Source organism: Gryllotalpicola reticulitermitis (genome assembly GCF_042651345.1).
Lineage (GTDB): Bacteria > Actinomycetota > Actinomycetes > Actinomycetales > Microbacteriaceae > Gryllotalpicola > Gryllotalpicola reticulitermitis.
The window spans coordinates 1-56460 of record NZ_JBHSCN010000006.1; the positions used below are offsets into that span (position 1 = coordinate 1).

Annotated in this window: 58 protein-coding genes (1 of these 58 only partly in view); 39 read left to right on the top strand and 19 right to left on the bottom strand. The window is 67.0% G+C overall.

The features are described 5' to 3' along the window. Positions 1-150: 150 nt before the first annotated feature. The 9 genes from ACFOYW_RS13205 (at position 151) to ACFOYW_RS13245 (ending at position 13354) form a co-directional block, all read left to right on the top strand. Positions 151-345, top strand: a complete 195-nt coding sequence (locus ACFOYW_RS13205; RefSeq protein ID WP_390229687.1) for a hypothetical protein — start codon at positions 151-153, stop codon at positions 343-345. Between the two features lie 18 nt (positions 346-363). Then, on the top strand, positions 364-711 hold the full coding sequence (locus ACFOYW_RS13210; RefSeq protein ID WP_390229690.1) for a hypothetical protein: 348 nt from the start codon (positions 364-366) through the stop codon (positions 709-711). 258 nt (positions 712-969) lie between these two features. After that, positions 970-1629: a helicase HerA domain-containing protein gene (locus tag ACFOYW_RS13215; RefSeq protein WP_390229693.1), complete on the top strand. Its 660-nt coding sequence runs from the start codon at positions 970-972 to the stop codon at positions 1627-1629. A gap of 188 nt (positions 1630-1817) precedes the next feature. After that, positions 1818-2171, top strand: a complete 354-nt coding sequence (locus ACFOYW_RS13220; RefSeq protein WP_390229696.1) for a GntR family transcriptional regulator — start codon at positions 1818-1820, stop codon at positions 2169-2171. After that, a complete protein-coding gene (locus ACFOYW_RS13225; RefSeq protein WP_390229699.1) occupies positions 2168-3145 on the top strand; it encodes a hypothetical protein in 978 nt (325 codons plus the stop codon). Before ACFOYW_RS13220 ends, ACFOYW_RS13225 begins: the two co-directional genes overlap by 4 nt. A 102-nt stretch (positions 3146-3247) precedes the next feature. Next, entirely contained in the window at positions 3248-3805 is a 558-nt protein-coding gene (locus ACFOYW_RS13230) for a hypothetical protein (protein ID WP_390229702.1), read from the top strand. Positions 3806-4406: 601 nt separating this feature from the next. Next, positions 4407-11402, top strand: coding sequence for a PA14 domain-containing protein (locus ACFOYW_RS13235; RefSeq protein WP_390231365.1), 6996 nt, complete (start codon positions 4407-4409; stop codon positions 11400-11402). 9 nt (positions 11403-11411) lie between these two features. Further along, on the top strand, positions 11412-12161 hold the full coding sequence (locus ACFOYW_RS13240) for a hypothetical protein (RefSeq protein ID WP_390229704.1): 750 nt from the start codon (positions 11412-11414) through the stop codon (positions 12159-12161). Positions 12162-12385: 224 nt separating this feature from the next. After that, positions 12386-13354 carry an LPD29 domain-containing protein gene (locus ACFOYW_RS13245; protein WP_390229707.1) on the top strand — a complete coding sequence of 323 codons (969 nt, stop codon included), beginning with the start codon at positions 12386-12388 and terminating at the stop codon, positions 13352-13354. A gap of 266 nt (positions 13355-13620) precedes the next feature. Here the strand turns inward: ACFOYW_RS13245 and ACFOYW_RS13250 are convergent, their stop codons facing one another. After that, positions 13621-14322 carry a CDP-alcohol phosphatidyltransferase family protein gene (locus ACFOYW_RS13250; RefSeq protein WP_390229710.1) on the bottom strand — a complete coding sequence of 234 codons (702 nt, stop codon included), beginning with the start codon at positions 14320-14322 and terminating at the stop codon, positions 13621-13623. Between the two features lie 78 nt (positions 14323-14400). Between ACFOYW_RS13250 and ACFOYW_RS13255 the strand changes: the two genes are divergently transcribed. The 8 genes from ACFOYW_RS13255 to ACFOYW_RS13290 all read left to right on the top strand — a co-directional run bounded on the left by ACFOYW_RS13255 (position 14401) and on the right by ACFOYW_RS13290 (position 21427). Beyond that, positions 14401-15420, top strand: a complete 1020-nt coding sequence (locus ACFOYW_RS13255) for a zinc-dependent alcohol dehydrogenase (RefSeq protein WP_390229713.1) — start codon at positions 14401-14403, stop codon at positions 15418-15420. After that, positions 15420-15812 (top strand): 6-pyruvoyl trahydropterin synthase family protein, encoded by a 393-nt coding sequence (locus ACFOYW_RS13260; RefSeq protein WP_390231368.1) that lies wholly within the window; start codon positions 15420-15422, stop codon positions 15810-15812. Before ACFOYW_RS13255 ends, ACFOYW_RS13260 begins: the two co-directional genes overlap by 1 nt. Then, complete coding sequence (locus ACFOYW_RS13265; protein ID WP_390229715.1) at positions 15809-16828, top strand: glycosyltransferase family 4 protein; 1020 nt, start codon at positions 15809-15811, stop codon at positions 16826-16828. Before ACFOYW_RS13260 ends, ACFOYW_RS13265 begins: the two co-directional genes overlap by 4 nt. After that, on the top strand, positions 16825-17640 hold the full coding sequence (locus tag ACFOYW_RS13270) for an SAM-dependent methyltransferase (RefSeq protein WP_390229718.1): 816 nt from the start codon (positions 16825-16827) through the stop codon (positions 17638-17640). Before ACFOYW_RS13265 ends, ACFOYW_RS13270 begins: the two co-directional genes overlap by 4 nt. Further along, positions 17628-18611 carry a lysylphosphatidylglycerol synthase transmembrane domain-containing protein gene (locus ACFOYW_RS13275; protein ID WP_390229721.1) on the top strand — a complete coding sequence of 328 codons (984 nt, stop codon included), beginning with the start codon at positions 17628-17630 and terminating at the stop codon, positions 18609-18611. The genes ACFOYW_RS13270 and ACFOYW_RS13275 overlap by 13 nt, the downstream gene beginning before the upstream one ends. Further along, positions 18608-19348 (top strand): RibD family protein, encoded by a 741-nt coding sequence (locus ACFOYW_RS13280; protein WP_390229724.1) that lies wholly within the window; start codon positions 18608-18610, stop codon positions 19346-19348. Before ACFOYW_RS13275 ends, ACFOYW_RS13280 begins: the two co-directional genes overlap by 4 nt. Next, on the top strand, positions 19345-20949 hold the full coding sequence (locus ACFOYW_RS13285) for a CDP-alcohol phosphatidyltransferase (protein WP_390229727.1): 1605 nt from the start codon (positions 19345-19347) through the stop codon (positions 20947-20949). The genes ACFOYW_RS13280 and ACFOYW_RS13285 overlap by 4 nt, the downstream gene beginning before the upstream one ends. Positions 20950-21034: 85 nt before the next feature. After that, positions 21035-21427: a hypothetical protein gene (locus ACFOYW_RS13290; protein WP_390229730.1), complete on the top strand. Its 393-nt coding sequence runs from the start codon at positions 21035-21037 to the stop codon at positions 21425-21427. A gap of 20 nt (positions 21428-21447) precedes the next feature. On the opposite strand, the gene ACFOYW_RS13295 is transcribed toward ACFOYW_RS13290, so the two are convergent. Further along, on the bottom strand, positions 21448-22569 hold the full coding sequence (locus ACFOYW_RS13295) for a coiled-coil domain-containing protein (RefSeq protein ID WP_390229733.1): 1122 nt from the start codon (positions 22567-22569) through the stop codon (positions 21448-21450). A 78-nt stretch (positions 22570-22647) separates the two neighbouring features. Beyond that, the gene (locus ACFOYW_RS13300; protein ID WP_390229736.1) at positions 22648-23721 is read right to left on the bottom strand and encodes an App1 family protein; all 1074 of its coding nucleotides are present in this window, start codon (positions 23719-23721) and stop codon (positions 22648-22650) included. 122 nt (positions 23722-23843) lie between these two features. Here ACFOYW_RS13300 and ACFOYW_RS13305 point away from each other — a divergent pair, with 122 nt between their 5' ends. From ACFOYW_RS13305 to ACFOYW_RS13340, 8 genes are all read left to right on the top strand, one after another. After that, complete coding sequence (locus ACFOYW_RS13305) at positions 23844-24488, top strand: TetR/AcrR family transcriptional regulator (RefSeq protein WP_390229739.1); 645 nt, start codon at positions 23844-23846, stop codon at positions 24486-24488. Between the two features lie 73 nt (positions 24489-24561). Next, positions 24562-25305, top strand: coding sequence for an ABC transporter ATP-binding protein (locus tag ACFOYW_RS13310; protein ID WP_390229742.1), 744 nt, complete (start codon positions 24562-24564; stop codon positions 25303-25305). After that, positions 25302-25991, top strand: a complete 690-nt coding sequence (locus ACFOYW_RS13315; RefSeq protein ID WP_390229744.1) for an ABC transporter permease — start codon at positions 25302-25304, stop codon at positions 25989-25991. The genes ACFOYW_RS13310 and ACFOYW_RS13315 overlap by 4 nt, the downstream gene beginning before the upstream one ends. Beyond that, complete coding sequence (locus tag ACFOYW_RS13320) at positions 25988-26725, top strand: ABC transporter permease (RefSeq protein WP_390229747.1); 738 nt, start codon at positions 25988-25990, stop codon at positions 26723-26725. The genes ACFOYW_RS13315 and ACFOYW_RS13320 overlap by 4 nt, the downstream gene beginning before the upstream one ends. After that, the gene (locus ACFOYW_RS13325) at positions 26704-27627 is read left to right on the top strand and encodes an ABC transporter substrate-binding protein (RefSeq protein WP_390229750.1); all 924 of its coding nucleotides are present in this window, start codon (positions 26704-26706) and stop codon (positions 27625-27627) included. The genes ACFOYW_RS13320 and ACFOYW_RS13325 overlap by 22 nt, the downstream gene beginning before the upstream one ends. A 146-nt stretch (positions 27628-27773) precedes the next feature. Beyond that, on the top strand, positions 27774-30329 hold the full coding sequence (gene leuS / locus ACFOYW_RS13330) for a leucine--tRNA ligase (protein WP_390231371.1): 2556 nt from the start codon (positions 27774-27776) through the stop codon (positions 30327-30329). 111 nt (positions 30330-30440) lie between these two features. Further along, on the top strand, positions 30441-31118 hold the full coding sequence (locus tag ACFOYW_RS13335; RefSeq protein ID WP_390229753.1) for a ComEA family DNA-binding protein: 678 nt from the start codon (positions 30441-30443) through the stop codon (positions 31116-31118). Between the two features lie 38 nt (positions 31119-31156). Next, positions 31157-32839, top strand: a complete 1683-nt coding sequence (locus tag ACFOYW_RS13340) for a ComEC/Rec2 family competence protein (protein ID WP_390229756.1) — start codon at positions 31157-31159, stop codon at positions 32837-32839. Here ACFOYW_RS13340 and ACFOYW_RS13345 read toward each other — a convergent pair. From ACFOYW_RS13345 to ACFOYW_RS13360, 4 genes are all read right to left on the bottom strand, one after another. Beyond that, positions 32799-33566 carry a hypothetical protein gene (locus tag ACFOYW_RS13345; protein ID WP_390229759.1) on the bottom strand — a complete coding sequence of 256 codons (768 nt, stop codon included), beginning with the start codon at positions 33564-33566 and terminating at the stop codon, positions 32799-32801. The two genes, ACFOYW_RS13340 and ACFOYW_RS13345, sit on opposite strands and share 41 nt — an antisense overlap. A gap of 303 nt (positions 33567-33869) precedes the next feature. Next, positions 33870-34130, bottom strand: a complete 261-nt coding sequence (locus ACFOYW_RS13350; protein WP_390231374.1) for a helix-turn-helix domain-containing protein — start codon at positions 34128-34130, stop codon at positions 33870-33872. Beyond that, a complete protein-coding gene (locus ACFOYW_RS13355; RefSeq protein WP_390229762.1) occupies positions 34130-34621 on the bottom strand; it encodes a hypothetical protein in 492 nt (163 codons plus the stop codon). The genes ACFOYW_RS13350 and ACFOYW_RS13355 overlap by 1 nt, the downstream gene beginning before the upstream one ends. Continuing rightward, complete coding sequence (locus tag ACFOYW_RS13360) at positions 34621-34749, bottom strand: hypothetical protein (RefSeq protein WP_390229765.1); 129 nt, start codon at positions 34747-34749, stop codon at positions 34621-34623. Before ACFOYW_RS13360 ends, ACFOYW_RS13355 begins: the two co-directional genes overlap by 1 nt. A gap of 198 nt (positions 34750-34947) precedes the next feature. Between ACFOYW_RS13360 and ACFOYW_RS13365 the strand changes: the two genes are divergently transcribed. Beyond that, positions 34948-35199 (top strand): hypothetical protein, encoded by a 252-nt coding sequence (locus tag ACFOYW_RS13365; protein WP_390229768.1) that lies wholly within the window; start codon positions 34948-34950, stop codon positions 35197-35199. A gap of 15 nt (positions 35200-35214) precedes the next feature. On the opposite strand, the gene ACFOYW_RS13370 is transcribed toward ACFOYW_RS13365, so the two are convergent. Next, positions 35215-35430 (bottom strand): hypothetical protein, encoded by a 216-nt coding sequence (locus ACFOYW_RS13370; RefSeq protein ID WP_390229770.1) that lies wholly within the window; start codon positions 35428-35430, stop codon positions 35215-35217. Positions 35431-35612: 182 nt separating this feature from the next. Beyond that, positions 35613-38243, bottom strand: a complete 2631-nt coding sequence (locus ACFOYW_RS13375) for a tape measure protein (RefSeq protein ID WP_390229773.1) — start codon at positions 38241-38243, stop codon at positions 35613-35615. Between the two features lie 107 nt (positions 38244-38350). Between ACFOYW_RS13375 and ACFOYW_RS13380 the strand changes: the two genes are divergently transcribed. Then, complete coding sequence (locus ACFOYW_RS13380) at positions 38351-38593, top strand: hypothetical protein (protein WP_390229776.1); 243 nt, start codon at positions 38351-38353, stop codon at positions 38591-38593. Here ACFOYW_RS13380 and ACFOYW_RS13385 read toward each other — a convergent pair. The 8 genes from ACFOYW_RS13385 to ACFOYW_RS13420 all read right to left on the bottom strand — a co-directional run bounded on the left by ACFOYW_RS13385 (position 38590) and on the right by ACFOYW_RS13420 (position 43766). Continuing rightward, on the bottom strand, positions 38590-38715 hold the full coding sequence (locus ACFOYW_RS13385) for a hypothetical protein (protein WP_390229779.1): 126 nt from the start codon (positions 38713-38715) through the stop codon (positions 38590-38592). The genes ACFOYW_RS13380 and ACFOYW_RS13385 overlap by 4 nt on opposite strands. A gap of 44 nt (positions 38716-38759) precedes the next feature. Continuing rightward, complete coding sequence (locus ACFOYW_RS13390; RefSeq protein WP_390229782.1) at positions 38760-39101, bottom strand: hypothetical protein; 342 nt, start codon at positions 39099-39101, stop codon at positions 38760-38762. 686 nt (positions 39102-39787) lie between these two features. Continuing rightward, positions 39788-39961 (bottom strand): hypothetical protein, encoded by a 174-nt coding sequence (locus tag ACFOYW_RS13395; protein WP_390229785.1) that lies wholly within the window; start codon positions 39959-39961, stop codon positions 39788-39790. A gap of 73 nt (positions 39962-40034) precedes the next feature. Beyond that, a complete protein-coding gene (locus ACFOYW_RS13400) occupies positions 40035-40202 on the bottom strand; it encodes a hypothetical protein (protein WP_390229788.1) in 168 nt (55 codons plus the stop codon). Further along, positions 40202-40519: a hypothetical protein gene (locus tag ACFOYW_RS13405; protein WP_390229791.1), complete on the bottom strand. Its 318-nt coding sequence runs from the start codon at positions 40517-40519 to the stop codon at positions 40202-40204. Before ACFOYW_RS13405 ends, ACFOYW_RS13400 begins: the two co-directional genes overlap by 1 nt. Positions 40520-40746: 227 nt before the next feature. Next, on the bottom strand, positions 40747-41478 hold the full coding sequence (locus tag ACFOYW_RS13410) for a hypothetical protein (protein ID WP_390229793.1): 732 nt from the start codon (positions 41476-41478) through the stop codon (positions 40747-40749). 163 nt (positions 41479-41641) lie between these two features. Next, entirely contained in the window at positions 41642-41902 is a 261-nt protein-coding gene (locus tag ACFOYW_RS13415; protein ID WP_390229796.1) for a hypothetical protein, read from the bottom strand. Positions 41903-42179: 277 nt separating this feature from the next. Beyond that, on the bottom strand, positions 42180-43766 hold the full coding sequence (locus tag ACFOYW_RS13420; RefSeq protein WP_390229799.1) for a recombinase family protein: 1587 nt from the start codon (positions 43764-43766) through the stop codon (positions 42180-42182). A 12-nt stretch (positions 43767-43778) separates the two neighbouring features. On the opposite strand from ACFOYW_RS13420, the gene ACFOYW_RS13425 reads away from it, so the two are divergent. Both ACFOYW_RS13425 and holA read left to right on the top strand, forming a co-directional pair. Further along, complete coding sequence (locus ACFOYW_RS13425) at positions 43779-44585, top strand: ComEC/Rec2 family competence protein (RefSeq protein WP_390229802.1); 807 nt, start codon at positions 43779-43781, stop codon at positions 44583-44585. A gap of 40 nt (positions 44586-44625) precedes the next feature. Continuing rightward, positions 44626-45654, top strand: a complete 1029-nt coding sequence (gene holA, locus ACFOYW_RS13430) for a DNA polymerase III subunit delta (RefSeq protein WP_390229805.1) — start codon at positions 44626-44628, stop codon at positions 45652-45654. Positions 45655-45714: 60 nt separating this feature from the next. Here holA and rpsT read toward each other — a convergent pair whose 3' ends face one another. Further along, positions 45715-45975: a 30S ribosomal protein S20 gene (gene rpsT, locus ACFOYW_RS13435; RefSeq protein ID WP_390229808.1), complete on the bottom strand. Its 261-nt coding sequence runs from the start codon at positions 45973-45975 to the stop codon at positions 45715-45717. Between the two features lie 171 nt (positions 45976-46146). Here rpsT and lepA point away from each other — a divergent pair, with 171 nt between their 5' ends. Genes lepA through hemW form a run of 3 tightly spaced genes read left to right on the top strand, consistent with a single transcriptional unit; the run spans position 46147 to position 49888 of the window. After that, positions 46147-48000, top strand: a complete 1854-nt coding sequence (lepA, locus tag ACFOYW_RS13440; RefSeq protein WP_390229811.1) for a translation elongation factor 4 — start codon at positions 46147-46149, stop codon at positions 47998-48000. Then, complete coding sequence (locus ACFOYW_RS13445; protein WP_390229814.1) at positions 47997-48665, top strand: DUF1990 family protein; 669 nt, start codon at positions 47997-47999, stop codon at positions 48663-48665. Before lepA ends, ACFOYW_RS13445 begins: the two co-directional genes overlap by 4 nt. 2 nt (positions 48666-48667) lie before the next feature. Further along, a complete protein-coding gene (hemW, locus tag ACFOYW_RS13450) occupies positions 48668-49888 on the top strand; it encodes a radical SAM family heme chaperone HemW (RefSeq protein ID WP_390229817.1) in 1221 nt (406 codons plus the stop codon). A gap of 30 nt (positions 49889-49918) precedes the next feature. Here the strand turns inward: hemW and ACFOYW_RS13455 are convergent, their stop codons facing one another. Beyond that, positions 49919-50299 carry a DUF4870 domain-containing protein gene (locus ACFOYW_RS13455; RefSeq protein ID WP_390229819.1) on the bottom strand — a complete coding sequence of 127 codons (381 nt, stop codon included), beginning with the start codon at positions 50297-50299 and terminating at the stop codon, positions 49919-49921. A 73-nt stretch (positions 50300-50372) separates the two neighbouring features. Between ACFOYW_RS13455 and hrcA the strand changes: the two genes are divergently transcribed. The 7 genes from hrcA to ACFOYW_RS13490 form a co-directional block, all read left to right on the top strand. Then, the gene (gene hrcA / locus ACFOYW_RS13460) at positions 50373-51416 is read left to right on the top strand and encodes a heat-inducible transcriptional repressor HrcA (RefSeq protein ID WP_390229822.1); all 1044 of its coding nucleotides are present in this window, start codon (positions 50373-50375) and stop codon (positions 51414-51416) included. Between the two features lie 51 nt (positions 51417-51467). Beyond that, positions 51468-52589 (top strand): molecular chaperone DnaJ, encoded by a 1122-nt coding sequence (gene dnaJ / locus ACFOYW_RS13465; protein WP_390229825.1) that lies wholly within the window; start codon positions 51468-51470, stop codon positions 52587-52589. Positions 52590-52603: 14 nt separating this feature from the next. Next, the gene (locus ACFOYW_RS13470; RefSeq protein ID WP_390229828.1) at positions 52604-53329 is read left to right on the top strand and encodes a 16S rRNA (uracil(1498)-N(3))-methyltransferase; all 726 of its coding nucleotides are present in this window, start codon (positions 52604-52606) and stop codon (positions 53327-53329) included. Positions 53330-53369: 40 nt separating this feature from the next. Next, positions 53370-53720: a histidine triad nucleotide-binding protein gene (locus ACFOYW_RS13475; RefSeq protein ID WP_390229831.1), complete on the top strand. Its 351-nt coding sequence runs from the start codon at positions 53370-53372 to the stop codon at positions 53718-53720. Between the two features lie 55 nt (positions 53721-53775). Continuing rightward, entirely contained in the window at positions 53776-54783 is a 1008-nt protein-coding gene (locus ACFOYW_RS13480) for a PhoH family protein (RefSeq protein WP_390231377.1), read from the top strand. A 74-nt stretch (positions 54784-54857) separates the two neighbouring features. Next, positions 54858-55319, top strand: coding sequence for an rRNA maturation RNase YbeY (gene ybeY / locus ACFOYW_RS13485; RefSeq protein ID WP_390229834.1), 462 nt, complete (start codon positions 54858-54860; stop codon positions 55317-55319). A 7-nt stretch (positions 55320-55326) separates the two neighbouring features. Further along, positions 55327-56460 carry the 5' portion of a hemolysin family protein gene (locus ACFOYW_RS13490; RefSeq protein WP_390229837.1) on the top strand. The gene runs 111 nt beyond the window's last position, so only the first 1134 of its 1245 coding nucleotides appear in the window; the start codon lies at positions 55327-55329; the stop codon falls past the right edge of the window.

The following is a 56460-nucleotide window of genomic DNA, read 5'->3' on the forward strand; positions in this document are numbered from 1 at the left end:
GAGACACGAGAGACCTCCGTGGGTTCGAGCTGGCGAACTAGACAGCTCCAACTCGACCCCGGAGGCCTCTCCTACGTCAACAACGATCCGGGTCAGTACAGCTAGAGCAGACACCGACACTGGCGCGCGATCCGGCGCATAGATGTGGGTATGGAGAAGACATCAGCCATCGCCGTCCGCGCCACCGAACTGCGGACTGGCGACATCGTGATCGCATCCGACGGCGCCCGGTCCCGCGTCGCGGGAACGTCCAAGACCGCCCTCGGCGACGTGCGTGTGATCCTGCCCAACACCGACATCCTGGTGCGTGGCTCGTTCCCGTTCACCGTCGAAGCCGCCGTCTGAGCCGGGAGAATGGCCCCGATGAGCACGAGCGAGCACCCCGCAGACGCCGAGCCGGTCCTGGTTCAGATCGAGGACGGCTCTGAACTTGAGATCCGGAACAGGTACGGCGAGCGTCGCACCGTGCGCGTCGGCCGCGAGTGGGAGCTGCGCGTCGGCGACGAGGTCGTCGGCCACATCAGCTACGCCATGCTCACGCGCGAGCGCCGGTCACCGGGGAAGCGCTACGTCAATGCCCGGTGGCAGTCGCCCGGATGGCGGTATCGGGAATCTGGAGACCACCACTGGCTGGAACGGCCGAGCCGGAAAGAATGCGTCGAGTCCCTGATGTGGGCGTTGTCGCGCCGCCGTGCCGCTGGTGGGAGCTAGGCGTGGACCTGCTCACGCCATGCCATCAGGCGTCACTGCTGATCACTACCCGGGTGGGGGCAGTGGGTAGCTGACGAGCGCTGTCCCCGACGAGATCCTGTGCCCCGCCGAAGGCTGCAACAACTGCTGGAGCGCAGACGGAACCGCCGACGAGTGGAACAGCTACCCGCCGGGCGCGACCGCAGCTCCGCAGAGCGCATAGATGCTGATGAAGGCGCGCCGCGGAAACGGAACGCTGACGGAGAAGAGGCAACCGCTATGACGACCCCGAGCGCACGCGAGCAGTCGCGATTGCTCAACATCGGCGACGGCCTCACCATGCCCCTGGAGGCCGTGACCCAGACGTTCGCCATCGTCGGCAAGCGCGGGCGCGGCAAGACCGCCACCGCGAAGGTGCTGGCCGAAGAGATGATTGGGGCGGGTCAGCAGGTTGTCGTCATGGACACCGTCGGCGCGTGGTGGGGCCTGCACTCCAGCCTGGACGGCAACGCTCCCGGGCTACCCGTCGTCGTCTTCGGCGGCATTCACGGCGACGTTCCACTGGAGGAGACGGCTGGCGCCGTCATTGCCCGGGCACTCATGTCACACCGGGTGCCCGCCGTCATCGACCTGTCCGGGTTCCGGAAGGCCGCGCAGCGCCGATTCGCCACCGCGTTCATCGAGGAGCTGTACCACTCGAACCGCGAGCCCATGCACGTCATCTTCGATGAGGCCGACGAGTTCGCCCCGCAGAGCCCCATGCAGGAGGGCAGGCACCTCCTGGGCGCGATGGAGGACTTCGCCCGGCGCGGGCGGCTGCGCGGGCTCACCTGCACGCTCGTCTCGCAGCGCCCCGCCGTCATCCACAAGGACGTGCTCACCCAGGGGATGCGAGGGAGTTGCGCACGGCCTTCGCCTCCTCGTCGAAGTTGTAGGTGATCTCCTTCACCCCGCCTGGAACGACGCCTGCAGAGCTGGTGAGCCTCCAGGCTCCCGGGCCTCGAACACCGCGGTAGACCCTCTCCATCGTCAACCTGCGCGGACCGACGTACACGGTCGCGGCCGTCTGCGCCGCGGCTCGGAGTCGGTCCTTTCGGCAACTCCATTATTTGCATAGTATGCATACTATGTTGATTCGCTTGAACGACGCATCACCTGCGACATTTACGGAGCAGATCGTCGCGCAGGTAAGGCTCGGCGTCGCCAACGGGGAGATCTCGCGCGGCGAACGGCTGCCAGCCGCGCGCGAACTCGCTGCTTCTCTGGGAGTGAATATGCACACCGTGCTACGCGCATACGACGCTCTGCGTGCGGCCGGCGTCATCGACCTGCGCCGCGGCCGAGGTGCAATGGTCGTCGGCGGCGACCGTCCCGAGATTGGCCGACTGTTCCAGTCGGTATCGGCGCTCGTGGTGGACGCCCGGAACTTGGGGATTTCGGCTGTCGAGTTGTCGTCACTGGTGAAGGGGTTGGCATCGTGAATGGTTCCGCGGTACGTGCAAGGCTTTTTCTGGCGTCCATCGTGGCGGTGCTGCCCGTGGTCGGGATCGTGTTGCCCGCGATCGGGCTCGGAGCGAGGCTTGGGGCGACGATCGCCTCGCATTGGTCGGGGTCAGGTCCGGCTGACGGGTTCGCGTCGACCTGGGGTGCGTTCCGCATATTCACGGGGATCACAGTCGTGGTGACGATCGCGGCTATCGTGACCGCCGTGCTCGCTGCCCGGCGGAGCGTGCCGAAGACGGTTCCGGCGGTCCTCACGCTGGTCGCCGGGTTCACGGCCTGCGCATGGACGGTCGCAGCATGGGCGACCGCGGATGCCGCTACCCAGGCCGACGCCCGCCTGGGTGCGCGCTTGCTGATCCTGCTGGCCGCGGTGGCCTGCGCCTGCCTCGTCGATGTCCTGCTGCCCCCAGGGCCAACCCCGAGAACACCGGCCGGCCGGCGGCCGGCCTTGACCGCGGACCCGCAGGAGCGGATTTCATGGACGGGCGTGACCGGAAGCCGTGCCCTGGCAGTCATCGCGGCCGCCGTCGCGCTCGCCTTCATCGGGAGCGTCGTCTTGGCACTGACCCTCCGGCAAGGTGGCCTGTGGACGGCAGTGATCCTCTTCGCCGTGCTGACAGCGCTCTCCATCGCGCTCGTGCAGGTGCGGATCACCATCGACCGGCGCGGTATCCGTCTGGAGCCCGCACTGCTGCATGCACCGCTGATCCGCATCCGCCTGGAAAATCTCGCGTCGGTGACGGCCGACACCATCGAGCCCACCCAGTGGGGCGGGTGGGGCTTCCGGATCTCTGGAGCGGGGCTTGCCTACGTCGCCCGGCGCGGGCCGGGCCTCATCATCACACGTCGCACCGGCAGCGCCGTAGCGATCACGGTCGACCAGCCCGAGCAGCCCGCGGCCGCCGCCAATGCCCTCATCGCGCAGCACGTGGACAACACCGGCGCCCGCTGACCTCGACGCCCCTATGCTGAGGCAGCATGACGGAGCCAAATGCCATCGTGCGTCGCGAGGAGATCGTTTACGCGGCCGCGATCGAGTTCGACAAGGCCGGCTATGCGGCTGCTGCCCTGTCTGGCATCGCCGCGCATTTCGGCAGGACGAAGGGGGGCGCTTTCCTATCACTTCGCGTCGAAGGAGCAGATCGCGCAGGCGGTGATCGAGACCCAGTATTTGCAGTGGGAAGACGTGCTCGCTGCCGTGCGTGCGGGCGGTTTCGCCGGCATTGATGCTCTGATCGTGCTGTCGTTCGTCACCGCGGCGCGGTTCCGCGATGACGTGCTCGTGCGAGCCGCACTGCGCTTGCTGGAAGATCCCGCGCTGCGCGAGGTCGAGCTTCCCACGCCGTTCGTGGGATGGATCGGCATCACGGCGCGCCTGCTAACCGAGGCTGGGTCTCTGGGTGAGCTGGACTCTGCTCTTCCCCCGCAGGAGGCGGCGGAAGCGCTCGTGGAGCTGTTCGTCGGCGCGCCGGCGATCTCCAAGCAGCTCACCGGCATGCAGGACCTCACCGCACGGGTACGCAGGTACTGGCTGCTCTATCTCCCTGGCCTCGGCATCCACGACGGCGTGGAGCGCGTGCCCCCTCTGGCGCGCAGAGCTGCCGCTTTCTGACACGGCCGAGGCGGTCTCCGGCGGCCGGGACGGCGGAGCCTATGACGGCCTCCCGGAGCGCGGCGCCGATGAGCCGATCGCTCGAGTCGTAGAACTCGATCCGCATCCCGAGTGCGACGGCGACCAGCGCGCTCATGACTCGTCGACCTCGCTCGTGTTCCGGGGGATGATGCCGAACCGTTCGGCGCAAGGCCGACCAGGCCGCTCGCGAGGCGGCCGCTCTGGAGCGCCACCGCGCCCGGCAGACCGCGCGCCCGGCAGAGTTCGAGTACAGCGAGGGCGAGGTCTTCTGGCGGCGCCTTTCGCCGGCACCCTATTCGGGGTGAGGTTATTACTGGTGACTCTGACTACACACTCCGCCCGGTGAACCAGGTTTGACGGTAAGACGTGCCGGTGGAGATCCACGTTGACCCGAATCAGCCCTCGACCGCGACGCTCACACCATTCGCGTCATCGACCGCGACCCCACTTGTGGCCGTGTCAGCGCCGTCCAGCCACCCGTAATGTCAACGCTGCGACGCACAGTCGCGCTAGTCCGCCATTCCGAAGCCGTCTAGAGGATTGACGTCGCTCCGGCATGTCGAAGGGTTCAGGAGTGGCGATGCGCTCTGACAAGCGACGACGAAACAACTTTTCCTTCGCCATTTGGTGCGTTGTTCTCACGTTGGTCATCATTGCCACAGCGACGCCGATTACGGGCGATCAAGCGCAGGCGGTGACGCCCGGACACAGCACTGCGCCTGGGTCTATCCATTCTCCCCGGCTATCCAAGCGGTCGGCGACAGTCCCGCGCGGCACTTTCACCTCAACATCGTCCGCAAAGCTGCCAGAGGCGGCTAATGAGATCACCGCGGATCGGACGGCGTCCACGTCGACGTGGCAGAACTCGGATGGCTCCCTGTCGATTCGTGAGTATGACCAGCCCCACTTCTATAAGCCGCAGGGCAGCTCGTCTTGGACGCCTATTGACTCTTCCCTGACTCGTGATGCGGGACGTGACGACCCGTCGTGGCATAGCGGAGCAAACAACTGGGAGGCTGAATTCGGCCCGCTAGACACGCCCGGCGGGAGTGAGCGGCTAGACGACGGTGTGCACCCGTTTGGCTTTGCGCCGGTCGGAACCAGCGACCCGACGCTCGTTCCGACCGTGTCCGCCAGCACGGCCACGTACCCGAGTCTCTGGCCTGACACCGACATCATCGACAATGTGCAGCCGGCCGGCATCAGCGAAGACGTGGTGCTCAAGAGTGTGGCGGCCCCTTTCGTCTTTGATTTCAACCTCACCGGCGCCACTCTGAGCGGTGGTGGCGACGGAACCGTCAAGATCGAAGCGGACGGTGCACCGGTCGCGATCGTACCGGCGCCCATGGTGGCGTTGTCAGATACGGCATCGGAACGATCGCAAGCTGTCAAGACGCTTCCGGCAACGGTTGCCGACGCTGATGCCGTCGTAACCGCTAAGGACGCCACGACCCTCGAGCTGTCCGTATCCGCCGAATGGCTAAAGTCGCTGCCGGTCTCGGCTTTTCCGGTGACGATCGATCCGACCGTCTCATACACCGAACCGAACATCGCGGAAGTAGATTCCAACAACGACGCCACAACATCGACGGTGAGTTGGAGCAGCACAGGGTCAAAGGTCACCGGTGAGGTTGAAGTAGGCCCGAACGCGAGCACAGGTGTTACATGGGTCGGGGCGGCCTACTTCACGCGACCGCAGCCGCCGGCCCCAACCAACGGCGGACCGGCCTGGCAGCTAAGTCACGCAGCCATCGAGGGAGACTGCGAGCCGTCAACATGTGGCCTAAAGCTTATGAACGTGTACGGCCTGACATTGGCGCAATCTACAACGCCCACGTACACAGACATCACCAGCGCCCAGAACCTGCCGACGACCGTCGGCGGCACAACGGGCACCGCCGTCATCGGTTCTTTCGACGCTGAGTTGACTCCGTGGTTCATGGGTAAGTCCGGAAGCTGGCTGGGCTTCTCCGGAATCGCCTCCACATACAGCGGGCACACCACGTCCCCGGTGATCTTCAAGCCAACCGACTTCTATACGACGTTCTACTACTACCAAAACGTAAAGCCGACGACGATCACCCAGCCGGCCGCCGGAAGTTCCCTTGCCACCACGACACCTACATTCGAGGCAGCACAGGTGTCCCCGTGGGCCTCCGGCGAAAGCGTTTGGTACGACTTCAAACTGTCCACACAGGCCGACGGATCCGGCACCGAAATTGACTCCGGATGGTTGTCGAGTAATTACTGGACGCCGGACGTTGGGTCCCTGCAGAACGGGCTGACCTATTACGCGACGGTCTCGGACTCTTCCATCGACCCGTCGATCTCCACCACGGACGACGGGTATGTGCCGCCCGCCACACCGCCGACGGCCATCCCCATCAAGATCAACCTGCATCTGGGCTCTGGCGGCTCTTCGCCCACTGACACGGTGGGCAACTCGGCGCAGGGCACCACCACTCCGAGTCAGGGAGCGCCGAATCCGGGCACCTCGCCGTCGAGCGAGACGGTCAACCTTGTCACCGGAGACCTGGCCTTGACCGTTGGCACGCATTCCCTCCAGGCGGCATCTGGCCAAGCGACGCTCGCGCTGAACTACAACTCGCTGTCCTCATCAACGTCAGCTTCAGCATCGGGGGGTACCAACTATGGCCTCGTCGGCGCCTATTTTCTCGACCCAAACAACGCGCATGTCTACCCATCCAACGAGGTCGGCCAGCGCACGGATGCCAACATCAACCTCTCTGGGGAGTATGGGACCTCGATCATCGGCGGGGTGCCCTCAGGGGCCAACGGATATCTGATTCGCTGGACGGGGTATATCACCCTTCCATCCGGCACGTGGGACCTCGGCGGTAAGACCACAGGGGGGATGCGGATTTACCTCAACGGGTCCACCCTACCTACATACGATGACTGGTCGGGCTCCGCAACCGATGCGACACCGTCGTACAGTACCAATACCGTCGCTGGCGGCCAGCAATATCAAATCGAAATCGATGACTGGGAGGCTTACGGCAACCTTCCGAGCGTCAGCACGTGGGTACAGCTATGGGCTAAGAACACCGCCTCCGGCGCGGCGAGCCCGGCGATCGTGCCGTCAAGCTGGCTTACTCCAACCACTTCGTCGTTGCCTTCAGGTTGGTCACTCTCCGCGGACGCAGCAAACGGAACTTGGACACAGGTAGTAGACGACGGGAGCCAGGTCATCGCGACCGCGACGACGGGGCAGACCACAACATTCACGCAGCTACCGAGCGGAGCATATCAAGCCCCGGCCGGGGACGACGATCATCTCGCCCGCGACGGCAACGGGGACCTACAGCTATCGACCGCCGATAATACGCTCTACACATTTAATGCCGATGGCAGCTTGGCATCGTATTCCACCGCCACGGACGACGGGCACCCGGCGACCCTGCAATACGGATATGGCGGTACCCCGTCCTCTTTGCAGACGATCACTGATCCCGTGTCGGGCCGAATCATCCACCTGTACTACGGCGGCAACGCAAATTGCCCGCTAAGCGATCCCGCACCATCCGGAATGTTGTGCGACGTGTCTTGGTGGGACGGTGACAGCACCACGTTCGCCTACAACACCAATGGGCAGATCTCTGGAATCACAGATCCAGGCAACACGACCACTCTCTTCGGATATGACTCCAGCGACCGCATCGATGACATTCGGGATGCGTTGGCATCCGATTACATAGCATCCGGCCGCCCCGACGTGCCGGCCGCGTGTACCGCCGCCTCCACATCCACGAGTTGCGATCTGGACACCATTGTCAATTACGACGTGAACGGCCGCGTCCTTGATGTGGAGCAACCGGCCCCAACGCCGGGGGGAACGCCCCCGTTGCGCTCGTACAACTATGGCAGCGGCTCAACCACGATGCTGGTTGACGGCCAATCGGCGACCGCAGGCTACTCGCGGGACGTGACCTACGACAGCAAGAACGAAATCCTCACGGATGCGCAGTGGCAGCAGAACCCGACGGAGAGCGCCTGGGATTCCGATGGGCGGCAGATCGTGAGCGTGACCCCGGCAGGTTTGCAGACGTCCACGGTCTACGACGCCAGCGGCGACGTGACTGATACGTACGGGCCCGCCCCTAAGGCCTGCTTCACAAGCGCCTGGCCGTCAGGAGCAAGCACTCCGTACACTTACACGCTGACGGGGTATCTCCCTGCCGCCGACCCCGCTTCGGTTTCCGGCTGTGCCACGACCGTTCCGCATACCACCAGCACTTATACTCCTAATGGTCTAACTGCAAGCTATTGGTCTAATTCGACGTATGCCGGTACCCCCGTAACGGTGGGTCCGGCCAGCACAGCGTACGACTCCGACTACACCGGCTGCGATGGCCAAACTCTCTGTATGGCTTGGGCGAGTCCACCGGTCCCGCTGGACGCCAGCGGGGAGTGGAGTCTCAAAGACACCGGCGGTCTCGTGCTCCCGCAAGCCCAGACCCTTACGCTCGCTCTGGCGTCTGAGCAGCCGGCGAGTCTCTGGATCGATGGATCAGAGCGAACGAGCCTGACCAGCGCCCAAACGTCAGGTTCGCTGTGGTCCACCTCAAACTCCGCGACGCTGACCCTGGCTGCGGGATTCCACTCCATCGAGGTTGACTATCTCGGCGCAGGAGGCGAGAACAATGGATTCGAAGTTGACCAGTCGACCGCTTCGGGATGGGCGGCGCTTCCTGATTCGGACCTAGTGCCGGTCGAGCGTGAAACCGACACGCTCGCCGCGACGTACTGGCCGAACGCCAACTTCGCTGGCACCCCAAGTTTGCTAGGCGAATCCGCCGCCCCCGCAAACTCCGCCGCGTCCTTGCCTTCAGGTTCGCTCTGCGGCACCGGTCCGAACGGCACGCAAGCTACTGACCTGTGCATGGCCTGGTCGGGGGTGCCCTTTGCTGCGGGCACCGCTCAGGCGTGGAGCGTGAGACTCACCGGCACACTCAATCTAGCCAGCGCCCAATCGATGCCGTTGGCTCTAATGTCTGACCGTCCGGCATCGATGTGGGTTGACGGCGCTGAGATAGCGGACGTAACGGCCGATCAAGTGGACAATTCGGACACCGGCCTTGCTGAGGACGCCGATAACGCCCTCACCCTGTCAGCCGGAGCGCACCAGTTCGAGATTGATTTCGTCGGCGAGGTGGGCACGGCCCCAAATGAGGCTGCGGTATATCTCAATGAAGGTACCTACCCGCAGATACTCAACGACGCTCTGTTCAACCCCGGCTTTCACGCTCTGACAGGCACCACGGACCCAGACGGCGACACCACGCAGACCGACTACTCCTCTCCAGATGGCGTACTCGGGCCGTGGGATGGACTAGCGACTCAGAGCATTCAGGACCCTGGCGGCCTAAACCTGGTGACTGCAACTGGCTACGACGACAGCGGATCGGGCGCGTACGATCAGAAAGCGTCGTCCACGCTTCCGGCTGGAAATACGACAAGTTTCAGCTATTACCCCGGTACGGGGGGCCCTATCGCCGCCGTATGCGGCGCCAGCAGTACAACTCCACAGGGCGGCCTACTTGAGTCCGAAATCGACCCTGCGCCGGCTGCTGGACAGCCTGCTCGTGAACAGCAGTACGTCTATGACAACGCTGGCCGCATGGTGGGTGAGCGTACGGGCACGACGGCCGAGATCGACACCGAAGGTTGGCAGTGCACCAGCTATGACGCCAGGGGCCGAATCATCAGCGAGACCATTCCGGGAAATGCGGACTCGTCGGCTGGGCGCACGATCACCTACAGCTATAGGGTGGGCGGCGATCCGTTGCAGTCGTCCGTCACTGACTCGCGGTCAAATATCACAATCACCAGCTTGGTTGATCTTCTTGGGCGTGTGATCACATATGACGACAACGGTCACACCAGCACGGTATCGTACAACCGCGCCGGCGAAGTAGTGGCGACGAGCGGCCCGCAGGGAAATGTGTACAACACGTATGACGACACGGGGCGGCTGGTTACCGTCCAAAGCCCCGCGCAATCGGCCGCCGACACGCTTGCCACCGTGCAATACGATGCGACGGGACGAACGACAAAGACGATCTACGGGAACGGTACGACCGCCACCGAGACCTACGACTCGCATGGAAACGAGAACGCCATCGAGTACACAAAAACCAGTACCGGGGCAGTGATCGGCGGGGAGCAAGCCACGTACAGCGACGCAAGCCGACTCACCACGAATCTGGTGGCCTCTGGCGGGACTTTCGTGAACCCCAACCCGGCCGGGGTTACCGCATCGGACTATGACTACGACGCTGCCGGACGTCTCACCCAGTCGTGGCTGGTCGGTGAACAGCAGAGCTATTGGTACGGGGGCGTAGTGGACTGGGCGCCTAACTGCATGAACTGGGCGGCTGGTGAGAACACCGACCGCACCGTCGTGACGACGATCAAGAACAACGTCGCGACGGGAACCTTCACCTGCTACAACAATGCCGATCAACCAACCCAGACCAGCACTAACGCAGGCCCGGCTGACAGCACGGGCGGCGTTCCCTCGATCACCAATTCGACCGCCTACGCCTTTGATGAATATGGCAATCAAACAGATGACCAGGGCACGCTTCTGACCTGGGACAGTAGCGGTCGTGTCACGCAGACCACGACCCCTGCCGGGGTGACAACCTCAAGCACGTACGACCCTCTAGATCGACTCGCTACACAACAACAGTCCGGGGCTAGCCCCTCGACGGTTGACTACGTCTACGCGGGGCTTGATGACGACCCGGTGGCGACTGAAGACGCATCCGGAACGGTCGTTCAGCAATATATTTCACTGCCAGGCGGGATCGAAGTCACTGTTCAGGCCTCAAATGCGCAGACTTGGTCCTACCCCGACCTTCAAGGCAACGTCACGCTCACGACAAATGGGAGCGGAGCGCAACAGGGGGCCGCCATCGCATATGACCCGTGGGGCACTGTGATTAGCGGGGGCGATGCACCGAACGGCAACGGCATCTCCGACTTTGGCGGGTTCGGCGCCGATGGCAAGCTCACCAGTGATGCCACCGGATTCATCCTGCTCGGCTCTCGGGAGTTCAATCCCGCTGAAGCCCGGTTCCTATCCGTAGACCCGACCCAAGGAGGATGCGCCAACCCCTACACATATGCCCACGGTGATCCGCTCGCCCAGGTCGATCTCAACGGACAATTCTGTTGGAAGACTGCCTTGGGAATCGGTCTTGGAATCGCGTCAGTCGCCCTCGGTGTGCTGGCAATTCCTCTGAGCGGTGGCTTGTCGATCGGATTGGCTATCGCAGGAGTCGCAGCCGGAGTGGCGGCTACTTCCTTGGATCTGCCCGGCTGTTTCAACCAAGACGATGGCGTGGCTTGCACGGGTCTGGCCTTCGGCGCCGCAGGTGCCGCGATCGGCGCCGGCGGTGTCATAGTTGACGGGATTGCAGCCGAAGGCTCGAACCTGGCGCTGATCGGAACCGCGGCGGACACTCAAGCGGCGATGTTCGGCGGGACGGGGACGTTGGTCGACACGGCCGCAGCCGCAACGGCAAAGAAGAAAAAGAAGGGGTGCTAGGCGACCACGATGAACGCGGACTCGAACACCGGGCGAGGCTTCGAAGGGCGTGGGCGTGCGAGCCGATGGGGTGGGAGGCTGCCGGAGACCGCGCTCGCCCACTACCGTCGGTATGCGCGGATCTTGGTTCTCGGTTTTAGCATCGTCGGCGCCATATTGGTCTGCGGGTTCGTTGTCCTGATCCTGGTCCGGGACGCGTGGATCGGGAATTCGATTTTTGGTCTCGGCGTCGCCGTGGCGGTAGTCGTGGGTGTGATCTCACAGGTGGAATACTCGAAGGTCAAAGCCCTCGCCGGAGCAAGCTACGCGCTGACTCGTGCGCAGAGCCGAAAGCTGGACATTTGGACTCCGGCTCAGTTTGATGCGAGCCTGTCAGCTCTGCGGGCGCAGCAATCTCCCGCCGCGCAGCCGGAGGCTGAGGCGCCGAAGTTGGCGCTGTACAGGGCGCTCCGGATGCGGCGCTCGTGGCTGGCATGGAGATCGGCCGGGATAGTCGCGCTCTTGCTTGCGGTGTTTGGTGTGCTTGCGCTGCTGGTGGTGGGCAGCCCGCTGGCCTGGCTTCCGATCCTGCCAGGCTTCGGGTGTCTCGTCTGGTTCATGCTCATCGGCGGGCAACGCCTGCGTCTGGCCAATAGCTTGGCCGCCGAAGCTCTTGGAGTGCCCGCAGACCGGGCAGCAGGTATCGATCTGCGTAACATGGACGCCTTCAACGCCTACTACCAGCGTCAGCGGAGCGCAGACGGCAGTCCAGACAAATAATTCAGTTCCGTGGTCTCGTAATAAACGAGACTGTTTCAGCGTGAGTTGACGCGGATCGTGTAAATCCCAAATGTGACGTGGGCGCGCTGTTCAAGCTCGGTCGGGGTGACGTTTCCGAAGCGTGTTGGCGTTTTCGGCCGTCGTAAGCCGCATCAATCAATGAAGCGCCCGCGCAGCGCAGTTAGTGAGGCGCGCGCCCTGCCCCCGCAGGGCACATGGATGCCATGGGTATCGAAGACGCGAACGGCCACCTCCACGACGAGGTGGGCAAGTACGCCGAGAAGGCGGGAACGCGCCCCGGCGGCAGCCTGGGGTCGCACAGCTCCGCGCCCGTAGACGCGGCAGCCCTGGACGCTGCCGCCGAGCGGGAGGCGGTGCGCCTGATGTCCAGTTGCGAGGGCCGAATCCTTCAGGAGATGCTGGACGACGTGCTGCCCGTGGTGCGCCTGGAGGCGCAGTTCCACGACGCCGAGGTCTCTGACGGCGAGCTGTTCTCCCTCGCGTTGAAGATGTGCCTGGAGATCGACCGCGAGGACTTCGGCGGCCGGGTCTCCGCCGCATTCGATGAGGCCCGGAGGGAGGCTCTGGTGGAAGCTCAGCAGCGACAGGCGATGGCCGAGCGGAAGGTGGTCAGGCCGACGGTGGGGGAGACCGCCAAGATGCTCCGGGCGGAGCCGAAGGCGCGGTTCCCGGGCGTCAAGTTCTCGGTCACCCAGTCGCGCGGGACAGCAAGCTCGTGGCTGCGGGTGGAGTACACCGACGGCCCCGTCCTCTCCGAGGTGCGCGATGTCGCCGGGCTGTTCGAGGGGCGCCAGTTCAACGGCATGACCGACAGCTACGACACGCTCGACAACCGGCTCATGGCCACCCCCGACGGCGAGGTGGCCGAGTACCGTTTCCCCACCGACGGCGTCAACGTGCAACGCAGCTTCGGTCCGGCTGGATATCTGAGGGCCCAGGCCCTGCTGAACGAGGCGGGGTACTCGGACATCCGGATCTGCGACGACGACGGCAAGCCGGTCGATCACCGGGTGGACCGCACCGTCCTCACCCGCAAGGGCGACTACGTCATGGTCGGCAGCGGCTCAGGGCAGCGACGCGATGTCGAGGTGTGGGGCGGCCGGAACGAGTACATGAACAGCAGTGCGCAGCTCGGCTACGGGCTCCTCCACGAGCTCGACCTCCGCGACTGACCGCCATCGCGGAAGCGCACGCGTGGAGCGGGACCTCCACGGCGATGCGGACCTTCCCCTCTCGAACCCCGGTGAGACCCCAGAGCCACAGGTCGACGTTTACTCGACGCTTTCAACCGCCGACAGCCGACGTTGACCACCCGAAACCGCCTGCCCTCCAACAGGCCAAGGCCAGGACTCCCCAGTAAACTGGCGGCGTTCCACCTACATCCACCAAACCGGGTTTCCCTTGCATGGCATGCAGGGGGTCAGGGGTTCGAGTCCCCTCAGATCCACCATTTCAGTGCCGCTTCGGCGCTTTCCTCGGTCAGCCCCTCCCTCGCGCTGAGGTGTGCTCGCGCGAGCCAGACGACGTCGCGACCGAACGATTCGACCAGCAGGGCGAGTGCCAGAGCCACGGCCCCGCCGGCGAGAGCGGAGGGCGCAGCTCCTGTGGCCGCGAGCACGAGCGTGATGCCGCAGACGGCTGTGACGACCTTGCGCCAATAGCGGGCGGGCAGCCGGGCCTTCAGCCACGGCATGGCCCATCCCGCGGCGACGAACGCGTAGCGCATCAGACCGATTGCGACGACCCACCAGCCGAGCGTGCCGGCTACGAAGACGCTGAGTGCAAGCAGGGCGAACGCGTCGACCTCCATGTCGAACCTCGCGCCCAGCGCCGTCTCCGTACCGGTGCGGCGAGCGAGCCATCCGTCCACTGCGTCGAGCGCAAGCGCCGGGGACGCGATGGTGACCACCACCCAGGGCGGAACCGGTTGTGTGAGCGAGGTTGCGACGAGTGCCGTGACTACGCCGATCAGCACCGAGCGGGCTGCGGTCGCGGTGTTGGCCGGGCCGAAGCGCGCCGGCCGTTGCCGCCCGAGACCCCGCGCGACGAGGAGCGTCGACACCACGAGATAGGAAAGTCCTGCGACCCACCCGGTTGCGGACAGTGGCGCCAGCGCGCCGACGAACGCGAGGGCTGCCACACCGGCTGCGGCCCACCCCCACGAAATGATTTGAACCCTTGCCGTGGTGTCCTCCGTGTATTCATCATGGCCTTCACCATGGACACGCAGTCAGGGTCCCGTTCGGTTCATTCGCCCGGCCAGCACACGGTCGCGTTCTGGACCACCGGGCCTGGGCGGGGTGAATTGCGCGCGCAGCCGCTGGCGCCCCCGAGTGCCGCCGAACTTCGTGTGCGCACCCTCTGGACCGGGGTGAGCCGCGGCACGGAGTCGCTGGTCGCACGGGGCGACGTGCCGGAATCCGAGTGGCAGCGCATGAGGGCGCCGTTCCAGGACGGGGAATTCCCGTTCCCGGTCAAATACGGATACCTCAACGTCGGCGTCGTCGAGGAAGGCCCTGGCGAGCTGATCGGGCAGCGCGTATTCACCCTGTTCCCGCATCAGGCGGAGTTCGTCGTGCCCGTCACCGCGGTGACGGTCGTTCCCGAGGCGGTGCCAGCGCGGCGAGCTGTGCTCGCGGGAGCCGTGGAGACGGCCGTGAATGTGCTCTGGGACGCCGGCCCGATGATCGGCGATCGCATCGCGGTGATCGGGGCGGGGATGATCGGATGCTCGATTGCACGGCTCGCTCGCGGCATTCCGGGGGCCCGGGTCACACTGATCGATGTCGAACCGAGTCGTGCTGACGTGGCCGCGAGCCTGGGCGTCGACTTCTGCGTCCCCGATGGCCTCACCCACGACTACGACGTCGTCATCGAGGCGAGCGGAACCGACGCCGGAGTCGCTCTCGCGTTGCGAGCGGCACCCGATGACGGCGAAGTCATCGTCGCGAGCTGGATCGGCGCCAGGATGGCGCAGCTTCCGCTGGGCGCGGACTTCCACTCGCGCCGGCTGACCCTGCGCGCGAGCCAGGTGGGCGCCGTCGCACCGCGGCGGCGCACCAGGCGCACCACGCACAGCCGCCTCGAGCTTGCGCTCGACCTGCTTGCCGATCCCGCGTTCGATGTCCTGCTGTCGGGGATCTCCCCTTGGGGGGAGTTGCCCGCGGTAATGGCGCGACTGGCGGACGGGTCGTCGCGCGCCGAGTTCTGCCACACGATCAGCTGGGAGGGCGCGTGATGTTCTCGGTGACGGTACGGGATCACATGATGGTCGCCCACAGCCTCTCCGGCGACGTGTTCGGCCCGGCCCAGCAGCTGCACGGCGCGACCTACATCGTCGATGCGACATTCCGCGCGCGCGAACTCGACGAGAACGGCATCGTGGTCGACATCGGTCGCGCAAGCGAGGCGCTGCACGAGCTCATCGGGCATCTCACATACCGCAACCTCGACGAAGTCGCCGAGCTCGCGGGGATCAACACGACCACCGAACGGCTCTGCCAGTTCCTCGGCGAACGGCTGGCGGCAAGCGCACGGACCGGCGCGCTCGGTGGCACGACCCTTGCCGCTGTCGCGGTCACGCTGCGCGAGTCGCACGTCGCGTGGGCGACCTTCGAGGTCGACCTGTGACACGTGCACTGTGGTTTCTCGTGCCCGCTGCCATCGATGACCCCGCGCAGGTGAGCGGGGGGAACGTCTACGACCAGCGGCTGCGAGAGGGACTCGCGCGCCTCGGCTGGCGGGTGCGGACACTGCCAGTCGCCGGGGCCGCAGAAGCACAGGCGGCGCTCTCGGCGATACCGCCGGGGGAGCTGGTGCTCGTCGACGGGCTCGTAGCCGGCTGGGCATCCTCGGAGATCAGCGCTGTCGCTTCCCGCATGCGCCTCGTCGTACTGGCTCACATGGTCGCCGCAGCATTTCCCGACACCGGACCCGACACGGCGCGTGCCGAGCGAGAGGTACTGGCCGCCGCGGACCTCGTCATCGCGACGAGCGAATGGACCGCGGGCGAGCTTGTGCGTCGCGAGCTGGTAGCGGCGAACGCTGTTGCCGTGGTGCGCCCGGGTACATCGAGAGCGGCGGACGCGGACAAACCGGGGGCCCCGCGCACCGATGCCGAGTTGCTGTGCGTCGGTGTGATCGCGCCACACAAAGGACACGACGTGCTGATGTCGGCGCTGCGCCGTCTGCCTCGCCACGATTGGCGCTGTACCCTCGCCGGGTCCACGACCGCTGTGCCCGAATTCGCCGAACGGATCGCTCAGAGTGCGGCGCGCTTCGACGGGCGGATTCGCATGCCTGGGGTCCTCGCCCCGCCGGAACTCGACCGGGCCTACCGCCGGGCCGGAGTGCTGGTCGCGCCGTCGCTCGTCGAGAGCTTCGGCATGGCGATCGCCGATGCGCGACGTCGCGGCATGCCGGTGATCGCCAGCGACGCGGGCGGCATCCGCGAATCGGCTGCGGGAGGCGGCGTCGTCCTGGTGCCCCCGCGCGACCCCGAGGCACTCGCCCATGCCCTGTGGCGGTGGCTGTCGGTTCCCGCCGATCGTGTCCGCTTGCAGTCCGCAGCGGCGTCGGCGCGAAACGCGGTACCCGACTGGTCGGACACGGTTGCGCGTGTCGACCGCATTCTGGGGGCGCTATGAGCATGATCTCCACCGTCTCAGCGGACTGGCTCGCACTACGCTGCGAGGCCGACGACGCCGCACGATCCAGCGCACTCCTTTCGCAGCTCAGCGCACCGGCCGGCCCCTTGGCCGGCATGGTGCACGACCTCGGAAGTGGCACCGGCGCAATGCTCCGCTGGCTCGCGCCCCGGTTGGCCGGGCCGCAGCGCTGGGTGCTGCACGACGGCGACGAGGCGATCCTCGCGGCGAGGGGATCGCAGCCGATACTCGACGCCGAGGGAGCGCCGGTCGAGGTGGCAACGAGCATCGAGGCGCTTGCCGAGCTTGACACGAACGCGCTGCGCGGTGCGAGTCTCGTAACGGCATCCGCTCTGCTTGACGTCATCACCCGTGACGAAGCCGCGGCGATCGTCGCTGCCTGCACGGCCGCCGCTGCGCCGGCCTTCTTCAGCCTGACGGTGACAGGCGAGGTGGCACTGCGCCCCTCCGACCCCCTGGACCGCGCCCTGCGAGACGCGTTCAACGACCATCAGCGGCGCGTCGCCGACGGGCGCCGCCTGCTCGGGCCCGAGGCGGTGAGCATCGTGCGCGGTCTCTTCGTCACGGCCGGCTGGCGGACGCGCACAGCATCGACCCCCTGGCTGCTCGGGCCCGACTCGCGGCGACTCGTCGGGGAGTGGCTTGACGGCTGGGTCGGTGCGGCCGTCGAGCAGACGCCCGAGCTCGCCGCGCACGCGGCCGCATATCTGGTGCGGCGGCGTGCAGAGCTCGCCACCGGGTCTCTCCGGGTCCGAGTGCAGCACGAGGATCTGATCGCATGGCCCGCATGATCGGCGCCGGTACTACACGGTCGCGCATACGCGGTCTCGTGTCGCTCGTGATCGGCGCGCTCGTGCTCGCGGCGACGGTCGCGACCGTCGGGGGAGCGCCGTTCCTGCGCGCGCTGCACGCGATCGACCCCGTCGACGTCACGGCGGCTCTGCTGCTGGGCGCGGCAGCGACCGCAGCCGCCGCGTGGCGGTGGCGAACCGTCGCCGCGGGCGTCGGCGTGCCGCTCGAGTGGACAACGGCGGCGTCCGAGTACTACCGATCGCAATTCGTGAACTCTGTGCTGCCCGGCGGCGTGCTCGGAGACGTCGACCGTGTCTACCGTCACGCCACCGCGAGCGCGCGTGGCGGAGACGCGGCGAGAGCGGTGGTGCTCGAGCGATCCGCGGGACAGATCGTGCAGCTCGCGGTGACGGCGATCGCACTGAGCGTGCTCGGTGCGGCGTCGTCGCTGCCGGACCTCGGCTGGGCCGTGGGCGGATTCGTCGCCCTGGCGGTTCTCGCGGTCGCCGCAGTGTGCACGCGAGCGGGTGGACGCCGGATGCTCCGGCGCGAGCTGGGCGTCATGGCCCAGGTGTTCGGGGCGCCGCGTGCCGGCCTCAGGATCGCTGTGGCCTCCGTCGTCGTGTTCGCCGCGCACGTCGCCACGTTCGTGATCGCGGGAATCGCCGTGGGGGTGCACGGCGATGCGCGCGAGTTGATCGCCCTCGCGCTCGTGGCCCTGACGGCCGGGGCCATCCCGGTGAACGTGGGCGGGTGGGGTCCGCGCGAAGCATCCGCCGTGCTCTTCGCTTCGTCGCTGGGACTCGGTGGCGGTACCGGCGCTGCGGCCTCGGCCGCGTTCGGCGCTCTTGGCCTGGTCGCGGTCCTTCCGGGCGCGGTGATCAGCCTGTCGGTGCGCGCCTCGTCGGCGCGACACACCCTCAGCGGGGGCGGCAGCGGCCGTTCTCTTCAACGGAAGGAACTCGCATGACAACGCTTCCCTACGTGACGGTGAGCTGCGCCATGTCGATCGACGGCTACCTCGATCGCGCCGACGGAGACCGTCTCGTACTGTCCAACCCCGCGGACCTCGACCGGGTAGACGAGCTTCGCGGCCAGCACGACGCGATCATGGTGGGCGCCTCGACCATCAGGCGGGACGATTCCAGCCTGCTGGTCAAGAGCGCGGACCGCCGATCTCGGCGCATCGCACGCGGACTCTCGTATTCACCTGCCAAGGTCACGGTGACGTCGAGCGGCAGACTGCCGCGAGACGCGGCGTTCTTCACGACAGGCGCGGTCGACAGGCTCGTCTACTGCCCCGCGGCACGTGTCGCCGAGCTGGCCGGCGCACTGGGGGAGTGCGCGGTCGTCGTCGGGCTCGGGACTGAGGTGACGATGCGCGGCCTCCTCGAAGACCTTGCCGCTCGGGGCATCCATCGGCTCATGGTCGAAGGAGGCGGCACGGTGCTCACCCAATTCCTCGCGGACGGACTGGTCGACGAGCTGCAGCTCGTCATCGCACCGCTCTTCCTGGGCGACGAAGGCGACGCCCGCATCGTCAGCCGGGCACGATTCCCGTGGACGGCGGCGCATCGGGCGACGGTCTCCGAGACGCGGCAGATCGGCGACGTGGTGCTCGTGCGTTACGCGCTGTCAGACCGGGCCGAGCGTCGAGCCGGCCACGGTGCGAGTGGCGGTCCCGTGCTGGCGGGGAGGAAGGCGTGAACTCGCGCGGCTGGGCTCGGAGCATCCGCACCGCCGTCGCCGTCATCCTGCTCATCGCACTGCCACTCGCACCGGCGTTGATCATCTCGCGGGCGCCGCTCGACCTGCTGCGGCTTCCCGCGGAGTCGATCGTCGCCACGATTCTGCTGTCGCTGCTGCCCTGGCGCTCGGCGCGCGTCGTCGTCGCGCTTCTGTTCGGGGTCGTCGTCGCTTCGGCGATGCTCGCCGCAGGTCTCGACGCGGGCTATGAAGCCGCGCTCGACATCCCGTTCGACCCGACCGACGCATCTCAGCTGACGGATGCGTTCGGTGTGCTGCGCTCATCGATCGGTGGCGCAGCCGCGGTCGCGGTGCTCGCCGGGCTCATCGTGGTCGCGCTCGGCGTGGTGGCCGCCGTCGCGTGGGCCGGGCTGAGGGTCGGTGCCGCTGTGCGTGCCGTTCGGGCGCGCGGCTTCGTCGTGCTCGCCGCCGCGTCCGCAGTCTGGCTCGCGGCCGCAGCTGTCGGCGCCCCGCTCGCCGCCTCAGCGTCGCTGGCCTCGCTCGACTCGACCGCACAGCAGGCCGCCGAGACACAAGAGGCGGTCGCGAAGCTGCCGAGCGAGATCTCGACGGATGCCTACGCCGGCGTCCCCGCGTCACAACTGCTCACCGCGCTGCGCGGGAAGGACGTCGTGCTCGCCTTCATCGAGAGCTACGGGCAGGTCGCGGTGCAGGGCACCTCGTTCTCCTCCGGCGTGGACCAGGAGCTGCAATCGGGGCAGACGCAGCTCGCGGCCGAGGGCTACTCCGCGCAGAGCGCGTTTCTCACATCGCCGACCTTCGGCGGCCTCAGCTGGCTGGCGCATTCCACGCTCGAATCCGGACTGTGGATCGACAAGCAGCCGATCTACAGCAAGGTCATCCGCAGCGCTCGCTTCACCCTGAGCGACGCGTTCCGGAAAGCGGGGTGGAAGACGGTCAGCGATGTGCCGTCGGACACGCAGCCGTGGCCGTTCGGCACCTCGTTCTATCACTTCGGCTCGTTGCTGACCGCGAACAACGTCGGATATCAGGGACCCGCATTCGGCTACGCCCGGATCCCCGATCAGTACACCTGGAAGTACTTCGCCGACCACGAGCTGAATGGCCCGCACCAGCCGGTGATGGCGGAGATCGACCTGGTGTCGTCGCACACGCCATGGGCGTCCCTGCCGAAGCTCGTCCCCTGGTCGAAGCTCGGCAACGGCTCGGTGTTCGAGGCGCAGCCCGCGCAGGGGAACTCGGCCACCGAGGTGTGGCAGAGCGCGCAGGGCGTGCAGCAGGCCTACGGCCAATCGGTGCAGTACTCGCTCGGAGCCATGTTCTCGTTCCTCAAGAACGTCGACGACCCCAACCTCGTCGTCATCGCGCTCGGCGATCATCAACCCGCAACCATCGTGAGCGGAAGCGGCGCCAACCACGACGTGCCGATCAGCATCATCGCGAAGGATCCCACGGTGTTCCGCAGCATCGCCGGCTGGCACTGGCAACGTGGCGTCATGCCATCGCCCACGGCGCCGGTGTGGCGCATGGACACGTTCCGCGACCGCTTCCTCAGTGCCTTCGATCAGAAGCCGCAGTGAACCCCAGAGGCCGCCGTCGCGTGGTCTCGATAGCGGGCCGCACCGAACCGGCCCTGGGATGGAAGCGAGCATCACGATGACTCAGATGACCATGAGAATCTCGACCCTGCCGACAGCGATGCGGGTGATCAGCGCGATCCTGCTCTTGGTCACCGGGCTGATCCACCTCTTTCTCGTCTTCGACGGGGTCGGCGGCCTGCTTGGTGTCCTCTTCGTATTGAATGCGGTCGCCGGGGTGGTTCTCGCGGTCGCGATGATGCTGTTGCGCGGCCGGCTGCTCGCCGCCGCGACCGTGCTGAGCCTGCTGTTCCTCGTCGCGAGCCTGCTCGCCCTGCTGCTGGCGCTCACGGTCGGCCTGTTCGGAATCACCGAGACGTGGACCTTCACGCTGGTGCCCGAGACGGTCATCATCGAGGCGATCGGCGTGATCGTCCTGGCCTGGGCCACTGCTCGCGCGTTCCGCCGCGGCGCCCTCTGATACGCGAGCTGCGGCGGCGACTAATACCAGTTCGGCGTGTGGGACAGCTCGAACGACCACGCGGCGCACGGGGTTCCGTATGAACTGCGGATGTAGTCCAGGCCCCAGTTGATCTGCGTCACATAGCTGGTCATCCAGTCGCTGCCGTAGGTCGCCATCTTCTGGCCCGGCCATGCCTGCGGAATCCCGTACGCCGCGCTGGAGACGTTGTAGGCGTTCACGCGCCACCCGGACTCGTGGGTCCAGAGCTGCACGAGGCAGCTGAACTGGCTCGAATCCCACCCGTACCGGCCCATCTGGGACTGCGCGTATGCCTGCGCGGCTGCGGGGTCGGGCGTGATGTTCTGAGCGACGGCGTACAGCGAGGAGCTATTGCCCTGAACTGCTCGCTGACGCGCGAGCGCCGCGAGGTACGCCTGGTACTCGGCGTACTTCTCCTGCAGCTTCGCGCTCTGATGCTTGAGCTCGGCCATCTCCTGGTATGCGACCTTGCTCTGCTTCTGAGATGAGGCGAGTGCGCTGTTCGCCGAGGACTGCGCCGCCTTCGCGTCGGAGAGCGCGGTCTGCGCCTGGCTCGCGAGCTTGGCCCGCGCCTTCTCGGCCGCGGCCGCCTGAGCGGACAGTGAGGATGCGACGTTGGCCTGCTGGGTGGCCGCGGTCTCGAGCCCGGCGGTGAGTCCCGTCAGACGGCTCATCGCGCTGAGTCGATCCAGCAGCTGCGACGCGTTGCCCTGGCTCATCAGCAACTCCGTGGTGAGGCCGCTGTTCCCGCCCGAGCGATAGACCTGAGAGGTGATCGAGCCGAGACGCCGGTCGGCGGCGGTGGCCGCCTGCTTCGCCGCCGTGGCCTTGGCTTCGAGCCCATTCGCCGTCGTGGTGGCCTGCTGCAGCGCGCCCTCCGCCTTGGCGTAGTCGTTCTGCTTCTCGAGGGCGACAGTCGCAGCCGTCACGGCCGCTCCCTGCGCCTTCCGCACCAGACCTTGAATCTTGTTGTACTCGGCCTGGGACGCCGAGGCGTTGGCCTTGGCCTTGTTGACCTCGGCCTGTGTCGGCCACTTCTCGGTCGCCGCGCTCGCGGGCGCCGCGCCGATACCGGCAACGAGCAACGCCGCGACGACGGCCGTCACGGCAGCAATCGTCACTCTCGTCCTACGCATACTGCGGCAACCTTACAAAGGGCCGCGGGCACCGCCAGGAACCGGCGAGGCGTGGCGCGAAGCTCAGACGCGCTTTCCCTCGTCATGGTGGCCGCCGACGAAGCCGAGGTCGCGCAGCTGACGGTAAAGAGACATGCCGTCGGGTCCGTACACCCACGGTACGCCGGCCGCCTCAGTGCGCCGTTCCGCGTTCGAGCGACCGCCGGCGAGCACCGCCTCCGTCACGTAGAGCTGGCGGATCGCGACGGCGGCGACGGAGTACGGATGCTGCGCGATGAAGTTGCTGTAGATCGCCTCGTCGTGCTGCCCGTCATCGCCGAACAGCAGCCACTTGACACCGGGGAACTCCGTGGCCAGGCGCTCGAGGTTCTGCTCCTTGTGCACGCGGCCGCTGCGGAAGAAGCGGTCGTGCGTCGGGCCCCAGTCGGTGAGCAGCAGAGGACCGGAAGGAAAGAGGTTGCGTGTGAGGAACCGGCGCAGCGTCGGCGCGACATTCCAGGGGCCGGTCGACAGGTAGACGAACGGTGAGCCGCGGTGCTCGGAACGGATGCGCTCGTAGAGCACAGCCATGCCCGGGGTGGGCACGCGCGCGTGCTCGTCGAGCACGAAGGTGTTCCAGCCCGCGAGCATGGGTCGCGGCAGCCAGGTCACCATCACCGTGTCGTCGATGTCGCTCACCACGCCGAACTCGATGCTCGGAGCCACGACGATGACCCCGGCTGTGCTCACCGAATCGGAGCCCTGCGGGCGCAGCAGCACGTCGTGGCGGCCGGGGGAGAGCTCGGTCGGAATCACCTGATCGATGACGCCACCGCGATCGGGTTGCAGGACATGCTCGACCCCGCCGACGGTCGCGATGACCGGCACGTCGCTGATGGGCACGCTGGTGAAGCTGCGCCAGCCGCGAATGCTCTCTTCCCGCCGTCGATACTGGACGCCCAGGCGACTGTCGGGGCGCGGTTCCTTGGCGAGCACGGTGCGCGCGAGGACACGGACCCAGCTCGTCGTGCCGTAGCCCGCGTAGGGAATGACCGTCGGCAGAAATCCGTGGGACCGGGCACGCTTCGCCCGGATCCGGGTCACCGCGTCATCGACCCGCGCGGCGCGGTGAGGTGAGGTGCCGCGAACAGAGGACATCGCAAGAGAGTCTGGCATGAACGCGCGACGCGCCGACTCAGGAAAACCGTCTACGCGGGCTCCGCTCGATAGGCCCGGTCTAGACTCAGACCCCAGAAGCAACCGAAAGGGACCCGACTTCCGTGCCGATTCACGATCTCGCCAAAGATCCAGAGCGTTCACTCGCCGCACTCGTCCGCACCGAGCCCATCCAGGAGCGAAGTGCCGCGCGTGTGGACGCGCTGCTCGACGCGGCGGCGGCTGTCGTCGATCAGATCGGATTCGACCGGCTGACGACAGCGATGGTCGCCGAGCGGGCGGATGCTTCGATCGGCACGGTCTACCGCTATTTCCCCGACCGCATCGCGCTGCTGCAGGGCCTGCGGGAGCGTGCGCTGCTGCGCTTCCGACGAGCTGTCGTGGAGCGCATCGAAGAGGTCGATCCCCCTCGGTGGATCGACGCGGTGGAGTGCTCGATCGACGCGTTCGTGCGCATGTACCGCACCGAGCCGGGCTTCCGCATCGTCCGCTTCGCCGACGACGAGCGCGGCAATGGTGACGACGAGGCTCAGGAGTCCGAGGGCTTCGCCACGTCGCTGGCCGAGGTGCTGTCCGCCGAGTTCGGGCTCCCCGCGGGCGACGAGCTCGAGTTCCGCCTCGGAATCGCCGTCGAGATCGGCGATGCGCTCGTGAGCCGCGCGTTCGTCGCGTCCGAGGACGGCGACGAGGGGTACATCAGCGAGGCGCGCGCCGTGATCGCCGCGTATCTTTCGCGCTATTACGACTAGCACACGCGAGCCGGGTCTGTCGCGCATTGCGCCTCGCATTGCCCATGTCGGTGGTCCGTGGTCCTATTGAGCGGTGATCGAATTCCGGAACGTCACCAAGCGCTTCCCCGACGGCACGGTCGCTGTCACTGAGCTCGACCTAGTCATCCCTCCGCGGAAAGTGACCGTCTTCGTCGGCTCGTCGGGAAGCGGCAAGACGACCATCCTTCGCATGATCAACCGCATGGTCGATCCGACCAGCGGCTCGATTCTGATCGACGACGTCGACATCGCGACCCGTGAGCCGGTGGCGCTGCGCCGCTCCATCGGCTACGTCATGCAGAACTCGGGGCTCTTGCCGCACCGCACGGTTGTCGACAACATCGCGACCGTTCCGATGCTGCGCGGCGAGAAGAAGAAGTCGGCACGTGCTCGCGCGCGTGAGCTGATGACGGTGGTCGGCCTCGACGAGTCATTGGCGGCCCGCTACCCGGCCCAGCTTTCTGGCGGTCAGCAGCAGCGTGTCGGGGTCGCCCGCGGGCTCGCGGTCGACCCCAACGTCCTCCTGATGGACGAGCCGTTCGGCGCGGTCGACCCGCTCGTTCGGCTCGAACTCCAGACCGAGCTGAAGCGCCTTCAGAACGACCTCGACAAGACCGTGGTCTTCGTCACCCACGACATCGACGAGGCGTTCCTGCTCGGCGACCAGGTCGTGCTGTTCAAGCCGGGCGGCGTCATCGCGCAGGCCGGCACGCCCGCCGACCTCCTCGAACACCCTGCCGACGACTTCGTCGCCGGGTTCATCGAGGCCGGCCGACCACGGAGCATCCTGCGGTGAGCTGGCTTCAGAGCAACTGGCCCCAAGTCGTCGACTATGGGCTCGCCCACGTGTGGCTCAGCATTCCGCCCATCATTCTCGGGCTGCTGATCTCCGTGCCGCTCGGCTGGGTCGCCAACCGCTACCGGCTGTCCCGCGGTGTCCTGCTGACGCTGGGCGGAATTCTCTACGCCATCCCGTCGCTCCCGCTGTTCGTGCTGCTGCCATCGATCATTGGCACGAAGATCCTCGACCCGATCAACGTCGAGATCGCGCTCACGCTCTACGCTCTCGCGCTGATGCTCCGCACGACCGCAGACGCGCTGGCGTCTGTCAGCGGCGATGTGAAACTGTCTGCGACGGCGGTGGGCTACGGGGCATGGCGTCGATTCCTCGGCGTCGAACTGCCGCTCGCCGGCCCGGTTCTGCTGGCGGGGCTGCGCGTCGTCTCGGTGAGCACCGTCTCCCTCGTGACGGTCGGCTCGGTCGTCGGGGTGAACAGCCTCGGTTTCTTGTTCCTCGACGGTTATCAGCGCAGCTTTTTCACGGAGGTGTGGGTCGGCATCATCGGAACGGTGCTGATCGCGCTCGTCTTCGACGGGCTGCTCGTGCTGGCCGGGCGACTGCTCATGCCGTGGACTCGGAGCCCGCGCGACCGTGCGCGCCGAGCCGCGGCAGCCCAGAGTCGATGGGCGGTGCTGCGATGAGTTCTTACACGCAGGCATTCGCGTGGCTCTTCTCGGCGGCGAACTGGTCGGGCCCGGGGGGCATTCCGACTCGACTGCTCCAGCACCTGGGCTACAGCGGATTGACCCTGCTCATCGCGGTCGTCATCGCGATTCCGATCGGGCTGTACATCGGTCACACCGGCCGCGGGCGCTCGGTCGTCGTTCCGTTCACCGGCGCCCTCCGCGCGCTGCCGACCTTGGGCCTCGTCATCATTCTGGCCCTGTGGCTCGGCATCGGGCTGACCCCGCCGCTCATCGCGCTCGTGATTCTGGCGATCCCGCCTCTCCTTGCCGGCGCGTACGCCGGCATCGAGGCGGTGGACCGTGAGACGGTCGACGCGGCGCGCTCGATCGGGTTCACGGGGTGGGGCGTGCTGTGGCAGGTCGAGGTGCCGCTCGCGCTGCCCTTGATCGTGGGGGGCATCCGCTCCGCGTGCCTGCAGGTCGTAGCCACGTGGACGGTCGCGGCGTACCTGCCGCTCGGCGGCCTCGGCCGCTTTCTCTACGATGGATTGCCGATTCGGGACTATGCGGAGATGCTGGGGGGTTCCATCTTGGTGATCGTCCTCGCTCTGGTTCTCGACGGCGTGTTCGCACTCGCGCAGCGAGGCGTCACACCCCGGGGAGTCATCGCCGGCCGCATCACAGATATCCGCACCACGACGCAATCACCAGACCGGAAGGAACGCTCATGGCTCGCACCAGAGGCCTGATCGCCGCCGCGGGAACGGTGGCAATCGCCGCCCTCGCACTCACCGCCTGCTCCTCGGGCAACCCGCTCTCGAGCGGCAGCAGCTCGTCAGCAAAGTCATCGAGTTCGACCATCACGATCGGTTCGGCGAACTTCGCCGAAGACGAGATCCTGGCGTACATCTACGCCGACGCCCTCTCCGACGCCGGGGTGAAGACCGACGTCAAGCCGAACATCGGCGCGCGCGATGCGTACATCGCCGCTTTGAAAGACGGGTCGATCGACCTCGTTCCCGAGTACACGGGCAACCTGCTGCAGTACTTCGACGCGAAGGCGACTGCGAAGTCGAGCAACGACGTCTACGACGCCCTTCACGGTGCGGTCCCCAGCGGCTTCGAGGTACTCGACCAGGCACCCGGTCAAGACGCCGACTCGTACAACGTGACGAAGAAGTTCAGCGACCAGAATCACGTGACGAGCCTGTCCGACCTCAGCAAGGTGAAGACCCCGCTCAAGGTTGGCGCCAACCCTGAGTTCGGCACCCGCCCCTACGGCATCCCGGGGCTCAAGTCGCAGTACGGCGTGACCGCGACCCTGGTGCCGATCAGCGACGGCGGTGGGCCCAACACGCAGAAGGCGCTGAAAGACGGCCAGGTGCAGCTCGCCGACATCTACACGACCGACCCGTCGATCAAGTCCGACGGCTTCGTCACGCTGTCCGACCCGAAGAACATGATCGTCGCGCAGAACATCGTTCCGCTCATCTCGTCGGCGAAGGCGAGCACGAAGGTCAAGCAGGTGCTCAACAAGGTCTCGGCGGCGATCACCACCGACGAGTTGATCGCGATCAACACGAAGAGCTCGGTCGACAAGGAGTCCGCTGACCAGATCGCGAAGGACTGGGTGCAGCAGAAGGGCTTCTAAGCCCGCCAGGGCCACGCCACGTGTGCCCCGTCGCCGCGCAGGGGACGTGCGCAATGCTCCGGTAACCTGGGTGTTCGGCGCAAAGCGCCGAACACCCCCCCAGCACGGAAGACGGGACACACGTGGCAGACCACGAGCAGACGGCGATGCGGGAGAGCGACGAGCTGCGCGAAGAGCGCTATGACTTCGCCGCGATCCAAGACAAGTGGGCGCCAGTATGGGAAGCCCTCAAGCCGTTCGCGACCGACGACCCGGCCGACAACCGGCCGCGCAAGTACGTGCTCGACATGTTCCCGTACCCGTCGGGCGACCTGCACATGGGCCATGCCGAAGCGTTCGGTTTCGGCGACATCGTCGCGCGGTACTGGCGCCAGCAGGGCTTCAACGTACTTCACCCGATCGGCTGGGACAGCTTCGGGCTGCCCGCTGAGAACGCCGCGATCAAGCGCGGCATCGATCCCCGCGGGTGGACGTACGACAACATCGCCCAGCAGAAGGCGAGCTTCAAGATCTACGCGCCCAGCTTCGACTGGTCGCGCGAGCTGCACACGAGCGACCCTGAGTATTACAAGTGGAATCAGTGGCTGTTCCTCAAGCTGTACGAGAAGGGACTCGCGTACCGGAAGGACGGCAGCGTCAACTGGTGCCCCAATGACCAGACGGTCCTCGCCAACGAGCAGGTGATCGACGGTCATTGCGAGCGCTGCGGCCACCTGGTGACGAAGAAGAAGCTGACGCAGTGGTACTTCCGCGTCACCGATTACGCCGACCGTCTGCTCGACGACCTCAATCAGCTCGAGGGCAGGTGGCCGACGCGTGTGCTGACGATGCAGCGCAACTGGGTCGGCCGCTCGGTGGGCGCCGACGTGCGATTCACGATCGAGGGGCGCGACGAGTCCCTGCCGGTCTACACGACGCGGCCCGACACGCTCTACGGCGTGACGTTCATGGTCGTTGCGCCCGACTCAGATCTTGCCGCGGAACTCGTGGCGGGGGCATCCGCCGAAATCCAGGCCGAGTTCACCGCCTACCTCGAGAAGGTGCGCGGTACGTCGGAGATCGATCGGCTCTCGACCGAGCGCGAGAAGACCGGCGTGTTTCTCGGGCGCTATGCGAGGAACCCGCTGACGGGCGAGCGCATCCCGATCTGGTCCGCCGATTACGTGCTCGCGGAATACGGCCACGGCGCGATCATGGCGGTGCCGGCACACGACCAGCGCGACCTCGACTTCGCTCGCGCCTTCGGGCTGCCGGTGAAGGTCGTCGTTGATGTCAACGCGCCTGTGACGGGTGCGATCCCGGTCATCACGGGCGACACCGAGCCCGACGACCTGCCGCCCGTGCTGCCCGATCCCGCTGCGACCGGCGAGGCGCTCACCGGCGCCGGCCGTCTCGTGAATTCGGGTCCGTTCGACGGGCTGAGCAAGAACACGGCTATTGCCAAAGTGACCGAGGCGCTCGAGTCATCCGGCATCGGTGGTCCTGCCCGTAACTTCCGCCTGCGGGACTGGCTGATCTCCCGTCAGCGGTACTGGGGAACGCCCATCCCGATCATTCACTGCCCGGTCGACGGCGAGGTTCCCGTCCCGGAGGACCAGCTGCCGGTTCGGTTGCCCGACGCATCCGGCCTCGATCTTCGCCCGAAGGGCTCGAGCCCCTTGGGTGCCGCCGAGGACTGGGTCAACGTGACCTGCCCGACCTGTGGCGGGCCGGCTCGCCGTGACAGCGACACGATGGACACGTTCGTCGACTCGTCGTGGTATTTCCTGCGCTTCCTCTCGGCGACCGACGACACGCGCGCATTCGACCCGGCTGAGGCGCAGAAGTGGGCGCCGGTCGACCAGTACGTCGGTGGCGTCGAGCACGCGATTCTGCACCTGCTGTACGCGCGCTTCGTCACGAAGGTGCTGTTCGACCTGGGGCTGGTGGATTTCACTGAGCCGTTCATGTCGCTGCTGAACCAGGGTCAGGTCCTGATGGACGGCTCGGCGATGAGCAAGAGCAAGGGCAACCTGGTCGAGTTCGCGTCCCAACTCGCCGAATATGGCGCCGACGCGTTGCGCGTGACGATGGCGTTCGCCGGCCCGCCTGAGGACGACATCGACTGGGCGGATGTCTCGGCGACGGGCTCCTCGAAGTTCCTCGCCCGCGCGTGGCGCGTCGCTCGCGACGTGGCCTCCGCGCCCGACGTGATCTGGAAGAACGGAGACGTGGCGCTACGTCGTCACACTCACCGCTTCCTCGCCGACGCCCCAGGTCTCGTCGAGTCGTTCAAGTTCAACGTCGTGATCGCGCGCTTGATCGAGCTCGTGAACGTGACGCGCAAGGCGATCGACTCGGGCGCGGGGCCCGCCGACCCGGCGGTGCGCGAGGCCGCCGAGGTCGTCGCGATGTCACTGAACCTGTTCGCCCCGTACACAGCCGAGGACATGTGGGAGATGCTCGGCTACGAGCCGACGGTCGCCAACGTGCAGTGGCGGAAGCCCGATCGAACGCTGCTGGTCGAAGAGACGGTGACGGCGATCATTCAGGTCAACGGCAAGGTGCGCGACCGGTTCGACGTTCCCGCGAAGATCAGCTCCGACGAGCTCGAGCAGCTGGCCCGCGCGTCCGCGGCCGTCGCCCGCGCCGTGGGCGAGCAGCAGATCGTCAACGTGATCGTGCGCGCACCGAAGCTCGTCAACATCGCGACCAAGCCGTAGCGGGGCTGCGCCGAGCGGTCTTCCCCAGCACAGTCCGGGGTGTCGGGCATCCGTTCACACAACGGGTGCTTGGCGCCCCCCTGCCGCTCGGTCGCCTTCTAGCGTCGTCGTGTGACGGAGACCGCGCCGAGTAGCGACGAGAGCGATGACGCGCTCGCGCCGTCTGCGAAGGCCACGTCGCGAGTACGCATCGGGCTCGGTGCCGCTGTCGTGCTGTTCGTCATCGGCATCGGTGTGGCCGTCGTCTCCGGTCTGCTGAATTCGGGTGGCGGGCTCGAGCCGGTGACGGCCGACGGCTCGGCCGGCAGCGCGGCCATCACCGCGGCACCGTCACCCATAGCGTCGAGGTCGCTGGTGCACGTGCTCGGGCAGGTCGCACGCCCGGGCGTGTATGAGCTGGCCGCCGGCGCGCGCGTGATCGACGCGGTCGGCGCGGCAGGTGGCTTCGCCGCCGCCGCCGACCGGACGGCGCTCAATCTCGCTCAGCGGGTAGCCGACGGCGAGCAGATCTACGTGCCGAAGCCGGGTGAGGCGCCGCCGGTCGCCGCGGTCGGCGGCGTGGGCGCGTCAGGTGGTGGAGCGGTCGCATCGGGCGACAAGCTCGATCTCAATTCGGCCACGCTCGAGCAGCTCGAGACCCTGCCGCGCGTCGGTCCTTCGCTCGGGCAGCGCATTCTCGACTGGCGAACACAGAACGGCCGCTTCTCGTCGGTCGACGATCTTCAGAACGTGTCGGGCATCGGTGAGAAGACCTTCGCTGATCTCAAAGACCTGGTGACAGCCGGGTGAGGCGCAAGGGAGCTGATCTCCGTCTTGTCTTCCCGGCGATGGCCGTATGGCTCACCGCGGGGTTGCTGGTGGCGTGCCCCGGCTGGGGCTGGGCGTGCGCTGGGGCCGCTGCCGCGGTCGCCGCCATAACGGCCGCCGTCTCGGCGCCCGGGCGGCGGCGCGAGGCACGACCCACGAGTCGGCGTCAGGGCGCCGCTGGCACCGTCATCGTCATCGCGGCGGCGATCGGGCTCGCCGGTGCTGCTACTGCGGCGGCCGGTGCGATGCGGCATCCGGCGGCCCTCGACTCAGCTGCGAGCGGCCACCGCGTCGCCCTCGATGCGACTGTCACCAGCACGGCGCGCGAGTCCGGCGCGGCGGCGTTCGGCGATCGCCGCATCACCTTCCGAGTGACCGCATTACGCGTCGACATCGGCACCGGGCGCATCGTCGGGCGCATGCCGGCGCTCATCTCGACGACGCAGGATCGTGGCGCGCCGCACATCGGTGAGCGGATTCGTGTGACCGGCGCGCTCACCGCGAGCGAGCCGGCAGACAACATCGCCTTCGCGGTGTTCTCAGCGCGCTGGCAACATGTCGCGGCGCCGCCGGCGTGGCTGGGCTGGGCCGACGGGTTGCGCGGGGGCTTCGCCGAGGCATCCGTTCAGCTGCCGGGCGACGGGGGAGCGCTGCTCCCAGGTCTCTCGATCGGCGATGAGTCGCGCGTGTCGGCCGAACTCGACGCCGACATGAAGGCGTCATCGCTCAGCCACTTGACCGCGGTGTCCGGCTCCAACTGCGCCGTGATCGTCGCAGGCCTGATCGGACTCGGGGCGAGCGTCGGTTTGTCTCGGCGCTGGCGTGTCGCGATGAGCCTCATCGGTCTCGCGGGCTTCGTCGTGCTCGTCACACCGGGCGCAAGCGTGCTGCGCGCCGCCGTGATGGCGTCGATCGTCGTGTTCGGCCTGACGCTCGGGCGCCCCGGCCGCGCGCTGCCCGCCCTCGCGCTGGCGGTGATCGTACTCGTCGTCCAGAACCCGTGGCTCGCGCGGGACTACGGGTTCGCGCTCTCGGTGCTCGCGACCGCCGCCCTTCTGCTGCTCGCGCGTCCCCTCGCCCACCGCCTGGAGCGCTGGCTGCCGCGCTGGCTCGCCATCGGCCTCGCGGTTCCACTCGCGGCGCAACTGGCGTGCCAGCCCGTGCTCGTGCTGCTCAATCCGACGCTTCCGCTCTACGGCGTGGTGGCGAATGTCCTTGCCGAGCCTGCTGCCCCCATCGCCACGGTCATCGGACTGATCGGATGTCTACTGCTGCCGCTCTGTCCGCCGCTCGCCACCCCACTGCTGTGGCTCGCGTGGTTGCCGTCCGCGTGGATCGCGAGCATCGCACATACCTCCGTCGCCCTTCCGGCGAGCGCCGTGCCCTGGCCGGCGGGCGTCGCCGGCTTCGCCCTCGCCGTCGTTCTCACGGGCCTGGTCGTTGTGCTCGTCGCCCGTCCGAGGACGGCGCGCAGCCGGCTCGTGCGGCGTGTTTGTGCCTCGGCGGCCGCCGTCACGCTCGTCGTGGCAGCAGCAGGCCAGCTCGGGGTGGGAGTTGCACGCCGGGCCTCGATGCCACGCGACTGGGTGGTCGGAATGTGCGACGTCGGGCAGGGCGACGCTAGCCTGAACTGCGTTCTAGCCGAGATTAACACCTCCCCGATCAGGAAGCGTTGGAGTCCCGGGGCGCGACCGTCGCGTTAGAGGACTTGGCTTGACTGGACGCGGCAAAATCAGCAGCGGCAAGTCCGCGCAACTCGGCCAAGCTCTTCTTCTCACCGTGTGGCAATAGGCGGAGTTCATAGATCGCCGCCGCCTCAACAGCCGCAACCGCCGCCTCAAGCGCGTCGAGCGGTACGTCGTCACTCAGGTCAGATAACTCGGATGCTTCGAGATGCAGGAGCGCTGCGGTTACGGCGCTTTCTGCCATCCGCACGGCACGGGCGCCATCGCCTGTGCCGAGAATGCCGATACGCGCTCCCAGTTCCGACACCCGCCGGAGCACGGCGGTGCTGTCGACTGGGGCCGGAAAGCCGCGATCGCGCTGACGGGCCAGGCTTGGCCCTAGCAGCGGATCGCTATCCAACTTGTCTGCAAACTCGTTGAGTTGCTTTGCGAAGACCGGGTCCACGGAGGTCGCCGCGTCGGCGCGCGCCTTGGCTGCGAGCCCGATGGGCCAACGCTGGCGGAACCGGCCCGACACTTGCACGCGTAGGCGAATTGACAGAAGCAACGTTCGTAGCTCCGCGGCGAGGTCAGCGTAGAGCTTAGACTTTGCTTCGTACTGTGCGAATCGGTATCGCTCGCGACGCTCGGCGTTGACTCGCTCTTGCTCTCCTTTGCGTTGTCCTCGGGCGAGTAGGTGCGTGCTGAGGATGCCAGCGATGCCGACAAGCGCGGTGATACCGATGCCAACCAGCTGCTCGTTCATGTCAGCAGGCTATGTGGGGCGAGCAGCATGGTGCGCACTTGATCGCGTGTCACCCAGTGAGTGACGAGCCCGACATTGTACGTACGTGGAGTTGTCGTCGCACGAGGTCGGCGTTGGGTTATCGCTTGCGGGTAGAGCCGTAGCAGTTTAGGGCGTCGCAGATACGCGGCGTGGGTATGATCCTGAGTCGCAAGGGCTGCTGCCGCGGCTCATTGGGGGCAGGGCGATTCGCGCGGAACGGACGAGAACGTCTGTGGCCCAAACGCGCGCGTTGCGGGGGCTACCTCATATGCGTGGCTCGCGTTATGCAAGAAAGCCGGGCTTCGCGACAGCCACTTCTAAGTGCGATGCCGAGCATGCATCGGCGCTGCCGACGCGTGCGAGCGCTTGGACGAAGTTCTCAAGGTCAGACCGCCGTATGCGCATACGCGAGCCGAGACGAACGGCCGGGAGCCGCTGTTGCGTTATAAGTTCGTAGACCGTATTGCGGTGGATGCGAAGCTCCGATGCGGCTTCGGGAATCGTGAGCAGCAGGCTTCCGTCGAACATTGGCTTCTCTTGCATCACGGCATTTCGCAGGTGACAGATTGTGTGCCCTGACCGTGCGCAGGGGCGATGGTCTGGGTCGCAACAACCTTGCCGGTCTGCTTGGCCGTGATTGTGCAGCGCGCGCCGTCGCCCGTCTGGCTAATGACCTGGATGCTGACGCCGGTGGCGGACGCGGGCACGTCTTCCCATGACGTGCCGCCGATGCCCTTGAGCGGCGTACGGGTCTTGTACTTGGGGTCGTCGGCCAATACGAGCGCTACGCCGTTCGCGCTGGTGGCACTAATGCGGTAGCTCGTGACGGTCGGCGTCGGCCGCGTCTTCGCCTGGGTGGCGGTCGCGGCGGCCTTGGCCGGCTCTGTGGCCGTCGTCGTCGCGTCGCCGCTACCGCTGGGCGCGCCCGCCACAATTACGAGCGGAAGGCAAAGGATAACGGCGGCGGCGGCGATCAGGTGCCAGTTCTCGCGAAGGCGTTTACGTGACGCCGAGGACAGCGTGAACCGCGGCATCAGGCGTTGGCCTCGCCCCATGCGTCCGCTGCCATCATGGCCGCGTCGAAGGGTGATTCGCCGGATCGCAGTGCCTCTGCGATGAAGTTGTGCAGGAACTCGGAGCGGCTCGTGGGGAAAACGATCATGAGGCGAGATTAACGACGCCGCCATCGCATTAACAGTCGTCGCCTACCCCCAGTCTGGGGTTAATGAAAATGGCCCTGACCGGGGACTCTATGCGCAAGGTGACTTGTGTAAGTCGTCAAGTGTGGCTCGTGCGCAGATGTTGCGAGGCAGCGACGCCGCATCTACGATCGAATCTGCGTTCGATTGGAGGCGGAGCGATGTTCGTACAGGTGATCGAGGCAGTTGTGCTTGAGTTCGGCGGTGATAAGCCTGTGTCGATGACGTGCCGCGGCGTGCGGTGGCGGGTGTCGGACACCCCGACGGAGTTGAGGGAAACGATCTATCTGACCCATCCGATGAGCAGGCGGGTTGGCTGGCGCTTCCAAGCGACCAGCGCCGGCGGGGTAGCCCGCGTTTTCGATGTCGCGGGGGACGCCGCGGGATGGCGGCTTGCTGCGGTCTATGACTGAGGTGAGGCAGCGAGGCTAGTCCATGTAGGCGGAGCGGGCGACGCCGCCCATACCCGGGGTGATGTGCTCTTGCATGACAGCGGCACCCTCGGCCCGGTCTGGGGCGATGACCTCGAACCCACAAGCGCAGCGAAAGCGCGTGCGGGGCGGCCATTCCATCGCGAGCGAGAGTGAGGTTTCTGGCTCGGAGACGAAGGGCTCTTTGCGGTGTTGCGGCTGCTGGGCTTCCACGGTGCTGAGGATACGGCCGGACACCGACATCGCCTACGCGGCCACCTCAGGTTGGGCAGGTTGCCGAAACGCCCCACTTCCCTATTAGCCCTTAAGGGACTGGCTCTTTAGGCGGTAATAGGGAAGTGGGGCTTTTTCGTCACTAGCCCAACCTGGGGCGGCGACTTGGCAGCGTAAGCACCTTATGCAAACGACAGATTCATGTGCGCGCGGGCGGTCTGCGCGGACGTGCGGATCGACTGCATCGGATCCTTGGCGACGGGGTTGTTGGTCACGAACGTCTGGTTGACCGTCGTTCCGCCGACGGCCTCGCGCGTCGAGTTGGCAGACGCCGAGGTGGCGCCAACGTTGACGCCGGCGATCTTCCGCGTGACGGCAGCGAGAGTGCCGCCGAGCGCCGGCATCTGCGACTCGATCCCAGAGCGAAGGCCATCCATGACGGCTTGACCGGCGGGAGTCAGGAGCACCTTGTCGTAGCTGAGCGGGCCCTTGTGATCCTTGATCCAGCCAGCGACGCCGCCGACGAGCGACTGCACCTTCGAGTAACCGGCTTCGAGGCCGGACAGGAAGCCGCCCATGATCGACTCACCGGCGCCTTCGAGCATGCCGCCCAGGTAGCCGATGTCACCGAGGATGCGACCGCCGATTCCGCCGACGAACGACGCGACGCCGCCCCATCCAGACTCGATGCCGCTGAGCATGCCGCTCAGCACGTCGCGGCCCTTCGAGACGAGCCATACGCCGGCGTTGCCGACCGCGGAGACGACACGGCCACCGAGTGCGCCGACCGACGAGACGATGCTGCCGACGCGCGAGGCCCAGCCGTTGAGGAAGCCCTGCACGGTGTCGGACGCGATCTGGATGAACACCTTCGACGGCGACTGGATGCCGAGGAACTTCTTGATGGACGTGATCGCGTCTTTGAAGGGCTGCGTCAGGTGGTCAGCGAAGCCGACGATGGCCTTGCCCCAGCCCTTGTTGAAGCCGCCGAGCATGTCGACGGCGGCCTGGGTGAGGCTGCGCACCATGTCGACCGTCAGGTACTTCAGCAACGCGAGGAGTGCCTTGGTGATGCCGTTCGACATATCGAGGACGCCGGTCTTGAGCTCGGAGAAGCCCTTCGAGACCTGCTTGCTGTTTCCCGTGGCCCAGCCGTCGATCAGGTCGAAGAATCCTTGGAGGAATCCGAAGGCACCCTTAAAGACCTCAAAGGTGCCGTTCCATAGGCTAAGTAGCGCCTTGACCGCCGGCACAACGATGTCCTTGACCACGGGCGCAAGCTGCGTGAACAGAATGACCATGGTGTTCCATGCGCCGTCGAGAGCGCCGATCGCTGGCGGTAGGACACTCGTCATGAGCTTCGCAAGCTGCGGTAGGGCGGTCGAGATAAGCGGCGCGAGCCATGAGCCAAAGGCGGCCCAGACCTTGCGCAGACCGCTGCTGTAGTCGGCTACGAAGCTGCCCCAGGCAGTGGACGACTTCTGAAGGTTCGTCACCGTCTGCGCGATGTCACTCGGGGAACTGCCCTTGGGTGCCGCGGGCGTCTTGGGCGGAGTGAGATCGGGCGGCGTCGGCGCGGTCGGGATGAACGACGGGCGCGGGTTGAGGACGTTCAGGAACGACGGCGGCGTCTTCGCCTGGGCCGGCACGACGGGGTGCTTCTCGACACCCGACGAGAAGCCGTTGCCCGAGAGGAACGACGGGGCCTTCGCGGCTTCCGTGATCGGCTTCGCGATGTCGGCGGGTGGCGCGGACGGCGCAAGGAACGAAGGCGGGGCCGACGCCTCTTTCGTGCTCAGGGTGATCGGCTTGGGCTTGGTCGTGCCGCCCAGGAGACCCTTGAGGAACGGGTCACCGAAGATGTTTGCGAACACGTCGCTGAACGACTTCGCGGCGCCCTGCGCGTCCTTGAAGAACTTGCTGATGCCGTTGATCGCGTTACCGGCGATGCTCGCCACGGCGGGGAGCTTCGTGGCGAGCCAGTTCGCGAGCGGTGTAAACGCGACGCCGAGGGACTGGTTGATCGTGTCAACGACGTTCGACCAGGCGCCGGTCAGCGTCTTGGACTGGGCGACCATTGAGCCGCCGTAGTCCTTTTCCATCTGCGAGAGCAGTTTGGGGAGGGCGACGTTCGAGGCCAGGTTGCCGTAGCTGATGAGATCCTGGATGCCTGACGCGGGCTTGTGCAGTGCCTTGGCGAGCTCGGTGAAGACCGGGATGCCCGAGTTCGAAATCTGGCGAAGATCCTGCAAGTCGAGCTTGCCGCGGGTCATCATCTGCGTGAAGCCGAGCATCGCGTCGGTCATGTCCGACTCGGAGCCACCGACGGCCGACACCGCGTCACCCATGTCCTGAAGGTCAGGGACGATGGACTTCGCATTTGCGCCGGCGCCGAGAAGCTGCTGGGCGTACTTGACGACGTTCTGGGCACTGAACGGCGTGCGCTCAGCGAAGCCGTAGAGCGCGGCCATTTCCGACTGCGCGGTCTTGGCGCTGCCGGTCAGGACAATGAGCGACTTGGACGCCGACTGTAGGAACGAGGCGTCGCTGAAGCCCGCGGTGATCGTTTGGGTGATGCCCTGCTGCAGTCCTGAGAAGAGCTCGTAGCCAAGTTGCGCGGTCAGGAACGAGCCTGCTGTCTTCAGGAAGCCGCCGCTGAAGTGGTTGCCGGCATCGGAGCCGGCCTGCTCTGACGCGCTCGACGTGCTGGCGCTGATCGACTCGTTTACAGTGCCGAGTTGCTCTTTGACCTTCGACGTGAAGCCGTCCATCGAGGGGATTAGCTGGACGGTTGCGTATCCGACGACGGCCAAGGTGCCTCCTAGGCATGGGCGCGGTGAGTGCGCGCAAAGGAAAGCCCCGCGGCGGACACCGAGGGGCTGATGAGTGGGAGCGAGGTCGGGGACCTACGCTGAGCGGTATGGAGTTCAATTCAGGCGCACTGAGGGACGCGCACGGCGCTCTGCGCGCGTACGCGTCCACCGAGGACCCGAAACAGTTCGAGCCGGCGCATGCTGCGCTGTCAACGCTCGTCGTGACAGCTCAGCGGCGAGGAGACTCAGCCATGGCGGCCGAGTTGATCGAGGCCCGCAACATGCTGAATTACGGCCCCCAGGGCGCCACGGACGCCGAAGCGGTTCTCGACCGCATCGAGACGCGCTAGCTGGCCTGCTCCGCGTCGTCGGGCCGGCCGGCGCCGTGGGTGCGATGCCAGCCCATGAGTTCGTCGAACTCGTCGCCGTTGCTTGAGTTGGCGACGGCGCGCCGAAGCTGCTCGACGGTCACGGGCGTCGCCCCATCGGCGTTGCGGGGCCTGGCGTACAGGCCCACTAGCGGTTTAGCCGAGGCGTGTAGTGGTCGACGCGGCGACCGCCGCGACTCTTCGGTGCGGGTGCATCAGGGTCGGGAAGGGCGAGGTCTTTGAGCGTGGCGAGAAGCACGCGCTCGGCTTCGGCCAATGCGATCAGGGCGCCGTTTGAGCGCGCCTGACCGCGCGAGCCGACGGCCATGACGCCGTTCGCCGCGACTGACCTCTCGATGGCTTCGATGCGGTCGAGTAGCGACGCGGCCCGGTCGATCAGAACGGCCTGCGTTGGCGTCGGTTCGCCACTGTAGGTGGCTGCTATGTGGGCGCGGAACAGCGCGCCGCGCGTTGCGTCTGGGCCAGTCATGGCCCTCCAATCGGTGAACTGGTCGGATGCGTATGCGAAGGCGTGAAGGGGCAAAAAACCGCTGGCGCCACTCGTTGCGGAGCGCGCTATGCCGTGTCGAGCGCGCCGGCCGGGCGGGGGAGGGCTGGGAGGCGGCTATGTGCCTGCTGATCGTCACTGTGCTCGACTCGCGACGCGCGACGATGCCGCGAACTTTCGAATGACGACGCGCGCCGTGCGAGTGCACGATGCATCGCCGTTGCGAAGCGACGACGCCGCGACGTGAGCACAGCGACGCGCATGACTGGCACGTGGCCAGCACACGACGGCACGCACGAGGGGCGGTCTGCTAATTGGGGGTGTGTGGCTAACCGGGGGTGTGTGCCAGTTCGGGGGTGTTGGCTGTACGGCGCTGTACGGGCATATGGCGGTGGCAGGTATGGCGCTGGTGTGTTCATATCGGCGGGTTCGTGCCGGCCCGGTTCAATCACGCGCGGCACGGAGCCTAAGTATTGCCTCACCCGTAATCGTGGACAGTGGCGCTGAGGGACGCGCCAACGCAATCGCGGTGATGGTCTGGGCGGCGTCTGCTTGGGTGCTCCCAGACTGCACAGCGACGTAGCGAAGAGTCGCCGCCACGTCCGCGGGTGTCAGCACGCCGGCGTCGGCGCGCGGCTCGGACCGGCTGAACGCGGCGAGGTTGGCGCTCATACGCTGGTAGGCCTCAAGAACGCCACAGCGCCGTGAGGGTCGTCGGCGTCGAGCCTCGTAACGGCGACGGTCACGCGGGCTTTGAGGTAGTCGAGACGGGCGAGTTCGAGGCTGATGGCTGTGCGTGCAAGATTGGTCAGCGCATCGCTGTACGGGTCGGTGTTCGGCATGGGAATCCTTCGATTGGGTTCTGTGCAGGTGAGGCTAGGCGCACACGTGTCTGCCGCGCGGTGTGTGGATTTGTTAGACGCGGGATACGCGACCTGATGAGGTGCGGACGAAGCCGAGCGCGTAAAGCGGTGTCCGCGCCGCGATGTACTCGGGCGAGAGGCCGACTACGGCGGTGCGCTCAGTACCGTCGGAGTCGACCCAGCGGATAACGTCGCCGGGCTGCGCCTCTGGGGCAGGCATCAGCGCGACTGACCGTAACCGCGGCCGTAGGCGTCGCCGGGCCGCGCATGCCACTGGCCGCTGTGACGGAGGTTGCTCACGAGCACTTCGGCGCTGAAGTCTTCCACCCTCGCGGCCTCTGCGGCGCCGTCAAGGGATGCGCGCCGCGCCGCCTCCATGTCGTACTTCAGCCGGTCGAACGCTTCCTGCTCGGCGCGGCGAAGGACCTTGGTATGTTCCAGCAGTTGCTCCGAGCGCTCAAAGATTGATGGGTCGTTGTGGGTGCTTGCGCCGGCAGCGATGCGCTCAGCCGCTGACGCCTGGTTATAGATGCTCATTTGGATGCCTCTCGTGGGTGTTGGGGTGTGGGGTGGCGGTTGTTCAGAGCGCTGCTCGCGTCAACCGTCAAAGGAGACGGAGGGAAAGTTGGGCCTACGGCAGGCGCGCGCCCGTGATGCCATAGCCGAGTGATCGGCCGCCGCGGGGTCGTGTGGGACCGCGGCGGCCGAAGGTAAGCCCGCGCTAGGTGCATCTGCCAGCGACCCAGGCGGGAGTGTGCGAGTGGTTACACGACGACGAAGCCAAAGCGGCCGGGGTGACGGCGCACGGCTGGACCGAACTGGGCTTCGGCGGCGGCGTAGACCGCGGTCTTGCCAAGGCGCTTGCGCGTAGATTCCGGTACCTGGGCAAAAAGGTCCGCGCGGGCGATGAAGCCGGCGGGAAGCGTGTCAAAGAGCGAAGCGAGTTCGTCAGCGGCCGTGACGCGATACGCCCGGATGACGGGCCGGAAGGTGCGAAGCGTAAGAGTCCGAACCGACGGCCACCGTCGTATTGCGCGGGCGGTGTCGCGGGCGCCGAGTTCGTATAGCTCTAAGTCTCGCAAAGGCATCGGCAGCGTGCCTGCGGCGTGCTGGCGCTCTAGACGCAAAGCGTTTGCGGCAGCGCTGTGGGGTGCGAGCCCGATGAGATGGGCATCAGCATCACGGATAATCTCTACGGCTAACGAGTCGCTTAGAAATATGCTCATGTTCTCGGCCCCCACGGCGAGAATGTCAGCGATGGCCACCGCCGCGGCGTCGGGCGTCACCGGACGGCCACCACGGCGGTAGGTGTTGCCGCGACCGGGGGTGAAGGTGATGCCGGCGGCCTCGATGTCGTCGCCAAGGCCCGTGGCCGGTAGTAAGGCTACGTCCCACGAATAGTTGGGAAACGGATCGTTGGACTGATGAGGGGCTGGTGAGTGGCCGAATGGCGGTGGCCCAAGGTGGGGTTGTGCCATCCATTGCGTGAAGCGCATGGGCAGATGCTTGCTTTCGGACGCGTCTAACCGTGGTTTCTGTCACGCAAGTGTCACGCGCGATTCCGCTGACTAGCGCGGCTTTGAGAACGAACGTGACAGAACTGGGGTTTAGATCAGGGGTTTGTGGTTGATCGGTTTGGCGACGTTGGGCAGAGGCCAACTAGCCCAACTGCTCGGCGGCGAGTTGCGCGAGACGGCGCACCGCGTCGATGAGTTCAGGCGCGAAGCCCGTGGGCGTGTCCGCGAAACTCGCGGCGAGGGCTTCCCAGTCGCCGCCCTGAGCAAGCGGCGCAACGGTTCCGAGCCATTCACGCCGTTTTGCGTCGGCTACGGCTTCGCGCGCCCGGCGCTCGCGGCGGTACTTCGCCGTGCGGCACGAGTCCGAGCACGTCAGGCGCGGGGCGCGGGCGCCTTCGGGCATACGCCGCCCGCAAATCGGACATGAGATCACGTGACGGGCTTTCTGTGACGTTGACGCTTTTGAGGTAAAAAGAGGAGCCGCCCGCCCGTGGGAGTAGAGGCGCGGGTGGGCGGCAATGAGGCTGCAATATCACCCTCTACATCCCTATACGGCACGGTGGCCCACGTGTGTAAACGAAAGTCTGGAACCCGCGCGCGTAGTCGGGAGGGAGAGCCGAAGTGGCTCAGACACGGCGCCGGCCCCGGCGGATACCAGGGCCGAGGCAGCGAAGCGGCGTTTAGACAAGCGCCGGAACCGGGCCGTTCGAAGGGTAGTCGTCGGGCTCGACCGCTTCCGGGCTGAAGCGCTCGACCGGAATGACGCGCGGGGCGACGGGCTCGACGGTGCTCGTCGCCTTGCGGATGCGGATTTCTTCGTAGTGCCAGGCCAGCAGCGCGCGCATGTACGCCGTATCGCCGGCTCTCTCCGCTTCGGCCCATGCTTCGGCGTGAGTGCGCCCGGTTGGGACCGCCGTTGTAGTGGGGGGCGGCACGGCCGCTTCGAGCTCGGCGCGCTGCGCTTGAAGCGACTGAAGCTGATTAGCAAGCTCGGGCGAATAGGCGTCGGCCATCTGGCGGAGAACGTCCCGAATGGTGCTCAGAACATCAGCCACGGCGGACTCATGCTCCGCTTGGGCGTCCGTGGCCGTCGTCGTCATGAGTTCAGGAAGATCGCCAAAGGTCGCCAAATGGTGCGCGATCACATGGGATTCGAGCCCTGGGGCGGCGATGGATGCCTTCTCGCGGCATACTGATGTGTTGGCGGCGCATCGGTATAGCGTGCGGGTGCCGCCGCGAGTGGTCTGTGTGATGGCATAGAGCTTCGATCCGCAGAAGTGGCAGACGGCGATGCCAGACAGAAGCGCAGTCGCTTTCCGGCGCTGCGGGAGTCGCGGACGGTACTTGGCGCGATCCTCGGGATTGTTCACGACCGCGCGTACCGCCGCGAGCTCTGCCGGCGTGAGGATCGGTGGCCAGAACTGGCGCGGCTTGCCCTCGGCATCCTTGACGGTCTGAAGGGCAACCTTGGCCATGTAGGGCTTGCCGTCGGCGCTGACACGCGGTCCTCGCTTCCACTCTGTGCGGCGCCCTAGCAAGGTGTCGCTGGTCATGATGCTTTGTACGCTCTGCGTCGACCAGTTGCCGCGGTCGTCGCCAGCGTTACGCCGGTATGGACTCGCGGCCGTGGGAATTCGGCGCTCGGTCAGTTCACGGGCGATGTGCGAAGGGAGCTCGCCGGCCCCCAGACGTGCGGCAAGTTCGCGCACGATGTCAGCCTCATCGGCGTCGACTTCGAGCGTGCGGCCCTTGCCGGATTCGTGCGGAGCCGTCTTGTAGCCGAAGGGGACGCGGCCACCTTCCCACTTCCCTTCGCGGCGCAGATACGCCTGCGAGTTGCTGACGCGAAGCATGACGTTCTCGCGCTCGATCTCGGCTAGGAACGTGTATAGGCCGACCTTCGAACGCCATCCGCGGTCTGTAGTCCTGAAGTGGTCCTCTAGGGAGATGATGACGCCGCCGGCTATGGCGCGGCGGTCTACGGCTTCAATTAGGTCGGCGGCGTCGCGCACGCCCCGGCGCCCGAAGCGGTCGAGCTTCCAAACCGCCAGCACGTCGAAGTCGCCACGCACCCATGCGTCTAGCGCGTGCTGTGCGGTGGGACGCGTCTTGCCGCCTGAAACGCCCTCGTCACGGAATACGTGCTCGGGAATCACTGTCCAGCCTTCGGCGGTGGCAAGTGCGCGTAGATCGGCCTCTTGCCGCTCGACGGAGGTCGAAGCATCGGTTAGTTGCGAGATGCGAAGGTAGATCGCGGCGCTTGTCATGGGTCACCTGCCTTGTCGCCCTACGAGTCGGCCGGGCCGGCATTGCTGGCCCTAACTCAGTTCAGGCAGGGCGACGCCATCGTGCTGCGCAGCGGGTCCGAGTTCGGGCTGATCGACACCGGCGCCGACCCCGACGCGCTCATGGCGTGCCTTCGTCGGCTCGGCATCCGGCACCTCGCGCTGCTTGTCCTCACGCACTATGACGCCGATCACGTCGGCGCGGCCCCGGCGGTGTCCGCGATGGTGGGGACGGCTCTCGTCGGCCTCCCCGACGAAGGCGATGCGTCGGCCGCGCGGCTGCTCGGCGACCTGCGTGAGCATCACGCTGACATTCACGTGGCGACACGCGGCGACAGCGGGTCGCTCGGGGCGCTGCGCTGGCGGGTGATCTGGCCGGATCGCGCGCAGTCCGGCACGACGACGAGCAACGAGGCGAGCATCGCGCTCGAGATCGCCGGGAAGGGCGTGCGAATGGCATTCCTCGGCGACCTCGATCGGAAGGCGCAGGACGCGCTGATCGCGGACGGCGACGCCCGTCGCGCCGATGTGGTGAAGGTCGCCCACCACGGCAGTGCCGATCAGAGCGGGCGGCTGTACGGGCTGATCCGGCCGCAGCTCGCCCTCATCTCGTCCGGCGAGGGCAACGGCTACGGCCATCCGCGAGGCACTGCGCTCGATCTTCTGCGGTCCGCGGGGGCTCAGCTCGCACGCACTGACCTCGAGGGAACCGTCCTGGTCGCCCTGCGCGAGGGGCAGCTTGCGGTCTGGGCGGAACGGAGCGCATCAGTCGAGGCGTTGTGGACCCCCGCGCAGAGATGAGGGCGGCATGGTCGGTAGGCTGAAACTCCGAGGAGGACGAGTGGCCGCACCTGCCCGTTCCGGCGCGAGAACGCCGGCGAAGATCGCCATTCCGCAGCTTGCGTGGAGCGAGGTGCGGGGCGCGCCGATCGTGCTCGTGTCGGGCACCGAGACGGTCCTCGCCGAGCGCGCGATCCGTGACCTTCGCGAGCAACTGAAGGCCGCGGACCCGAGCCTCGAGGTCAGCGATCTCGACGCCGGCGACTACGCGCCCGGCGAGCTCGTGACGCTGGCGAGCCCGTCGCTGTTCGGCGAACCTCGGCTCATTCGCGTCTCCGGCGTCGAGAAGGCATCCGACGCCTTCATCGCCGACGCGCTCGACTACCTGTCGATGCCGGACTACGACACAGTCGTGGTCCTGCGGCACGCGGGCGGCGTGCGGGGCAAGAAACTGCTCGACGAGATCCGGGCGGGCCGCGGTGGGGGAGTCGAGGTCGTCTGCGCCGAGCTCAAGCGCGATTCCGACAAGTACGACTTCGCGCGTGATGAGTTCCGGCGCGCCGGCAAGCGCATCACGAACGGCGCCTTGCGTGCGGTGGTCTCCGCGTTCGCCGACGACCTCGCCGAGCTCGCCTCGGCCTGCTCCCAGCTGATCAGCGACACCGGAGCGCAGGTCGATGAGAAGGTCGTCGACCGCTATTACGGCGGCCGCGTCGAAGTGAACGCCTTCGCCGTCGCGGACGCGGCGATCGCGGGTCGCTACGGCGACGCGCTCGTCACGCTGCGGCATGCTCTCGCCTCGGGCGCCGACCCTGTGCCGATGGTCGCGGCGTTCGCGAGCAAGGTGCGCACGATGGCCAAGCTGAAGGGGTCGCGCGGCGGCGACGGGCAGCTCGCGAGCCAGTTCGGCCTGTCGCCGTGGCAGGTCAAGCGCGCCCGTGAAGAGCTGCAGGGGTGGGACGAGCGTGGACTGGTCGTCGCGCTCCAGGCGCTCGCAACGGCCGACGCCGAGGTGAAGGGCGGCAGTCGTGACGCCGTCTTCGCGCTCGAGCGGCTGGTTCGCATCGTGAGCGCCAAAGGACGGTCCTGAAGCGCCAGCAAGCGCTACGAAAAAGGCCCCGCCGAAGCGGGGCCTTCATCATCGATCTGCTTACAGGCTGTTGACGAGCTTGCTCAGGCCGGACTTGCGGTTCGCGGCCTGGTTCTTGTGAATGACGCCCTTGCTGACAGCCTTGTCGAGCTTCCGCGATGCGGCCTTGAGAGCGGCGGCGGCGGTCTCGGCGTCGCCCGAGGCGACGGCCTTGCGGGTCGAGCGCACGAGCGTCTTGAGCTCGCTCTTGACTGCCTTGTTGCGCTCTTCCGCCTTGCGGTTGGTCTTGATGCGCTTGAGCTGCGACTTGATGTTTGCCACTGAGTTGTGTTCCTTCGCGTTGAACGGATGTGATGAATGGCCACCAGGTGGTAGAGGGGCACCGGTGGCAATCCGCACGCGTGTGGGACACGTGCGCAAGCCAAGGGAAAAGAATACCAGAACGGCACGCGAGGTTCCTCTCACCGCCGGTCTGCGAGAATCGGTACCGACATGTCACCACGAGCCACCGCCGCACTCGAGCCCGCAGCGACCGATCCCGAGCGCATCCGGAACTTCTGCATCATCGCGCACGTCGACCATGGGAAGTCCACCCTGGCCGATCGCATGCTGCAGCTCACCGGTGTGGTCGAGGAACGCGACATGCGGGCTCAGTACCTCGACCGCATGGACATCGAGCGCGAGCGCGGCATCACGATCAAGAGCCAGGCCGTGCGCATGCCGTGGGCGCTCGCGGGCGACGACTACGCGCTCAACATGATCGACACCCCCGGGCACGTGGACTTCACCTACGAGGTCTCGCGCAGCCTGGCGGCGTGCGAGGGGGCGATTCTGCTCGTCGACGCGGCGCAGGGCATCGAGGCGCAGACCCTCGCGAACCTCTATCTCGCCCTCGAGAACGACCTCGAGATCATCCCGGTCCTCAACAAGATCGACCTGCCGGCGGCGGATCCCGACAAGTACGCGGCCGAGCTCGCCAATCTGATCGGGGGCAGCCCCGACGACGTCCTGCGCGTCTCCGGCAAGACCGGCGCGGGTGTCGACATGCTGCTCGACCGCGTCGTCGAGCGGATTCCTGCGCCGAAGGGCGACGCATCCGCCCCCGCTCGTGCCATGATCTTCGACTCGGTCTACGACGCCTACCGCGGCGTCGTCACCTACGTCCGCATGGTCGACGGCAAGCTCACGCCGCGCCAGCGCATTCAGATGATGTCGACGCGCGCGACGCACGAACTGCTGGAGATCGGGGTCAGTTCGCCCGAACCGGCGCCGACGAAGGGTCTCGGTGTGGGCGAGGTCGGCTACCTGATCACGGGCGTGAAGGATGTGCGGCAGTCGAAGGTCGGTGACACGGTGACGGATTCCGTCAAGCCGGCCACGACCGCCCTCGCGGGCTACACCGACCCGAAGCCGATGGTGTTCTCGGGTCTGTACCCGATCGACGCGAGCGACTATCCCGAGCTGCGCGAGGCTCTCGACAAGCTGAAGCTCTCCGACGCGGCGCTCAATTACGAGCCCGAGACGTCGGTCGCCCTCGGCTTCGGTTTCCGTTGCGGATTCCTCGGGCTCCTGCACCTCGAGATCGTCACAGAGCGCCTTGAGCGCGAATTCGGGCTCGACATCATCACGACGGCGCCGAGCGTGGTGTACGAAGTGACCACCGAGGACAAGAGCACGGTCACCGTGACCAATCCCTCCGAGTTCCCCACGGGCAAGGTCGACTCCGTGAGCGAGCCCATCGTGCGCGCCGCGATCCTCGCGCCGAAGGACTACGTCGGCACGATCATGGAGCTGTGCCAGTCCCGCCGCGGCACGCTGCTCGGCATGGACTACCTGAGCGAGGACCGCGTCGAGATCAAGTACATGATGCCCCTCGGCGAGATCGTCTTCGACTTCTTCGACCACCTGAAGAGCCGCACCCAGGGCTACGCGAGCCTCGACTACGAGCCGGCCGGCGAACAGCAGGCCGATCTGGTGAAGGTCGACATCCTGCTGCAGGGCGAGCAGGTCGACGCGTTCAGCGCGATCGTGCATCGCGATAAGGCCTACGCGTACGGCGTTCTCATGACGGCCCGCCTCAAAGAGCTCATTCCGCGACAGCAGTTCGAGGTTCCCGTGCAGGCGGCGATCGGTGCGCGCATCATTGCCCGTGAGTCGATCCGCGCGATGCGCAAGGACGTGCTCGCGAAGTGCTACGGCGGCGACATCACCCGCAAGCGCAAGCTGCTCGAGAAGCAGAAGGAGGGCAAGAAGCGCATGAAGATGGTCGGACGGGTCGAAGTCCCGCAGGAGGCCTTCATCGCTGCGCTCTCCGGCGACACGGAGCGGAAGGACAAGGAGAAGTGACCGCGGCCCGCAGGCAGCGCGAGGGCGCGGCCGAGAACCCCGTGACCTACGGCTCGATCGGCGGCACGCAGGCCATCGACCTGTTGCAGTACCCGCCGCGCGGCTTCAAGCCGCTGGAGCGCACCGTGCGCCTCGGCAGTGGCGAGGCACGGTGGGAGAGCTCGAAGGCGTCGCTGCTCTCGTGGGGCGTCCAGCGCGGTGCCGGCCTCGACGTCGTCGACATCGACCTCGGCACGGGGGAGCAGTACGCGGGCATCCGGTACAACGACGACGGGTCACCGGCCGGCATGCGCGAAACCGGTGGCACGGAGTCCGTGTACAACGAGGCGGGCGAGCCGCAGATCGCGAACGGCATGACCGCGGTACTGCGCGGCCACGTCGGGCCGCTCACCGTCGACGCGCCGGTACGTATCGTCTACGTCATCGACGATGAGCGTCGCGCCGGCTTCGCCTACGGCACGCTGAAGGGTCACCCGGCGAGCGGGGAAGAGGCGTTCATCCTCGAGCACCGCGACGATGACTCGGTCTGGCTGACGGTACGCAGCTTCTCGCGCCCGTCGTCGTTCGGCTGGACCCTTCTCGCGCCGATCTACGGCAGGGTGCGCAAGGGTCTCGTGGCGCGGTACCTGCGCGCGCTGCATCCGATCAACGCCGCCGCCGACTGACGATGCCGTCGACGCTGCCGCTCGGCGACCCTGCACCGGTCGACGGCCTCCTGCCCGCGCAGGCGGGGGAAGGCGCGAGCGAGCGCGATTTCGGCGTCTATCTGCACGTGCCGTTCTGTCGCGTGCGCTGCGGCTATTGCGATTTCAACACGTACACCGCGACCGAGCTGCGGGGCGTGAAGCAGACCGATTATGCCGATCAGGCGATCGCCGAGGTCGGGTTCGCCGCCGCAGCGTTGCGGGCCTCCGGTGTCGCCGAGCGTCCCGTGTCGACGGTCTTCTTCGGGGGCGGAACGCCGACGCTGCTGCCCGCGGGTGATCTGAATCGGATGCTCGCCGCCGTTCGCGCCGCGTGGGGCCTCGCCCCTGACGCCGAGGTCACCACCGAGGCGAATCCGGACTCTGTAGAGGACTCCGATCTGCGCGCTCTCGCCGACGCAGGCTTCACACGCGTCAGTTTCGGAATGCAGTCTGCGGTGCCGAGCGTGCTCGCGACGCTCGAGCGCACGCACGACCCGGAGCGCGTCCCGCTCGTGGTCGAGTGGGCGCGGAGCGCCGGGCTCGACGTGAGTCTCGACCTCATCTACGGCACCCCCGGGGAGACGCTCGACGACTGGCGCCGCTCGCTGGAGGCCGCGCTCGCGATGAGCCCCGACCACCTGAGCGCGTACGCGCTGATCGTCGAAGAAGGCACGAAGCTCGCGCGGCAGATCCGGCGTGGCGAGGTCGCGCAGCCGGACGACGATCTGACGGCCGATATGTATGAGCTGGCGGATGCCGTGCTCGCGGCCGCGGGATACGAGTGGTACGAGGTGTCCAATTGGGCCACCGGCCTCACGCACCGCTCGCGCCACAACCTCGCGTACTGGCGCGGAGCCGACTGGTGGGGCATCGGGCCCGGTGCGCACAGTCATGTCGGCGGTGTCCGCTGGTGGAACGTCAAGCACCCTGCCGCGTACGCCGCCAGGGTGCTCGTGGGCGAGTCGCCCGCCGCCGGCCGCGAGACTCTCGACGCGCAGACCCGCCACGTCGAGAACGTCCTGCTGCGGGTGCGTATCGCTGACGGGTTGCCGATCGCCGAACTCGATGACGATGCACGCGCCGAGGTGGCCGGTCTGATCGCCGACGGCCTGGTCGAGGGGGCCGACGCCCTGCGCGGCACGCTGCGACTGACACTGCGCGGCCGTTTGCTCGCCGACGCGGTCGTGCGCCGGCTCACGTGAGCCCGCGGCCGAGGCTCCTGGATAACGACGCTATTTGAAGATAGGAATCGAGATCGGGTACGTGTAGGCCCGACCTCGGCCTGCGGCCAGCGCGCCCTGGATGCTGAACACGATGTTGACCACCCACACGGCTGCGAGGATGAACCACCCGACGAGCACGAAGATCAGGATCAGGCCGATGATCTCGGCGATGATCATGGTGATCTGGAAATTGAGCGTCGTGGCCGCGTGACTGCGAACGAACGGGCCGCGGCCTCTGAGCAGGATGAATGCGATGATCGCGGCGATCAGCCCGGTGAACAGGCCGCCCGTGACGAGGTTGAGGCCACCCGCGATCACATGCACGAGCACCGACCATTGGCGCTCGGTTTCCGGCCGGAACGGCTCAGCCGGCGGCGGCGTATACGACATGATGTCAGGGTAGCCGCGATAGTATTGGCACTCATAGGTTCGGAGTGCTAGTCGCGTAGAGGGGAGCCCGGGCGTGGTTTCTGAACGTGGATTGGCAGTACTTCGCGCAATCGTCCAGGACTATGTCGCGACCCGCGAACCGGTCGGCTCGAAGAGCATCGCCGACAAGCACCGCTTCGGGGTGTCGGCCGCAACGATCCGCAACGATATGGCACTCCTCGAGGACGAAGAGCTGATCGCCGCCCCCCACACCTCGTCGGGCCGCGTTCCGACTGACAAGGGCTATCGCGTGTTCGTGGACCAGCTCGCCGACGTGCGCCCGCTGTCCGCCGCGCAGCGGCACGCGATCGAGCTCTTCCTCGGCGCATCCGTCGACCTCGATGATGTGCTCGCCCGCACGGTGCGCGCGCTCGCACAGCTCACGCACCAGGTCGCACTCATCCAGTACCCCTCGATCTCTCGCGCGCGCCTGCAGCACGTCGAGTTCGTCGCCCTCGCCCCACGCCGGGTGCTGACCGTCGTCATCGCGGACTCCGGCATCGTCGAGCAGCGCGTGGTCGAGCTGAGCGCCGACCAGAACCCCGAGCTGCTGAGCGGGCTGCGCGACGCGGCGAATGCTGCGGTCGCGGGCGTACCGATGGCGGATGCGTCGCCCGTGCTGCTGGGGCTGGCCGCCGCCATGCCCGAGCCAGTACGGGTTCTCGCCGACGAGCTCGTCGCCTCCGTCATCTCGGTGATCGAGGCGACCAGGCAGGAACGGCTGATCATGGCGGGCACCGCCAACCTCGTGCGCACCGAACACGACTTCTCGGGCAGCATCTACCCGATCATCGAGGCGATCGAAGAGCAGGTCGAACTGCTCAAGCTCTTCGGCGAGATGGCGGCGGACCAGCACGGTGTTGCGGCCAATCGCGACGTCACGGTGTCGATCGGCCGCGAGAACGCGCCGTTCGGTCTCGCCGAGACGTCGGTGCTCACCTCGGGCTACGGGCTCGGCGGCGACGCCGTCGCCCGTCTCGGCGTGCTCGGCCCGACTCGTATGGATTACTCAACGAACATGGCCGCGGTGCGAGCCGTCGCCCGTTACCTGAGCCACTCGCTCGGCGAGCAGGCTTAGGCCGAGCTCGCTCGCAACTGAACCCCCGAAACCCGTGAGGAGCCGCCAGCAGTGGCAGCAGATCATTACGAAGTGCTCGGCGTCGATCGCGACGCCACCCCCGACGAGATCAAGAAGGCGTACCGCCGGCTGGCGCGCGAACTCCACCCCGACGTCAACCCGAGCGCCGACGCCGCGGAGCGGTTCAAACTCGTCACGCACGCCTATGACGTGCTGTCCGACCCGAAACAGCGCGAGCAGTACAACCTGGGGCCGCAGGCCGGACCCGGCGGCTCGCCGTTCGGAAGCGCGCAGGGCTTCAGCGGCTTCGAGGACATCTTCTCGACGTTCTTCGGGGGCTCCACCGGCTCGCGCGGGCCGAAGTCGCGTCGCGAACGCGGCCAGGACGCGCTGCTGCGGGTCGAGATCGACCTCGCGGACGTCGTGTTCGGCGCCCACCGCGATCTCGAAGTCGACACGGCCGTCGTGTGCGGGCGCTGCAACGGCTCATGCTGCGAGCCGGGCACCCATGAGGTGACGTGCGACATCTGCCACGGCACCGGCTCGATCCAGCGCTCGGTGCGGTCACTGCTCGGCAATGTGATGACGTCGAGCCCCTGCGGCACGTGCCGCGGCTACGGCACTGTCATCGCGACCCCGTGCACGACCTGCCAGGGGCAGGGCAGGGTGCGTGCGCGCAAGACGATCCCGGTCGACATCCCTGCGGGTGTCGACACCGGGCTGCGCCTGCAGCTGCCCGGGCAGGGCGAGGTCGGGCCGGCCGCGGGCCCCAACGGCGACCTGTACCTCGAGATCAAGGTCAGGCACGACGACGTCTTCAGCCGTGACGGCGACGATCTGCTCGCCACGCTCGAGGTCTCGATGACCGACGCGATCCTCGGCACGCACGCGAATTTCTCGGCCCTCGACGGGCCGGTCGACGTTGAGGTGCGGGCGGGCACGCAGAGCGCCGAGATCGTCACGGTGAAGAGCCGCGGCATCACGCGCCTGCGAGGCAGCGGCCGCGGCGATCTGCGCATCGGCATTCAGGTGGTGACGCCCACGAAGCTCGGACGGGGCGAACGCGAGCTGATCGAGAGGTTCGCCAAGCAGCACAAGGCTGAGAAGCCGCGTCTCTCGCAGTTCCAGCAGGGACTCTTTGCCAAGCTGCGCGACCGCTTCCTGAACCTCTAGCGCGCCGGTCAGCGATGGCGAACTTCTATCTCGTCGATGAGCTCCCCACGGAACCCGGCGGTCTCCTGACCGTCACCGGCGCCGAGGCGAAGCACATCGCGACGGTTGCGCGCACCCGCGTCGGCGAGCGCATGCTCGTGGGCGACGGCCGTGGGCGGGTCGTCGAGGCCGTCACCGAGAGCGTGGCCCCGGCCGCCGTCGCGGTGCGCGTCGAGAGCGTTCGGGTGACGGATGCCCCGGCGCCGCGCATCCGTCTGGCCCAGGCCCTCGCGAAGGGTGACCGCGACGAGCTCGCGATCCAGGCGGCGACAGAGCTCGGCATCGACGGCGTCGTGCCGTGGCAGGCCGAGCGGTCGGTGTCGCGCTGGTCCGGCCCGAAGCTCGAGAAGGGACGCGAACGCTGGGGGGCGATCGTGCGTGAGGCCACGAAGCAGTCGATGCGGGCGTGGCTTCCCGGTGTGGCCGATGCGGCATCGACGAAGGCGCTGATCGCGGCGGCCGCAGGCGAGCGGATGCTCGTGCTCGAGCCGTCGGCGCAGCATCCGATCACCGACATTCGGCCGGATGGCCGCGACCTGCTGCTCGTCGTGGGGCCTGAGGGCGGGATCGCTCCGGCGGAGCTCGACGCGTTCCGCGCGGCCGGCGCAGAGCTCGTGCGGCTCGGGGCGCACGTGCTGCGCACGTCGACAGCCGGACCCGCCGCACTCTCCGTGCTGAACGCGGCCCTCGGCCGGTGGTGAGGCCCCCCGCGTCGTCGGTCCCGCTCCGTAGACTGGAGCTATGACCGACCGCGAACCGTCCGTGTTCTCACGCATCGTCGCGCGCGAGATTCCGGCCGACATCGTCTACGAGACCGACCGGGTGATCGCGTTCCGCGACATCGCTCCGAAGGCGCCACTGCACCTGCTCATCGTGCCGAAGACCGAGGAATACGCGAACGTCGCGGAGCTCGCCGCGGGCGACCCCGTGCTGCTGGCCGAGGTCGTCGCGACGGCGCAGAAGCTCGCCGACGAGCACGCCGACGGTCATTACCGACTCATCTTCAACACCGGCGAACGCGCCGGCCAGACCATCTTCCACGTGCACGCCCACGTGCTCGCTGGTGGCCTCACGGAAGGATCCTTTGCCTAACGCCGACACTCCCGCCACACCCGCCGAGGCTCGCCTCGAGGTCGACGGCGTCGCCATGGTCCGACTGCTCGGGCCGCAGGACCGGCTGCTGACCACGCTCGAGAAGCAGTACCCCGGCGTGCAGGTGCACGTGCGCGGAAACGAGATCTCCCTCGTCGGCGACGCAGAGCAGGTCGCGAGCGCGCGCACCCTCGTCGAGGAGCTGCTCGCCCTGGTCCGCAACGGCCACGACCTGAGTGCGACCGAGGTGAGCCGCGGCCGGCAGATGGTCGACTCGGGGCTCAGCCCGGCGGCGGTGCTCGGTGAGGCGATCCTGCAGGTGCGGGGAAAGACGATCCGCCCGATGACGCCGGGGCAGGCCGAGTACGTGCACGCGATCGACCAGAACACCATCGTGTTCGGCATCGGGCCCGCCGGCACCGGCAAGACGTATCTCGCGATGGCGAAGGCCGTTCAGGCGCTGCAGCGCAAGGAGGTCGACCGGATCATCCTGTCGCGGCCCGCCATCGAGGCGGGGGAGCGGCTCGGCTATCTGCCCGGCACCCTCACCGACAAGATCGACCCGTACCTGCGGCCGCTCTACGACGCGCTGAACGAGATGATGGACCCCGAGCTCGTGCCGAAGCTGCTCGCGGCCGGCACCATCGAGGTCGCCCCGCTCGCGTACATGCGCGGCCGCACGCTGAACAGTTCGTTCGTCGTCCTCGACGAGGCGCAGAACACGACCCCCGAGCAGATGAAGATGTTCCTGACGCGTCTCGGCTTCGGCTCGCGCATGGTGATCACCGGCGACGTCACGCAGATCGACCTGCCCGCCGGCTCGTCCGGGCTGCGCCTCGTCTCTCGCGTGCTGAACAACGTCGACGACATCCACTTCTCCACCCTGACCAGCGACGACGTCGTGAGGCACAGTCTCGTCGGGCGCATCATCGACGCGTACACCGAGTACGACCAGAAGCAGCAGGCGAAGCACTATGAGCGCGAGCAGGCCCGCGAGTTCGCCAACCGGGCGGAACGCCGCGCCGCCGACCCGGCCTTGCGCCCGAGAAGGCCTCGCCAGTAACGGTGTCCGAGCGACGCGACGCGCACGGTCGTCATCGAATCCCATTGGCCCGAACGCAGTAAGGCACCAGTCGAATGAGCATTGAGGTAAACAACGAATCGGCGATCTCGGTCGACGAGTCGCGCCTGCAGCGCCTGGCCGCGTATGCGCTCGGCGTGATGCACGTGAGCCCCGAAGCGGAGCTCGCCATCGTACTCATCGACGAGGCCGCGATGGAACAGCTGCACGTGCAGTGGATGGACGAGCCCGGCCCGACCGACGTGCTGAGCTTCCCGATGGACGAGCTGCGCCCCGGCACGGAAGAGCAGCCCACGCCTGCGGGCCTGCTCGGCGATGTGGTGCTGTGCCCTCAGGTCGCGCAGGCACAGGCCGAGTCGGCCGGGCACTCTCTTGTGGAGGAACTGCAGCTGCTGACGACGCACGGAATTCTGCACCTGCTCGGGTTCGACCACGCGAGCGCTGCCGAAGAGCGCGAGATGTTCGGCATCCAGCGCGACGTGCTCGTCGGGTTCACTCTGGCCGAACGACGCCGGTAGCCGCCGCGTGATCGTCGCGCTGCTCTTCGTCGTCGCGTTCCTGCTCGTCGCGCTCGGCGGCTTCATGGCGGCCCTCGAATCCGCGCTCGGCGTCGAGGGCGGCGACATCCACGATCAGAACGCGATCGGATTCGTGCGCGTGGTCGCCGAGACGACGGCCGGGGTGCTCGTCACCCTCGCGTTCGTCAAGGTGCTCGACTCGTGGTGGCTCGCGCTCGTGCTGAGCGCCCTGATCATGACGGCGGCGAGCTTCGTGCTCGTCGGCACGAGCCCGCGCAGCGTGGCTCGCGCGCATCCCGAGCGGATGCTGGCGTTCGCCGGGCCGATCATCCGGGTCCTGCGCGTGATCCTCGGACCCGTCGCCGGGCTGCTCGTCGCGCTCGGCGACCGCGTCACCCCGATGCGCGCCCGCTCGACCGTCGGAAGCGAGGAGCAGTTGCTCAGCCTGATCGACGATGCCACCGAGCACTCGGTGCTCGAGCAGGCCGATGCCGAGCTGATCCATTCGGTCTTCGAGTTCGGCGATCGGATCGTGCGCGAGGTGATGGTGCCCCGCACCGACATGGTGACCGTCGATGCGAGCGCGACTGTGGCAGCGGCGATGAGCCTGTTCCTCGGACGCGGTGTCTCACGCGTGCCGGTGGTCGGTGACGGTCCGGACGACGTCACCGGCGTGCTGTACCTGCGTGACGTGTCGCGCCTCGTCTACGAGCGGCCGGGCAATGCGGACGCGCAGGCCGTGGCGACCCTGCAGCGCCCTGCCGTCTTCGTACCGGAGTCGAAGCCCGCCGACGCCCTGCTGCGGCAGATGCAGCTCGAGAAGAATCACCTCGCGCTCGTCGTCGACGAGTACGGAGGCATCGCCGGGCTTGTCACCATGGAGGACCTGATCGAAGAACTCGTCGGCGAGATCGACGACGAGTACGACAAGACCGCGCCGCTCGTCGAGGCGCTCGGCGACGCGTCGATCGCGCCGGGAAGCGGCAGCTATCGGGTCAGCGCGCGGCTGTCGATCGATGAGCTCGGCGAGCTGTTCGACATCGAGTTCGATGAGGACGACGTCGAGGATGTCGACTCCGTCGGAGGCCTGCTGTCGAAGGCGCTCGGCAAGCTGCCCGAGCCGGGCGATGAGGTCGGGGTG

Bases quoted from the DNA above. Each gene is read 5' to 3' on its own strand.
- ACFOYW_RS13320 (WP_390229747.1), top strand. From the start codon at position 25,988: ATGAGTTCTTACACGCAGGCATTCGCGTGGCTCTTCTCGGCGGCGAAC.
- ACFOYW_RS13355 (WP_390229762.1), bottom strand. From the start codon at position 34,621: ATGCCGCGGTTCACGCTGTCCTCGGCGTCACGTAAACGCCTTCGCGAG.
- hemW (WP_390229817.1), top strand. From the start codon at position 48,668: ATGCCGTCGACGCTGCCGCTCGGCGACCCTGCACCGGTCGACGGCCTC.
- ACFOYW_RS13380 (WP_390229776.1), top strand. From the start codon at position 38,351: ATGGAGTTCAATTCAGGCGCACTGAGGGACGCGCACGGCGCTCTGCGC.
- ACFOYW_RS13205 (WP_390229687.1), top strand. From the start codon at position 151: ATGGAGAAGACATCAGCCATCGCCGTCCGCGCCACCGAACTGCGGACT.
- ACFOYW_RS13275 (WP_390229721.1), top strand. From the start codon at position 17,628: ATGGCCCGCATGATCGGCGCCGGTACTACACGGTCGCGCATACGCGGT.
- ACFOYW_RS13405 (WP_390229791.1), bottom strand. From the start codon at position 40,519: ATGAGCATCTATAACCAGGCGTCAGCGGCTGAGCGCATCGCTGCCGGC.
- ACFOYW_RS13365 (WP_390229768.1), top strand. From the start codon at position 34,948: ATGTTCGTACAGGTGATCGAGGCAGTTGTGCTTGAGTTCGGCGGTGAT.
- ACFOYW_RS13300 (WP_390229736.1), bottom strand. From the start codon at position 23,721: ATGTCCTCTGTTCGCGGCACCTCACCTCACCGCGCCGCGCGGGTCGAT.
- ACFOYW_RS13220 (WP_390229696.1), top strand. From the start codon at position 1,818: ATGTTGATTCGCTTGAACGACGCATCACCTGCGACATTTACGGAGCAG.
- leuS (WP_390231371.1), top strand. From the start codon at position 27,774: ATGCGGGAGAGCGACGAGCTGCGCGAAGAGCGCTATGACTTCGCCGCG.
- ACFOYW_RS13290 (WP_390229730.1), top strand. From the start codon at position 21,035: ATGACCATGAGAATCTCGACCCTGCCGACAGCGATGCGGGTGATCAGC.
- ACFOYW_RS13415 (WP_390229796.1), bottom strand. From the start codon at position 41,902: ATGCCCGAAGGCGCCCGCGCCCCGCGCCTGACGTGCTCGGACTCGTGC.
- ACFOYW_RS13210 (WP_390229690.1), top strand. From the start codon at position 364: ATGAGCACGAGCGAGCACCCCGCAGACGCCGAGCCGGTCCTGGTTCAG.
- ACFOYW_RS13255 (WP_390229713.1), top strand. From the start codon at position 14,401: ATGGACACGCAGTCAGGGTCCCGTTCGGTTCATTCGCCCGGCCAGCAC.
- ACFOYW_RS13420 (WP_390229799.1), bottom strand. From the start codon at position 43,766: ATGACAAGCGCCGCGATCTACCTTCGCATCTCGCAACTAACCGATGCT.
- ACFOYW_RS13245 (WP_390229707.1), top strand. From the start codon at position 12,386: ATGGGTATCGAAGACGCGAACGGCCACCTCCACGACGAGGTGGGCAAG.
- ACFOYW_RS13235 (WP_390231365.1), top strand. From the start codon at position 4,407: ATGCGCTCTGACAAGCGACGACGAAACAACTTTTCCTTCGCCATTTGG.
- ACFOYW_RS13230 (WP_390229702.1), top strand. From the start codon at position 3,248: ATGCGGCTGCTGCCCTGTCTGGCATCGCCGCGCATTTCGGCAGGACGA.
- ACFOYW_RS13455 (WP_390229819.1), bottom strand. From the start codon at position 50,299: ATGTCGTATACGCCGCCGCCGGCTGAGCCGTTCCGGCCGGAAACCGAG.
- ACFOYW_RS13240 (WP_390229704.1), top strand. From the start codon at position 11,412: ATGAACGCGGACTCGAACACCGGGCGAGGCTTCGAAGGGCGTGGGCGT.
- ACFOYW_RS13350 (WP_390231374.1), bottom strand. From the start codon at position 34,130: ATGCAAGAGAAGCCAATGTTCGACGGAAGCCTGCTGCTCACGATTCCC.
- ACFOYW_RS13325 (WP_390229750.1), top strand. From the start codon at position 26,704: ATGGCTCGCACCAGAGGCCTGATCGCCGCCGCGGGAACGGTGGCAATC.
- ACFOYW_RS13390 (WP_390229782.1), bottom strand. From the start codon at position 39,101: ATGACTGGCCCAGACGCAACGCGCGGCGCGCTGTTCCGCGCCCACATA.
- ybeY (WP_390229834.1), top strand. From the start codon at position 54,858: ATGAGCATTGAGGTAAACAACGAATCGGCGATCTCGGTCGACGAGTCG.
- lepA (WP_390229811.1), top strand. From the start codon at position 46,147: ATGTCACCACGAGCCACCGCCGCACTCGAGCCCGCAGCGACCGATCCC.
- ACFOYW_RS13215 (WP_390229693.1), top strand. From the start codon at position 970: ATGACGACCCCGAGCGCACGCGAGCAGTCGCGATTGCTCAACATCGGC.
- ACFOYW_RS13475 (WP_390229831.1), top strand. From the start codon at position 53,370: ATGACCGACCGCGAACCGTCCGTGTTCTCACGCATCGTCGCGCGCGAG.
- ACFOYW_RS13400 (WP_390229788.1), bottom strand. From the start codon at position 40,202: ATGCCTGCCCCAGAGGCGCAGCCCGGCGACGTTATCCGCTGGGTCGAC.
- ACFOYW_RS13270 (WP_390229718.1), top strand. From the start codon at position 16,825: ATGAGCATGATCTCCACCGTCTCAGCGGACTGGCTCGCACTACGCTGC.
- ACFOYW_RS13340 (WP_390229756.1), top strand. From the start codon at position 31,157: ATGGCCGTATGGCTCACCGCGGGGTTGCTGGTGGCGTGCCCCGGCTGG.
- ACFOYW_RS13470 (WP_390229828.1), top strand. From the start codon at position 52,604: ATGGCGAACTTCTATCTCGTCGATGAGCTCCCCACGGAACCCGGCGGT.
- ACFOYW_RS13360 (WP_390229765.1), bottom strand. From the start codon at position 34,749: ATGATCGTTTTCCCCACGAGCCGCTCCGAGTTCCTGCACAACTTCATC.
- ACFOYW_RS13395 (WP_390229785.1), bottom strand. From the start codon at position 39,961: ATGCCGAACACCGACCCGTACAGCGATGCGCTGACCAATCTTGCACGC.
- ACFOYW_RS13480 (WP_390231377.1), top strand. From the start codon at position 53,776: ATGGTCCGACTGCTCGGGCCGCAGGACCGGCTGCTGACCACGCTCGAG.
- ACFOYW_RS13260 (WP_390231368.1), top strand. From the start codon at position 15,420: ATGTTCTCGGTGACGGTACGGGATCACATGATGGTCGCCCACAGCCTC.
- ACFOYW_RS13345 (WP_390229759.1), bottom strand. From the start codon at position 33,566: ATGAACGAGCAGCTGGTTGGCATCGGTATCACCGCGCTTGTCGGCATC.
- ACFOYW_RS13410 (WP_390229793.1), bottom strand. From the start codon at position 41,478: ATGCGCTTCACGCAATGGATGGCACAACCCCACCTTGGGCCACCGCCA.
- ACFOYW_RS13280 (WP_390229724.1), top strand. From the start codon at position 18,608: ATGACAACGCTTCCCTACGTGACGGTGAGCTGCGCCATGTCGATCGAC.